Raw genomic sequence first — 47,151 nt, forward strand, 5'->3', positions numbered from 1 at the left:
ACGCGATCTGCCGCGCCAGCCCGACGATGCAGCAATGCTCGGCCGAGCTGATCCATGGTGAAAGCTTCGCGGAGGCCGCAGAGTGACCGCTTTCTTCCAGAACCTCGGCATGCCTTTCGAAGGCGCTTGGCTCCTGTCCACCATCATCGGCATTCTGGCTATCGCTCTTCCGGTTATGCTGGCCGTGGCGATGTTTATTTACGGCGACCGTAAAATTTGGGCGGCGATGGCGCTGCGTCGTGGCCCTAACGTGGTCGGGCCGTTCGGTGTCCTGCAATCGTTTGCGGACGGTCTTAAGGTATTCCTTCAGGAAACCATTATCCCGGCGGCGTCCAATCGCGCACTTTTCCTAATCGCGCCCATCGTCACCTTCGCCTTGGCGCTGCTGGCGTGGGCGGTGATGCCTTTCCAGGTGGGTGTGGTGCTGTCGGACATCAATGTCGGTCTTCTCTACATCCTCGCGATCTCTTCGCTCGGCGTCTACGGTATCGTGCTGGCAGGGTGGGCGTCCAATTCCAAATATCCCTTTTACTCCGCGATCCGCGCTTCGGCGCAGATGATCAGCTATGAAGTGTCGATCGGTTTTATCCTGATCTGCGTGGTTCTCTGGGCTGGCAGCTTCAACCTGACGCAGATCGTGGAATCGCAGAAGGGCTATTATGGCTTCCTGAACGGCAACGGGTTCAATCCTCTGCTCTTTCCGATGGCGATCATGTTTCTGATCAGCGCCATGGCGGAGACCGCACGGGCGCCCTTCGATCTGACCGAAGCGGAGAGCGAACTGGTCGCCGGTTATCAGACCGAATATTCGTCGATGGCTTTCGCACTCTACTGGCTAGGCGAATATGCGAACGTCATCATGATGTGCGCGCTCAACGCCGTCCTGTTCTGGGGCGGATACCTGCCGCCGTTCGACTGGGCTCCGCTGTATCTGGTGCCCGGTATCATCTGGCTGTTCGCCAAAATCCTGTTCTTCTTCTTCGTCTTCTCCTGGGTGAAGGCGACGGTGCCCCGTTACCGCTACGACCAGCTGATGCGGTTGGGCTGGAAAATCTTTCTGCCGACTTCGCTGCTGTTCGTGTTCCTCGTTTCGGGCTTCCTCATGCTGACGCGCTATGGAGGCGCACAATGAGCCTCGGATATTACGTCAAGTCGTTCACTCTCTGGGAATTTGTGAAGGCGCACTGGCTGACCTTGAAGTATTTCTTCAAGCCCAAGGCGACAATCAACTACCCTTACGAAAAGAACCCGATCTCGCCTCGCTTCCGCGGCGAACATGCACTGCGCCGCTATCCCAACGGGGAAGAGCGATGCATCGCGTGCAAGCTGTGCGAAGCGGTCTGCCCTGCGCAGGCGATCACGATCGAAGCGCAGCCGCGCGAGGACGGCAGTCGCCGCACCACGCGCTATGACATCGACATGACGAAGTGCATCTATTGCGGCTTCTGCCAGGAAGCCTGCCCGGTCGACGCTGTCGTCGAGGGGCCGAATTTCGAATTTTCGACCGAAACGCGGGAGGAGCTGATCTACGACAAGGCAAAGCTCCTTGAGAATGGCGACAAGTGGGAACGCGCGATTGCCGCGAACCTTGCCGCCGACGCACCCTATCGTTAAGCCGCGCGCGCCAAGGGGAATATGATCCTGTGATTCACGTGCTAGCCTTTTATCTGTTCGCCACGCTGGTGGTGTGCAGCGGCGCGCTGACCATCCTGTCGCGCAATCCGGTCCATTCGGTCCTGTGGCTGATTCTGGCCTTCTTCAACGCTGCCGGCCTAATGGTACTTCTGGGCGCCGAGTTCATCGCGATGCTGCTCGTCATCGTCTATGTGGGGGCAGTCGCCGTCCTGTTCCTGTTCGTCGTTATGATGCTCGACATCGATTTCGCCGAATTGCGTGCGGGTTTCGTCGATTATCTGCCCTTTGGCCTGCTGATCGCAGCCGTGCTTCTGGCGGAAATCATTCTGGGCATCGGCCTGTGGAGCGCCGGGCCGGTCGAACTGGCGCAACGCGCGGGGCCGGTGAACCCTGAACTGTCGAACATCCAGGCGGTCGGTGGCTTACTTTACACGCGTTACATTTTCCTGTTCGAGGCGGCGGGCATTGTCCTGCTGGTCGCGATGATCGGTGCGATCGTACTCACCCACCGCGCACGGGGTGGCACGCGCCCGCAAAATGTCGAACGGCAGAACCGCCGCCGCCCGCAGGATGCGGTCCGCAACGTCAATCAGCCCGTGGGGCAGGGGGTGGAGCTGTGATCGGTCTTCAACATTATCTGGTCGTCAGCGCGATCCTGTTCGTGATGGGGGTGCTAGGCATCTTCATCAACCGCAAGAATGTCATCATCATCCTGATGGCGATCGAACTGATCCTGCTGAGCGTGAACATCAACCTTGTCGCCTTTAGCGCCTTTCTCGGCGATCTGGTGGGACAGGTTTTCGCGATGTTCGTGCTGACCGTCGCGGCGGGCGAGTCAGCTATCGGGCTTGCCATCCTCGTCATCTACTTCCGCGGTCGCGGCACCATCGCCGTCGACGACATCAACCAGATGAAGGGCTGAGCCGTTTCATGATCCAGCTTATCGTCCTTCTTCCGCTGCTGGCGGCTGCCATCGCCGGGCTTGGTAACAAGGCCCTGGGCAAGCTGCCGGCCAAGATCGTCACTACCGGTGCGTTGTTCGCCAGCTGCGCCATGAGTTGGCCGATCTTTATCGGCTTCCTCACCGGCCATACCGAAGCTTATGTCCAGCCGCTGTTCACGTGGATCGAAAGCGGCAGCTTCGACGCTCAGTGGGCGCTCCGGGTGGACACGATGACGGCGGTCATGCTGGTGGTCATCACCAGCGTATCCAGCCTCGTCCACCTCTACAGCTGGGGATATATGGACGAGGAGCCTGATCAGCCGCGCTTCTTCGCCTATCTTTCGCTCTTTACCTTCGCAATGCTGATGCTGGTGACGGCGAACAACCTGCTCCAGATGTTCTTCGGCTGGGAAGGCGTCGGTTTGGCGTCCTACCTCCTCATCGGATTCTGGTTCCGCAAGCCGTCGGCCAATGCCGCCGCGATCAAAGCCTTCGTGGTAAACCGCGTCGGCGACCTTGGCTTCATGATGGGGATTTTCGGAACCTATCTGGTGTTCAACACCATTTCGATCCCGGAAATCCTGCAAGCCGCGCCTTCTATGGCGGGTTCGACGATCGGGTTCCTCGGCCATCGGTTCGACACGATGACGGTGTTGTGCTTACTTCTGTTCATCGGTGCGATGGGCAAGTCCGCGCAGCTTGGCCTTCATACCTGGCTTCCCGACGCGATGGAGGGCCCGACGCCCGTGTCGGCGCTGATCCACGCCGCGACCATGGTGACGGCGGGCGTGTTCATGGTGTGCCGTCTTTCGCCGATGTTCGAAACTTCGCCGACAGCGCTTGGCTTCGTCACGTTCATCGGCGCTGCCACCTGCCTTTTCGCCGCAACTGTCGGAACGGTGCAGACCGATATCAAGCGCGTCATCGCCTATTCGACCTGTTCGCAGCTGGGCTATATGTTCTTCGCGGCGGGTGTCGGCGCCTATGGTGCGGCGATGTTCCACCTCTTCACGCATGCCTTCTTCAAGGCGCTGTTGTTCCTCGGCGCCGGCTCGGTCATTCACGCGATGCACCATGAACAGGACATGCGCTATTATGGCGGCCTGCGTAAGGAAATCCCCATCACCTTCTGGACGATGACGCTTGGTACGCTGGCCATCACGGGCGTTGGCTTGCCCCTGGTGGGTGTGGGCTTTGCCGGTTTCTATTCGAAGGACGGTATTCTGGAAGCGGCGTTCGCGTCAGGCGGAGCGGGCGTCGGTGCCTATTATGTCGGCGTTTTCGCGGCGTTGCTCACCAGCTTTTACAGCTGGCGACTGGTGTTCCTTACTTTCTTCGGAAAGCCCCGCTGGGCGGCGTCGGAGCATATTCAGCACGCTGTCCACGACGCTCATGACCATGGTCATGACGACCATGCGGCGCACGATCATGGTCATGCTCATGACAACGCGCCCGCGCAGGAGGATGCCGGCCACGGTCCGCATGGGCATGAAGTGGGCAGACATACGCTCAAGACCGGCACAGGCGGTTATCATCCGCACGAAAGCCCTTGGGTCATGCTGCTTCCGCTCGTGGTACTGAGCCTCGGCGCGGTGTTTGCGGGTTTCGTTTTCCACGACCAGTTCATCGGTCCGGAAGGCGGAGTGGAGTTCTGGAAGGGGGCGCTTTCCTTCGACAGCCACTTGATGCACGCGGCCCACGAAGTGCCGACCTGGGTCAAGTTCGGTCCGTTTACGGTGATGCTCACCGGCCTGTTGATCGCGTGGCTGAGCTACATCAAGAACACCGATTGGCCGCGGCGCTTCGTCGCTCAGTTCGGCGCACTGTACCAGTTCCTGTTGAACAAATGGTATTTCGACGAACTGTATAACGTCCTGTTCGTGAAGCCTGCCTTCGCCATCGGTCGCTTCTTCTGGAAGTTCGGCGATGTGGGCTTCATCGACCGGTTCGGCCCGAACGGGCTCGCTGCCTTGGTCGTGCAGGGCAACAAGATCACGCGTCGGATCCAGTCCGGCTACCTTTACACCTACGCGCTGGTGATGCTGATCGGGCTCGCCGCGGCCGCAACCTGGGCGATGACACGATAATGGACGGCTTCCCCATCCTTTCCCTGATGATGGCAGTGCCGATGGCGGGGGCCATCGCCTGTCTCTTCGCGGGCGCCAGCGGCGCGCGCTGGATCGCGCTGATCGCCACGCTGGTCGATCTTATCCTCGGCATCGTGCTGTGGATGAATTTCGACCAGGCGGGCGGAGCGGCCCAGTGGCAGTTCCAGGAATATTATCCGATCTTCGGTCGTTTTGCGTGGGCGCTCGGGATCGACGGCATCGCGCTGATGCTTATCGCGCTCACCGTTTTCCTGATGCCGATCTGCATCGGCGCCAGTTGGGAAGCGATCGATAGGCGCGTCGGCGAATATATGGCGGCGTTCCTGTTTATGGAGGTGCTGATGATCGGCGTCTTCGCCGCGCAGGACCTCTACCTTTTCTACGTCATGTTCGAAGCAGGCCTCATCCCGATGTATCTGATCATCGGCATCTGGGGCGGCGCGGATCGGATTTACGCCAGCTATAAATTCTTCCTCTACACGCTGCTCGGCTCGGTGCTGATGCTGATTGCGATGATGTGGATGGTGCATGAAGCGGGCACGACCGGAATCCCGGCGCTGATGGCTTATAATTTCGATTCCCACGTCCAGACCTGGTTGTTCCTCGCCTTCTTCGCGAGCTTCGCGGTCAAGATGCCGATGTGGCCCGTTCACACTTGGTTGCCCGACGCCCACGTGCAGGCGCCGACGGCGGGATCGGTCATTCTGGCGGGCGTGTTGTTGAAGATGGGCGGTTATGGTTTCATCCGCTTCTCGCTGCCGATGTTTCCTGAAGCGTCGGCGCAACTGGCATGGCTGATCTGGGGGCTGTCCATGGTGGCGGTGGTCTACACCAGCCTCGTGGCGCTGGTGCAGTCGGACATGAAGAAGCTGATCGCCTATTCGTCCGTAGCGCACATGGCGATCGTGACCGTCGGCCTGTTCGCTTTCAACCAGGCGGGTATCGAGGGCGCGATGATGGTCATGCTGGGTCACGGGCTGGTATCCGGCGCGTTGTTCCTATGTGTCGGCGTGATCTACGACCGTCTCCATACGCGTGAGATCAATCGCTATGGTGGCCTTAGCATCAACATGCCTCGTTACGCGGTGTTGTTCCTGCTGTTCACCATGGCGTCTGTCGGCCTGCCGGGCACATCGAACTTCGTCGGTGAATTCCTGTCGCTGATGGGCATCTATCAGGCTTCGAGCTGGGTGGCGCTTGTCTGCACCACCGGTATCATCCTGGGCGCGGCCTATATGCTCTATCTCTATCGTCGCATTGCGTATGGCGAACAGGTGAATGCAGACGCAGCCGCCATGCCCGACCTGTCGGCGCGTGAGATTGCGCTGCTTGCGCCGATCGCGGCGGCGGTGTTGTGGATGGGTGTGTATCCAGAGAGCTTCCTCGCGCCGATGCGAGCCGATATCCGCGCGCTCGAAGCGCGCCTCGCTCCTGCGGCCCCCGCAGGCGATTCCCACATCAAGATGGGTGCGGCCAAACCAACAGGTGAGGCCCATCACGAAGAAGCTGCCGCGCACGGGGAGGCGCACTGATGATTGATTCCGCTTCCCTTCTGGCGGTTCTGCCAGAACTCATTCTGACGGCAGGCGGTCTCTCGCTGATGCTGGTCGCGGCGTTCGGCGGCGACGGTACGGCACGGGTGGTCAACTGGCTGGCCGTCGTGACGCTGGCAATCGCTGGCCTTTGCCTTTCCACCTCGGTCGCGCACGGGCCCACCGCCTTCGATGGCCTCGTTCGTGCCGATGCCTTTTCCGCTTTTGCAAAAGTGCTGATCTATGGCGCGGCGGCGGCGGCAATCCTGCTTGCACCCCGGTTTTTCCGCACCGACGGGCGGGAGCGGCCCGAATATCCCGTGCTGATCCTTTTCAGCAGCATAGGCATGGGTATGATGGTGTCGGCGGGCGATCTGCTGACGCTTTATGTCGGCCTCGAAATGCAGAGCCTTGCCGCTTATGTTCTGGCGAGCTTCATGCGGCAGGATGGGCGGTCGTCCGAAGCGGGCCTCAAATATTTCGTATTGGGATCGCTGGCGAGCGGAATCCTGCTCTACGGGTCGGCGCTGCTCTACGGCTTTACCGGCACCACCGCGTTCGACGGCATTGCCGTTGCGATGGGCGACGGCGTGTCGAACGGCGAGATGTTCGGCATGGTCTTCCTGCTCGCGGGTCTCGCGTTCAAGATGAGTGCCGTGCCGTTCCACATGTGGACGCCCGACGTTTACGAAGGCGCACCCACGCCAGTCACCGCCTTTTTCGGTAGCGCGCCCAAGGTCGCGGCCATGGGTCTTGCCGTCCGTGTCGCCATCGAAGCGCTAGGCCCTGCGGGTCTGGACTGGCAACAGATCGTGATCTTTGTGGCGCTCGCGTCGATCATCCTCGGTGCGGTCGCTGCCATCGGCCAGACGAACATCAAGCGTCTGATGGCCTATTCGTCGATCAACAATGTCGGCTTCGCGCTGATCGGCCTTGCGACCGGTACCCCCGCGGGTGTCGCAGCGACGATGAGCTACATGGCGATCTATGTCGTCATGACTATCGGTGCTTTCGCCTGCGTGCTTCAGATGCGCGACGCCGATGGACGCCCGGTCGAAACGATTGCAAGCCTTTCGGGCCTGTCGCAGTCCCGTAAGGGGTTGGCCGCTGCCTTTGCGATCTTCATGTTTTCCATGGCTGGCATTCCGCCGCTTTTCGGCTTCTGGGCGAAGTTTCTTGTATTCGACGCCGCTGTCGCGGCTAACCTGACGGCGCTGGCGGCGTTCGGTATCGCCGCTTCGGTGATCGGTGCCTTCTATTACCTGAAGATCATCAAGACGATTTATTTCGACGAACCTGCCGCTCCCTATGAAGCGAAGGGCGGAGCGGTCGAAAATATCATCCTGACGGCCTGCGCGGTGGTGATCGTATTCGGTTATCTGCTCAATCCAGTGCTGGACGCGGCAAGCGCTGCGGCAGCGGCCTCGCTCTTCTGAGCCTGATCCGCTTCGTCGCGGAAACCGGTTCCACCAACGCCGACATGCTGGCGTTGGCGGAGCAGGGTGCGTCCGAGGGAAGCTGGCTGCGCGCAGGGCGGCAAACCGGCGGACGGGGGCGGATGGGCCGAATTTGGGAAAGTCCCGGCGGCAATCTGTTCTGCTCCACGCTGGTGCGTGTCTCGCCCTATGACCCGCCTGCCCATACGCTCGCGCTGGTCTCTGCGAATGCCGTTCACGCGCTGGTCGCGCCGCTCTGCGATGGACAGGCGTGCATCAAATGGCCCAATGACGTACTGGTCGACGGGGCGAAGATAGCGGGCATATTGCTGGAGCGCGTGGGCGATGCGATCGTCATCGGTATCGGCGTCAACGTAATAGGCCACCCCACCGCCCTCGACCGTCCGGTCACCAGTCTTGCGGCGCAGGGTGCTTGTGATGCGGACGCTGCCTCGTTGCTTGACCGACTGGTCGAGCTTTTCGCACATTGGCTCGCCATATGGCGCGCTCAGGGATTGGAGCCTGTCCGCGCGCACTGGCTGCTCAACGCTCATCCCGCAGGTGCGCCGATGCGGGTGATGTTGCCGAACGGAGAGGCCGTCGAGGGAGCGTTCGACACGCTCGACCGTGACGGTATGCTGATCCTTCGCTTGGCGAACGGGCAGAGCCGTGCCATTCACGCTGGCGACATTATCCTGACCTGAAGGACGGCTCCATGCTTCTCGCGATCGACGCGGGCAACACCAATGTGGTTTTCGCGCTGCTCGAAGGGCGCGAAATCCGCGCGCGCTGGCGCATCGCGACCGATCCGCGTCGGACGGCGGACGAATACGCCGTGTGGTTGAACCAGTTGCTGATGCTGGAAGGCTATGCGCTTGGCGATGTGACGTCCGTCATCATTGCGACCGTCGTGCCGCGCGCCCTTCACAATCTGGACGTCCTGGCACGCAAATATTTCAAGACCACGCCTCTCATTGCCGGGCAGGCTCCGGTCGAATGGGGCATTCATCTCGATGTGGCGGAACCTGCTTCCGTGGGCGCGGATCGGGTTGTAAACGCTATAGCCGCCCACCATCTTTACGAAGGCGATCTGATCGTAATCGATTTCGGAACCGCAACGACGTTCGACGTGGTCGACTATAAGGGTGCTTATAAGGGCGGCATCATCGCGGCGGGCATCAATCTATCCCTCGATGCGCTGGTCGCGGCAGCGGCGAAATTGCCAAAGATCGCGATTGCCGCGCCCGACAACAAATCCGTGATCGGCCGCACCACAGAGGCGCAGATGCACATCGGTGTGTTCTGGGGTTATGTCGCGATGATGGAAGGATTGGTGGCGCGGATGCGTGCCGAAATTGGCCGCCCGACGAGGGTGGTCTCAACGGGGGGCCTTGCGGTCCTCTTCAATGACAACAGCGATATTTTCGATGCGATAGCGCCCGACCTCACCATTCAGGGTCTCGCGCTGCTGCACGAACGGAGTTTGAAAACGGAATGATACCTGGAAATGAGCTGCTCTTCCTGGCCCTTGGCGGGTCAGGTGAGATCGGCATGAACGTCAACCTATATGGTTGCGACGGCAAATGGGTCATGGTCGACCTTGGCCTGACCTTCGCCGATGCGGCCTACCCGGGCGTGGAACTGGTGCTGCCCGATCTGTCCTTTATCGAAGAGCGGGCTGACGATCTGCTCGGCATCGTGCTGACGCATGGGCATGAGGATCATATCGGCGCGATCCCTTATCTTGCCGCCGACCTGGGCGTGCCGCTCTATGCTACCCCCTTCACCGCGGGCCTCATCCGGCTCAAGCTGGAGGAAGAGGGGCTGACCAAGGATGTCGAACTCAAGGTCATCGACAATGAAGGCAGCTTCGCACTCGGCCCGTTCGGGTTCCGATACGTGCCGCTGGCGCACTCGATTCCCGAAGGCAATGCCGTCCTGATCGATACGCCCTACGGTCGCATCTTTCATACCGGCGACTGGAAGCTCGACGAAAAGCCGCTTCTGGGCCAGCCCTCAACGCCGGAACAGTTGAACGCTATCGGGGACACGGGCGTGCTGGCGCTCGTGTGCGACAGCACCAACGTCTTCAATTCCGAAGCCAGCGGCTCCGAAAGCGACGTGCGTGACGGTCTGATGCAAACCATTGCCGAAGCGAAGGGGCGCGTACTTGTCACGACCTTCGCCTCCAACGCGGCGCGGGTTCAGACTCTGGGCGAAGTGGCGCTGGCGACAGGGCGCAAGCTGTGCGTTGCGGGCCGTTCGCTCGACCGCATTATCGGCACGGCGAAGGCGGCGGGCTATCTCAAGAATTTTCCGCCGATGATCGATTGGGACGACGCGATGGCGCTGCCGCGCAGCGAAGTCATGATCGTGGCGACGGGCGGTCAGGGGGAAGCGCGCGCCGCGCTTTCCCGTATCGCGTTCGACAGCCATCCGATCAAGTTGACGCAGGGCGATACGGTCGTTTTCTCGTCCAAGCAGATTCCGGGCAATGAGATTGCCATCGGTCGCATCCAGAACGCGCTTGCGACGAAGAACATCCTGATGGTGACGGACCGTCAAGCGGAAGTGCATGTGTCCGGGCACCCCGGTCGGCCCGAACTGGAAGCGATGTATCGCTGGATCCGCCCCGACATCCTCCTGCCCGTGCATGGCGAACGTCGCCATATGGCGGAGCAGGCGCGGTTGGGTATCTCCAGCGGCATTCCACACGCCGTGGTTCAATCCAACGGCGACCTGCTGCGCCTAGCCCCCGGCGCACCGCAAATCATTGGCCATCAGGATACCGGACGCCTGGTGCTGGACGGCGACGTGATCCTGCCTGCCGACGGATCGACCATGAACGAGCGGCGCAAGGTGGCGCTGCACGGCCAGATCAGCGTGGCGGTGGCGCTCGACCGCAAGGGCAAGCTGATCGGTGAGCCCGTGCTTCGCACGCAGGGTGTCCCCGTCGAGGAGGACAAGGTCGCATTCCTTGCCGAGGCGGCTGGCGAAGCCGCCGCCGTGGTCGGCAAGGGATCGTCGGAAGAAGAGGCGCTTCGTGAGCGTGTGCGGCTTGCCGTTCGGCGCACCGCTACCCGGTGGACTGGCAAGAAACCGGTGGTGGACGTTTTGCTGATCCGCGCGTAAGCTGGGATTTGCATGAACTGGTACGCGATCTTCGCCATCTATTTTCTGGTGTGGGTGATCAGCGCCTTCGTGATGCTGCCCTTCGGTATCCGTACGCCCGATGAAACCGGCGAGGCTTTACTGACGGGGCAGGCGGACAGTGCGCCCACCAATTTCCGGCCGGGCATCGTCGCACTGCGTGCGACGATCCTGTCGGCAGTCCTGTTCGGTCTCTACTACACCAATTATGTCGAGGGTTGGCTGACCATCGATATGATCCCCGGCTATCATGGAGGCTCATGACGCTCGCTGAGTTGCGCATCGTCGAAGCGGACGCGTCGCTGGTTGAGCGGTGGGCGCTGCTGCGTGCTGCGCTGTGGCCTGAAGAGACGCTGGCCGAACACCGCGAGGAAGCGATCGCGATGCTCCGCTCCCGAGACGAAGCATTGGCGGTGTTCGTGGCGCTGGACGCCAGCGACGCGGCGCTGGGCTTTGCCGAAGCGGCTATTCGTGCCGACTATGTCAACGGCTGCGACACCAGCCCGGTTGCCTTTCTGGAGGGGGTCTATGTCGATCCCGCGGCCCGTCGCATTGGATGCGCGCGTGCTTTGGTCGATGCCGTCGCTGCGTGGGGGCGCGACAGCGGATGCGTTGAAATGGCGTCGGACGCCGACATCACGAACGCCCAGAGCCATGCGTTCCACGAAGCGGTCGGCCTGGTTGAGACGGAGCGGGTGGTCTACTTCCGCAAACCTATCGGCTGATCCGCCGCTCTACTGGCGCAGCCGCTCGATAGCCTGCGCCAGCGCAACATAGAGCTTGCCCATATCCGACGAGAGAACCGCGACGCCCAGAGCGTTGCCGTCCCGCGCCGAAAGGATGATGCGCAACATCGCTTCGAAATCGTGGATGTAGCGGTTCACATGATCGCGGAACTCGGCGTCATTGTCATAATGCAACGCGATTTCCCGCGACTCCCCGGCGTCGAGCAACTTTACGGCCCGCCGCGTGAAGACCCCCCGGTCGCCCTTGAGGTAGGCGGACCACGCCGAGTCGGTCACATCGTTCGAAAGGATTTTCGCCACATCGATCGCGGTGCTGTTGAGCGATTCGATGAGCAGAGCGGACCGCCGCGCGAAATGATCGCGGTCGCGGTCTTCAGACGCCTGTTCTGCCTCGACGATGCGTTTTTCGACTGCGGCACTCGTGTCGGCAATCGTCAGGAGTTGCCGGGTCAACCGGTCCGACGCCTGATGCGCGACCTTGACCGCCTCTTCCGCTGCCCGCGCGACCTGTTCGATCTGCGCCGTCACCTTTTCGTCGATCACGCCCTGCAGGGCCTCGTCGCTCGCTTCGGCCAGATGGCGGGCGGCTTCGGGAATGGCGCGGCCCAACGCTTGGCGCGCCCGCTCCGATGCCTGATCGGCGGTATCCTTGACGCGTAGCAATGCGGTGACGAGCAGCGGTCCTGCGCCTTCGGTGATCCTGCGCGCATCCTGGTCCGCCGCGTCGAGCGCGGTGCGAAGCCGTTCCACCAGTTCGCGGTTCGCATGCAGCCCGCCCTGCGTGCTTTCCAGCCATTCGGTGAGGCGGCTGCCCTGACCGCGCAGCAGCGATTCGGCCTCTTCGGCACGGCCGACGAGCGCTTCCGATATCGCTTCCAGCCGCTCCATCTCGGGTGTCGCTTCGCCCAGCAGCGCGCGGCTACGCTCCAGCCGGGCGTCGAACCGCCCCAGTGCTGCGGGATAGGTTTCGTCCAGTTCACGCACGCTCGAATCGAGCGCGACCATCAGCGTTTCGGCGCTGCTGATGAGCCGTTCGGCGGTCAGTCCCCCTGACGCCAGCGCATCGTCGATCCGCCGCGTTTCCTCGGTCAGCCGTGCAAGCGCCGCGGTCAGTCTGTCGCCCCGTGCCAGCGCGCTGTCTTCCAACGCGGCGAAGCGCCCCTCGGTCGTCGCGATCGTATCCTGCAACCCGGCATGAAGCCCGGACATCAGGCTGCGCTGACCTTCGATCAGGTCGTTGATCTGATGCAGGCGTGTTTCGACATCGGCAATCGTATCGCTCAGCCCCGTGACGGTCCGGTCGCCGATGGATTCCAGTCCCTCGCGCGACCGCTTTAACAGCGCGTCCATCGTCTCGGCCTGCGCGGACAGGCCTGCATCGATCAACGCCAGGCTCTGCTGTGCCCGCTCCAGCGCATGGGTAAGGCGGCGACGCAGATTCTGCTCGATGCCATCCATATCGTGGGTCAGCGCGCCTAGACTGTCCTCGCTCGCCGTTTCGATCCCCTTGCGCGTCGCGGCAACCAGCGCTTCGAGCGCATCGGCTCGCCGCGCCACGCCCTCGTCGGTGAAGGTGAAGGCCTCCCGCATCCGGTCCATCGCCTTGCCGATCCGTGCGTCCAGGCTATCTTCTATCGCTTCCAGTTCGGCAGCCAGACGCAGGCGAGTTTGCTCGCTTGTGCTGGCCATGCCCGTCTGGGCGGCCTGGACCAGATTTGCGAGCGCGTCGGCCTGGGTCTCCAGATCCTTGCGGCTGCGCTCCATCGTCTGCCGGGCATCGAGCGCGGTGGCATTGATCCGGCCCGATGCGATATCGGCAAGGCCGGTGACTTCGTCCGTGGTGGCCCGCGTCGCTTCCTGAAGCTGCGTCAACTGACTCGACAGGCTCTTGGTCGCCGCGAGCGTCCGGGCGCGGGCTTCGTCGGAAACTTCCGTCAGCGAATGGAGCCGGGTTTCGAGCATGTCGATCCGTTCCGAAAGCGCATGACCATTGTCCATGATCTGCGCCGCCATCTTGCCCGTACGATCCTCCAGTTCCGGGATCAGGCCGATCAGCGTTTCCATGCGCCGCACCAACGCGTCACCTGCGCGTTCGGACGCTTCCGCCCGCTCCGCCGTCGCATGGGCACGCGCGGCGATCAGTTCGGCCGAGGCCTCCATATTGCTGCTGGCTGCGGCACCATAGCTGTCGAGCAGTTCCGCCTGATCCTGCATCGTCTGCCGCGCAGCGTCGAGTTGCGCGCGCGCTTTACGCAGGCGGATGTCGAGCAGGTCGGCTTCGGTCCGCAACGCCCGTGCGGTGTCGAGATAGCGTCGCGCCTCGGTCCGGCTGTTGCGAACCAGCATCAGGTAGCAGACGGCCAGCAGGATCAGCGGGATGACGAGCGTGACGATGGCGTTCGCCCAGGCGGCAGGTCCTGCGGCGAACGAACCGGAAGACGCCAGCGCCCACCCGGAAAAACCCAGCCACGCCGCAGCGACGACGCCCAAAACGATTCGCGCGCGTCGCGCTGCCGGATCGACGCCGATCTGCGGATCGGGCTCCTCGATATCGGGAGCCATATCCTCCAGCAGCAGGACGTCATCCTGCTGGTCCCTGCCTGCCATGTTCTGGTTTTCACGCCAGAACTCCACGATGGTGCTGCCCCCTGTCATCCGTTCACTCTAGCATCTTTTGCTGGCCCTGAAATGCCTTGTTACCAAAACTTAACGCACGCTCGATAGCGTCTGTCGCCATGTCTTACGATCCGGGCGCTCTTCATGCCGCATTGGCGGCCGCAGTCGGGAACGACGGCGCGCTGATCGAGGAACTGCGCGCCGCGTTCGTCGAAAGCGCGTCTCGGCAGGTCGATCTGCTGGCGCGGGCGCGGTGCGACGCGAATTGGGAACTGGCCGCATGGCGGCTCAAGGGTCTCGCGGGCAGCTTCGGCCTTTCCGCGCTGATGGCGCTGGCGGAAGAGGCGGCGCAGGCCGCGCCGGGCGATCCCGCCATCGTGCGGCGGCTGCGCGCGGTGATCGCGGGCCTCGATCACGACTGACGCGCGGCAAAGCGCCGCTTGCCTTGCGCCGCCGCGCTTGCGAAAAGGCCCGACTTTCAGCAATCGGGTCGATCTGTAACCGCCATGAGTTTCGCCGCCATCCTGAGCGCCAGCCGCGCTGTATCCGATTCGTCGGGCACGGTGCGGGCCAGTCTGCACTTCGCCGGGCAGACTCTGGTCGAATATCAGGCGCGTCAGGCCGTTCAGGCGGGCGCGGACCGCATCCTCATCCTCGTCGGGACGATCACGCCGCAACTGTCGCAGGCGGTCGACCGCTTGAGCGCGGACGGCATTGCAGTCGCGCTGGTCCGGGACATGGTGTCGATGGTGCGGGACGCGCCGCGCGACAGCGACGTGCTGCTGGTGGCGGACGGCGCGGTTATCGCGCAGGCGCATTTCAATGCGCTGGGCGGGGTCGAGGGCGACGCGCTGCTCGTCGCCGACGACAGCCGTGCCAGCGCGCCGTTCGAACGAATCGATGCGGGACAGCGTTGGGCGGGGCTGGCGCGGATTACCCCGGCGCTGCTGTTCGGCACGCTCGACATGATCGGCGATTGGGACATGGCGCTGACGCTGGTGCGCGCTGCTGTGCAAAAAGGCGCACGCCGCGTCACCGTGGCGCAGGACGACCTGCTCGAAGGCCGGGTCGCCATCGTCGAATCGCAGCAGCAGGCCGATCTGGTCGCTCAGGCCGTGACCGCTGCTGGCGCAGGTGGCGCGCGTGGGCGCGGCGGGGCGGAACATTACCTGCTCGCCCCGCTCGCGCGGATAGTCGGGCCGTCGCTCATGCGGATGCAGGTGCCCGCGGTTCAGGTGCGGGCCGCTGCCATCGCGCTGGCCGCGATTGCACTGGTGCCCATCGAACTGGAATGGCCGACAGCGGGCTTTCTTTTGCTGCTCGCCGCGCTGCTGCTGTCCGAATGCAGCGACCGGCTGGACGAACTGGCGTTGCGCGGCGCGCCTGTCGGATGGATCGCCTTCTGCGCGCCGGGCCTCGCATTGCTGGGGATTTTGGAGGCGGGGGGGACCCCACTTGCGATGGACCTTGCGCTGGTGCTGGGCATCGTCGGCGTCGCCGATCGGTCGCGGCGGACGGGGAACGCGCGGCCCTGGATGATCTTTACGCCCGCTACGGCTCTTGTCCTCCTCATCGTTGCGGGATTGGGCGGCGCCTTGGCGCTTGGCATCCGCGTGGCGATGCTGCTGGCGATCGGATCGGTGGGGGCGTTGCTGCTGCGCCGGGGCGACTGATTTTTCCCGCCAAGGGTTTAGGGCATTTTAAGGACGTGGCTTTATTCTTGCGGGCATGAACGCCTTTTCGTCCCTCACCGGCACGGGTATGGCGGGCAGCTGGCCGATGGCGCAGGTCATGGCCGGTGCGTCCGCCGTGCCGGTTGCCCATGCCGTCGATCTGGCCTTTTTCTTCCAGGCGCAGGATGACGCCCGACAGGATGCGCTGATTATCGAGGCGCGGCGGCACCTTGCCGGGTGTATCCACGCTATCGAAATGGCTATGCGCCTGTCGCTCGATCACGCGCCGCAGGTCGCGTCCGCGCTCGACCGGCTCGAACCGTCGCTCTGCTGGGCGATGGTGCGGTCGCAGCCCGAACTGCTTTCGCCTCCCCTGTTGGCGCACATGCGCCTGCGCGCCGCCATTACGCTGATGCTGCGGCAGCAGGGGCGCGGCGCCAGCGATGGCGGCCTGCACCCGGTGGCCGATTTTTCGGGTGAGGAAGCGGGCAAGCCCTCGCTCGAGGCGCTGACCGGCCTGACGCTGGCCGAAGGACGCTGGCTGATGCCCGGCGGAGAGGACCGGGCGATGCGCCCGGATCTTCCGGTGGACCATTATGCCGAGCTGGTCTGGACCGTCGCCGCCTGCCTTGCGCTCGCCATCAGGCGCGGCGGGGAGAATGGCGGCGCGACCCTTTGCGCGCTCGAACGATCCGGGTGGGCGCTGCTCGCCGATCATGACGAAAGCGCCAGCCCGCTGATGCTTGCCGATCGGTTCGTGCGGCAACTGGGTGAAGGCGCCGACGCGCCGGACCTCATCGGCCAGGCCCTCGACGAAGAGCGTTTTCTTCTCTTTACCGCGCTTGCCGCGCGCCGCCTCCATATGGACAGCGCGCAGCTGGCCGAACTGCTGCTGCTCGGCCCGGTCGGCGATGTCGGCCTGCTCTGCCACGCGCTGGGCGGATCGACCGCCGAGCATCGCCGTCTGCTGCTATGGCTGCGGCCGGTGCGGCCTTCGCTGTCCGATGCAACATTGCTGGCGGAGGCGGACCGGCACGAACATCGGGCCGACGACCAAGCTGCCGAGGCGCTGGCGCTCTGGCGCGCGCCGGTCGCCTTTCGCGCGAAGCTGGCGCATCTGCGCGGTGTCAGCCCGGCATGACGACCGCCGTCATCCGTGCGCAGGTTTCGGGCGACGGGCGTTTGTTGAGCGCTGACGGGCCGCTGCTCGCCCTGCAACGGGAAGCGGGCGCGGATCTGGGCGATCCCTTCGCCGTGCCGCAACTGGCCGCGATCGCGCGCCTGTCGCACCGGCTGGGCGTCATGGTGTCGCGGCCCGTGACGGCGGCGGCGGATCATGCGGACATCGCGATGTGGGTACGGGCAAAGCCGGACGACGGTGGCGTCCGCCTCTCCATCGTCGACTGGCGCGAACATCCCCTGACGTTCGATTCGGGGCATGGGGATCGACAAGCCGATATCGCCACGCTTGCCGAAGGCTGGACATGGCAGGTGGATACCCAGTTGCGGTTCCAGATGGCGCTCGCCGGACAGGGCGATGCAGGCGCGCTGCCGGAGAGCCCGCCTGCGGTCGGCATGCGCTTTTCCAGCTATTTCCAGCTTCAGCCCGACGAGGTCGGCGACATGGCGATGCTGCGCGGCTTTGCCCAGCGGCAGGCGTTTCGCGATCAGCGTGCCATCCTCTCCGCAGATCCGGGGCGCAGCTACACTCTGTCGGCCTCTCCGCTGTTCGATGTCGGCGGCGCGCTGACCGGGTTTCGCGGTATCGCGACGCCGCTGCGGTCCGACCCGCCGGTCGAGCCAGACCTGCCGCTCACACTCTACCCCGCAGATTTCGGACGCAGGCTCGACCGCTCTCTGCGCCAGCCGCTCGGGCGCATCATCGCGAATGCCGATACGATCAGCGCGCAACTGGAAGGCCCCTTGCGCGGCGATTATGCGGGCTACGCCAGCGACATTGCGTCGGCGGGGCGGCATCTGCTGGCGCTGGTCGACGATCTCGCCGATTTGCAGGCGGTCGACCGCCCGGACTTTACTGTCATTTCGGAGGATGTCGACCTTGCCGATGTGGCGCGCCGCGCTGCGGGGCTGCTGGCGGTCAAGGCGCTGGACCGGTCGATCACGATCCTGCCGCCGCCGCCCGAAGACAGCCTGATCGCCATCGGCGAGTTTCGCCGCGTGCTCCAAATTCTGGTCAACCTGACCGGCAATGCCGTACGCTACGCTCCGGAAGGCACGCAGGTACGGATTTCCACCGAGTGGGAAAACGGGATGGCGCGCGTGACCGTCGCCGATCAGGGCAGTGGCGTCGATCCCGCCGACCGTGAACGCATCTTCGACAAGTTCGAGCGTCTGGGCCGCGACGATCATGGCGGCAGCGGCCTTGGCCTCTATATTTCGCGTCGGCTGGCCCGCGCGATGGGCGGCGACATCGTCGTCGGGGGCGCGCCGGGGCAGGGCGCGCGCTTCATCCTGACGTTGCCCGTTGCCGCGCCATAAAGAAAGGGCCGCCCGGTGGAGCGGCCCTTCCTCGTCTTTACTCTCAGCGGAGTATCAGCGGATCGGCGAATCCGGCGACAAACGCATGTCGAGATAATTGTCGACCGACTTCATCAGTTGGTCGAGTTCATGCTCGAAGAAATGGTTCGCGCCCTTGATCTCGTCATGATGGATGGTGATGCCCTTCTGCGTGCGCAGCTTGTCCACCAGCTTTTGCACCGCGCTCGCCGTCACGACCTCGTCCGATGTGCCCTGCACGATGATCCCGCTCGACGGGCAGGGCGCGAGGAAGGAAAAGTCGTACATGTTGGCGGGCGGCGCGACCGAGATGAAACCGCGGATTTCCGGGCGGCGCATCAGCAACTGCATCCCGATCCAGGCGCCGAATGAAAAGCCCGCGATCCAGGTGGTCTGCGCTTCGGGATGGAAGCTCTGCACCCAGTCGAGCGCGGCTGCGGCGTCGGACAATTCGCCGATGCCGTTGTCGAACGTCCCCTGGCTGCGTCCCACGCCGCGGAAGTTGAAGCGCAGCGTCGCAAAGCCGCGCTTTACGAAGGTCTTGTAGAGCGCCTGCGTGATGCGGTCGTTCATCGTGCCGCCGCCCTGCGGGTGCGGGTGCAGGATCATGGCGACGGGCGCGCGCGGGCGGGGCGGGGGGCTGAAACGGCCTTCGAGGCGGCCTTCGGGTCCGGGGAAGATAACGTCGGGCATGGCACCTGTTATGATTGCGGGCTGCCCGGTTCGTCCCAGAAAGGATGCCGCCGGGCGGCGGTAAGGCGATGGATGCGCGCGGGCATGGATATGCTGGCGCTGCGCGGCAGAGAGCCTATATAGTCCCCGCCTCCTTTTCCGCAATCGATGAGTAACGCCCTCTTGGTCGCCGATCGTCTTTATCTGGATCATGCCGCCACCACGCCGATGCTGCGCGAGGCGCAGGATGCGATGATCGCGGCGATGCGCGGCTGGGCCAATCCTTCCAGCCCCCATGCGGACGGACGTGCGGCACGCGCCGGTCTGGAGGATGCGCGCGCGCGCATCGGCGCGGCGCTCGGTTGGGATGGGTCTATCCTTTTTACCTCCGGCGCGAGCGAGGCCATCGCCATCGCACTCACCCGTGCGAAGGCGGCGCGGATCGTCACCTCGGCGGTCGAACATGACGCCGTGCTGCGCGTGACGAAGGACGCCGGGCGGCTGGCGGTGGATGGTGATGGCCTCGTCCGCCTGCCGCAGGGGCAGGGCGAGGGCGACGCGCTGCTTGCCATCCAGCATGTCAATAATGAGACCGGCGTCATCCAGCCGCTCGACCGGATGGAGCGGAACGGCGCGATCCTGTTCGCCGATTGCGCGCAGAGCGCGGGCAAGCTGCCGCTGCCCGACGCCGACATGATCGCGATCAGCGCGCACAAGTTCGGCGGGCCGCCCGGCGTCGGCGCACTGCTGATCCGCGACCTTGCCCTGATCGAACCGAGCGGGGGGCAGGAACAGGGCTATCGCGCCGGGACCGAAAATCTTCCCGCCATCCTCGCCATGGCGGCGGCGCTGGAGGCGCGGTCCGAATGGCTCGCGCGCGCTGGGACGCTGCGCGCCCGACTGGATGCCGCGATAGAGGCTGGGGGCGGCGAGGTGATCGCTCGCAATGCGCCGCGCCTGCCCGCCATCGCCAGTTACCGGATGCCAGGCCTGTCGGCGCGCGCCCAGCTTATCCAGTTCGATCTTGCAGGCATATCGGTGTCGGCGGGCAGTGCCTGTTCGTCGGGATCGCTCAAGAGCAGCCATGTGCTGCGCGCCATGGGCTGGGAAGAGGGCGCCGCGTCCGAAGTGGTACGCGTCAGCTTCGGCCCGCACACCTGCGACAGCGACGTGGACAGCTTCATCGCGGTGTGGACGCGCATGGCGGAACGCATAAGATCATGATATATCTGGACTATCAGGCAACCACCCCGCTTGCGCCCGAAGCGTTCGACGCGATGGTGCCGTGGCTGCGCGATCATCATGGCAACCCCCACAGCGCCCATCGCCTGGGCCGCGCCGCCGCCGCCCAGGTCGAAGTGGCGCGGGAGGAAGTCGCCGCGCTGCTTCCGCCGGGGGGCAGGCTGGTCTTCACCTCCGGCGCGACCGAAGCGCTCAACATCGCCATGCAGGGCGCGCCGCCGGGCCGCATCGTCACTGTCGCAACAGAACATGCCGCTGTGCTCGACACGGTGGAGGCGATGCGGCGGCGGGGGCGGGACGTCACCGTCCTCCCGGTCGATGCCGAAGGGCTGGTCGACCTGAACGCCGCCGCCGCACACATCGATTCAGCTGTCTCACTCGTTGTCGCGATGTCGGTGAATAACGAGATCGGCGTGATGCAGCCCGTTGAGGCGCTGGCGCACATGGCTCATCGCGTGGGCGCTCTGTTCCTGTGCGACGCGGTGCAGGGCTATGGCCGCGTGCCGGTTTCCGAAGCCTGCGACATGGTCGCGATCAGCGCGCACAAGGTCCACGGTCCCAAGGGTATCGGCGCGCTATGGCTGCGTGAGGGGGTGACGCCCTCTCCGCTGATGCACGGCGGCGGTCAGGAAGGCGGACTGCGATCCGGCACATTGTCGCCCGCTCTGTGCACCGGTTTCGGCGTAGCGGCGCGGCTGATGCGCGAGCGGGCGGCGCGGGATCGCGCGCATGTGGAGGAACTGGCCACGCTCGCCCGCGCCCTGTTCGCCGACTGGACGCTGAACGGCAGCGCCACGCATCGCTACCCGGGCAATCTCAACGTCCGCAAGGACGGGTTGGATGGCGCGCGCCTGTTGTCCTATTGCCGCAATGTCGCTTTTTCCCTCGGCAGCGCTTGCGCGAGTGGGTCCGGACGGCCTAGCCATGTGTTGCGCGCGTTGGGGCTGACCGATGCGCAGGCGCGCGGAGCGGTGCGGATCGGCTTTGGCCGATACACGACCCGTCAGGATTTGGAGAGGGCGGCACAAGCATTGAATGACGCGGCCACCGCACAGGCGGCGCCGTAGCGAGGGGAGCATCGCACGTCCATGACCAGGGTCACCTTCATCAGCGCGGACGGGGAGCGCAGGCAGGAGGTCGATGCGCCTGCGGGATCGATCCTGCTGGACATAGCGCAGGCGGCGGGTCAGCCGCTGGAGGGCACGTGTGAGGGGCAGATGGCCTGCTCCACCTGTCATGTGATCGTCGATGCGCAGGATTTCGGTCAGCTTCCCCGCGCAAGCGAGGATGAGGAGGATATGCTGGACCTTGCCGCCGCTGCCACGCGCACCAGCCGCCTGGCCTGCCAGATTTTGATCGACGGCGGGTTGGACCGGCTGACCGTCCGCATACCGGGGGAATTCAACAACATGCAGGGCATGTGAGGACAGGAATGAAGTTTCGATCCGCTTTCTGCGCGCTGGTCCTGCTCGCCGCGCCTGCCGTCGCTGCCGAAAAGAAAAAGCCGAAGGAGCCCGCGCCGACCGGGCGGCTCGATACCCTGAAGCTGGAAGTCCCGCGTTATGTCGTTCCCGCGACCGCGATGAGCGACGTGCGCAATCCCAAGGAGATCGAGGCGGAAACCGGCGGGCGGCTGGGCGTGGCGCTGGTCGACAGCAAGGGCGCGCTGCTGCTGGGCTTCAACCGGGACGAGCGTTACCCGATGTGCTCGACTTTCAAGGCGCCGTTGGCCGCCGCCGTGCTGGTGGGCGCCGAAGGCGGCAAGTTCGGCCTGGAAGGCACCATTCCTTTCGGCAAGGACGACCTCATCGACAATGCGCCGGTGGTGAAGAAGAACCTGAAGCGCGGGCGCATGAGTATGGAGGAACTGGCGCAGGCGGCGGTGGAGGTGAGCGACAACAGCGCCGCCAACCTGCTGCTGCCGATGCTGGGCGGACCGGAAGGGTTGACCGCCTTCATGCGGGCGCATGGCGATACCGTGTCGCGGCTGGACCGCACCGAACCCGCACTTAACGAGAATGTGGAGGGCGATCCGCGCGACACGACCTCCCCCGCCGCGATGGCGGGCCTGATGGCACGCCTGATCTTCAACGACCTAAAGCCCGACAGCGCCGCCCGCCTGCGCAACTGGCTCAACGCCAGCAGCACGGGGGACCATCGGATCAAGGCAGGCCTGCCGGAAGGATGGACATCGGGCAGCAAGACCGGATCGTGCGGCACCGCCTATAATGACGTGGCGCTCGTCAAATCGCCGGGCGGGGACGAATATGTCCTGGCGATCTATCTCGACCGCCCGACCGTGGACGCGAAGAAGGCGGAAGCCGCCATTGCCGAAACCGCCCGCGCCGCGCTCGGCTTTGCCAGCAAGCTGCAAAAGAGCGACGCGCAATAGGCCCGTCGCCTAAGCCCTTGCTATCCACTGCGCGTTTCGCCATATGCCGCGCCGGGAGTCGGGCGGACGTGATCGTCGCGAACCTGGTCAGGTCCTGACGGAAGCAGCCACAGTGATTTCGTCACGGGTCGTTTCGGCTCCCACCTTTTCCCCCGCATCATCGCGCTTCGACAAGAGCCGGTCGACCGGCTAATACCCTGTCCCATGTCCGATTCCCCGCAGCCTTACCGCGTCCTTGCGCGCAAATATCGTCCGCGCAATTTCCGCGAACTGATCGGCCAGGACGCGATGGTGCAGACGCTGGGCAACGCGATCCAGCGCGGTCGCCTTGCTCACGCCTTCCTGATGACGGGCGTGCGCGGGGTCGGCAAGACATCGACCGCGCGCCTCATCGCCAAGGCGCTGAACTGCGTCGGCCCGGACGGGCAGGGCGGTCCCACCATCGACCCGTGCGGCGTGTGCGAAGCCTGCCTCGCAATCGCCGAGGGCCGCCATATCGACGTGGTGGAGATGGACGCGGCGAGCCACACCGGCGTCGACGATGTGCGCGAGATCATCGAGGCGGTGCGCTATGCCGCCGTATCCGCGCGCTACAAGATCTACATCATCGACGAAGTGCACATGCTGTCGAAAAACGCCTTCAACGCGCTGTTGAAGACGCTGGAAGAGCCGCCCGCACACGTCAAATTCCTGTTTGCCACGACCGAAGTGAACAAGGTGCCGGTGACGGTGCTGTCGCGTTGCCAGCGGTTCGACCTGCGCCGTATTCCCGCCGAACTTCTCGCCGCCCATTTCGCCCATGTGGTGGAGGCCGAACAGGTCGCGGCGGAACCGGACGCACTCGCCCTCATCGCCCAGGCGGCGGAAGGATCGGCGCGCGACGGCCTCTCCATTCTCGATCAGGCGATCGCCCATGCCGAAACCGGGCCGGATGCCGAAAGGGCCGGGCCGACTGTCACGGCGGCGCAGGTGCGCGATATGCTGGGCCTGTCGGATCGCGGATCGGTGCGGCGGTTGCTGGGCTTGCTGCTGGAGGGGGATACCGCAGCGCTGCTCGCCGCGGTTCGCGATCAATATGCGCTGGGCGTCGATCCGCTGTCGTTGATGCGCGGCCTGATGGAACTCGTCCACGCCATCACTCTGGTGAAGGCGGGGCGCGATATCGTCAGTCCGGGCCAGTCCGCTGAGGAGCGGGAAGCGCTGGCGGCCTGGGCCGCGCAACTGGGCTTCGCGCCGTTGCACCGGCTGTGGCAATTGCTGGTGAAGGGCCATGACGAGGTCGCGAGCGCCGTTCTTCCCATCGAAAGCTGCGAAATGGCGCTTTTGCGGGTCATGCACGCCGCGACAATGCCCGATCCGGGCGAATTGGCACGGCTGCTGCGCGAAGGGGGGGGCGCCCCGCTTTCGCTGGGGCAAGGCGACGCGCCGCCTGCATCCGTCCCCGCGCCCTCGGCCCGCCTGCCGCAGAGCATGGCGGACGTGATCGCGCTAGTGGAAACGCGCAAGCCCTCGCTCGCCAATCACCTGCACGATTGCGCCGCGCTGGTCAGCCTCGCCCCGCCCGAACTTGCGGTGCGGCTGACGCATCCCTGGACGCAGAGCGATTTCAAGCGCGAACTGGAAGCCCATCTCAACGCCTCGACGCCCGGCATGCGCTGGGCCGTGCGGCTGGAGCAGGATGGCGGCGAGATGACCTTGCTGGAACAGGGCGAGGTTGCCAAAGCCGCTACCCGTGCGCAGATATTGGAAACCCCGGTGGTGAAGGCGGCAATGGCGGCCTTCCCGCAAGCGGAGCTTGTCGATGGCGAGCCCGAACGATGGAGTGCAGAAGCATGAAAGATTTAAATGAAATCCTCGGCATGGCGAGCCGCGTGCAGGAGGAACTGCAACGCGCGCAGGACAATCTGGACAAGCTGGAGGTCGAAGGCGCGGCTGGCGGCGGCCTCGTCAAGGTGAAGGCTTCGGCGAAGGGCCGAATCCTCGGCGTCGACATTGACGAAAGCCTGCTCGCGCCGTCCGAAAAGCAGATGCTGGAGGATCTGGTCGCTGCCGCCTTCAACGACGCGCGCAAGAAAGCGGACGAAGTCAGCAACGCCGAAATGGGCAAGATGACCGCCGGCCTGCCGCTGCCCCCCGGCTTCAAGCTGCCGTTCTGATAAGGAAGGTTTCAGTCTCTATCCCTTATGACAGATTGATTGCTGCGGCGGGCATCCCCATAATGGCGATGAACCGTATGACGGGCCGTACGGCGGCCCCGGAGAGTGAATGACTACGCAATACCCGCTTCTGCCCCTGCGCGACATCGTCGTCTTCCCGCAGATGATCGTCCCCCTGTTCGTCGGTCGCGATAAAAGCGTCGCGGCGCTCGAAGCTGCGATGGAAGGGTCCAAGGACATTTTCCTCGTCGCGCAGCTCGACCCGGCGGAGGACGATCCGGGCCGCGACTCACTTTACGACACGGGCGTCGTGGCGGTTGTGCTGCAATTGCTGAAGCTTCCCGACGGCACCGTCCGCGTGCTGGTGGAAGGGAAGGAGCGAGCCCAGCTCGAACGCATGGAAGCGACCGAAACCCACCTCGTTGCGCACGTCGCCCCGGTCGAGGAAGGCGCTGCCGAGGGGCATGAAGCGGCAGCGCTGATGCGCTCGGTGGCCGAACAGTTCGAAAATTACGCAAAGCTCAATAAGAAGCTTCCCGCCGAAACGCCCGTGCAGCTGCGTGAGATCGAGGATGCGGGGCGTCTGGCCGATGCGGTGGCCGCCAACATCAACGTCAAGGTATCCGACAAGCAATCGCTGCTGGTCGAATCCGATCCGGTCAAGCGGCTGGAAATGGTGTTCGCCTTCATGGAGGGCGAGCTTGGCGTTCTTCAGGTCGAAAAGAAGATTCGCGGTCGCGTGAAGCGTCAGATGGAGAAAACCCAGCGCGAATATTATCTGAACGAACAGCTCAAGGCGATCCAGCGCGAGCTGGGCAACGGTGAGGGTGAGGATGGCGACGAACTTGCCGAACTCACCGAAAAGATCGCAAAGGCCAAGCTCAGCAAGGAAGCGCGCGCCAAGGCGACGGCGGAGCTGAAAAAGCTCAAGGGCATGCAGCCCATGTCCGCCGAAGCGACGGTCGTGCGCAACTATCTCGACGTGCTGCTGGGCCTGCCCTGGGGTAAGAAGGGGAAGGTCAAGACCGACCTTAAAAAGGCGCAGTCGATCCTCGACGAGGATCATTTCGCGCTGGAAAAGGTCAAGGACCGGATCATCGAATATCTCGCGGTTCAGGCGCGCACCAACAAGCTGAAGGGGCCGATCCTCTGCCTCGTCGGGCCGCCCGGCGTCGGCAAGACCTCGCTGGGTCGCTCCATCGCCAAGGCGACGGGCCGGGAATTCGTGCGCCAGTCGCTTGGCGGCGTGCGTGACGAAGCCGAAATCCGTGGGCATCGCCGTACCTATATCGGCTCGCTGCCGGGCAAGATCGTGACGAACCTCAAGAAAGCTGGGACGATGAACCCGCTCTTCCTCCTCGACGAGATCGACAAGCTGGGCCAGGATTTCCGCGGCGATCCCGCGTCCGCGCTGCTGGAGGTGCTGGACCCGGAACAGAACAGCAAGTTCCAGGATCATTATCTCGAAATCGATGTCGACCTTTCCGACGTCATGTTCGTGACGACGGCCAACTCTTTGAATTTGCCGCAGCCTTTGCTCGACCGCATGGAAATCATTCGGCTGGAAGGCTATACCGAAGACGAAAAGGTCGAGATTGCGCAGCGCCATCTGGTGCCCAAGCAGATCGACGCGCACGGCCTTAAGGACGGCGAGTTCGAAGTGACGGAGGAGGCCGTGCGCGATCTCATCCGTTACTACACGCGCGAGGCGGGGGTGCGCACGCTGGAGCGGGAAGTTGCACGGCTCGCCCGCAAGGCGCTGCGCCGCATCCTTGAAGGCGCATATGACAAGGCGGTCATAACACCTGAAAATCTCGCGGATTTCGCGGGTGTGCGTAAATTCCGCCATGGCGTGGGCGAGGATGAAAACCAGATCGGCGCGGTGACCGGACTGGCCTGGACCGAAGTGGGCGGCGAGTTGCTGACCATCGAAGCGGTGACGGTTCCGGGCAAGGGCCAGATCAAGACGACCGGTAAACTGGGCGAGGTCATGACCGAATCGGTGCAGGCCGCTTTTTCCTACGTCCGGGCGCGCTCGCCCGGTTACGGGATCAAGCCAAGCCTCTTCAATCGTAAAGACATTCACATCCATCTTCCCGAAGGCGCGGTGCCCAAAGACGGTCCTTCGGCCGGTATCGGCATGGTGACGACCATCGTGTCGACACTGACCGGCATCCCGGTGCACAAGGATGTGGCGATGACCGGCGAGGTCACGCTGCGCGGGCGGGTGCTTCCGATCGGCGGCCTCAAGGAAAAGCTGCTCGCGGCGTTGCGCGGTGGCATCAAGACGGTGCTGATCCCGCAGGAAAACGAAAAGGATCTGGCGGAAATTCCGGCCAACATCCGCGAAGGGCTGGAGATCATTCCGGTGGCGCATGTGGATGAAGTGCTGGCCCGGGCGCTCGTATCTAAGCCCGAAGCCATTACTTGGACCGAAGAGGACGATCTGGCCGCACAGCCGCCGGCCCATTCCAGTCGTGATAGCGATCCCTCACTTCGTCACTGAAGCGTTACGATCGTTCGAAAGCCCCCTGCTTTCCGCCCCATGGCCTTAACGGTCGATTTGGGGGCGGGCCGGGGGGCTTTGTCGCTTTCCCTTTGACAGCCGATTGAATCCGCGCCTTATTGCGCCGCCAATGCCGCGATTCCGTTAAACCAACCAAAAGCATGAAGGGGGTTCCCAAGGCATGAACAAGCAGGATCTGATCAGCGCGGTTGCCGAAAGCAGCGGCCTTAGCAAGAATGACGCGACCAAAGCCGTCGAGGGTGTGTTCGACGCGATCACGGGTGCTCTGAAAAAGGGTGACGAAGTCCGTCTCGTGGGGTTTGGCACGTTCTCGGTCTCGCAGCGCAAGGCGTCGACGGGTCGCAACCCGCGCACCGGCGAAACCATGACCATCAAGGCGTCCTCCCAGCCCAAGTTCAAGGCCGGCAAGGGCCTCAAGGATTCGGTGAACTGAAAGCAGCGGCTACCGCCCGGTGAGGCAGGTACGGGCGTCAAAGACAGCCTGTATGCGGCGTCACCGTCGATGTTCTTCGGGGAGAGTGGTGCAGCGACGGGGGACGGGGCGTCCCGCCCGCGCACATGCATGCCAAGGGTATAAACGGGGTGGGGGCCGCCATGGCCTTTCGCCCCGTTTTCCATGATTGCCAGGCCATCATGCTCGACCTGATCGCCGATGAACGCTAAAAGCCGGTCGCATGGCGGCATGGACGAAAAGGGGCGCGTGCGTCGGCGGCATGGCGGCGGCGCTGGCATTGAGCGGTTGCGGGGGCGGGAACTACCGCCCGGTGCGCGATACGCCGGTCAGGATCGGGCCGCCTTATACAGTGCGCGGCGTCACCTACGTCCCCGCCGCCGACCCGACCTACGACATGCTCGGCTATGCCAGTTGGTACGGATCGGAATCGGGTAATCGCACCGCCAATGGCGAGCGGTTCCGCGCCAAGGGGATCAGCGCTGCGCATACCAGCCTTCCGCTCCCCAGCTATGTCGAGGTGACATCGCTCGACACCGGACGCACCATCCTGGTCCGGGTCAACGATCGCGGGCCGTTTGCCGGACGCGGGCGGATCATCGACCTTTCGCGCGGCGCCGCCGAAGACCTTGGCCTGCGAGCGCAGGGGCAGGCGGCGGTGCGCGTCCGCGTCGTCGATCCGCCCGAACGCGATCGCGAGAAGCTGCGCAGCGGCAAGTCCGCCGCGCCGCGCCCGCGTGTTTCCGATACCGTCCTTGCCAACCTCCGCGCGCAGTTGCAGGCGGCCGGATATTGATCGCAGGAAATTCGGATCGCTGCCCTTTGTGTGCTTGACGGGCGGGGTGGGGCCGCATATGTGGCGCTTCTCTCGGGGCGAGCAGCCCCCATGGCGATCGTAGCTCAGTTGGTTAGAGCGCTGGTTTGTGGTACCAGAGGTCGTGGGTTCGGATCCCATCGGTCGCCCCATTTTTCCGCAGAATGCTTCATGAAGGCTTCGCAGAGCGGCAGCCGCGCTCTATAGCGCACGTATGACCGACGCACGCGACACCGGGCTGACGCTCAATCCCAAATATGACCGCGATGGGCTGATCACCGCCGTCGTCACCGATGACGACAGTGGCGACCTGTTGATGGTCGCGCATATGAATGCGCAGGCACTCGACCTCACCATCGAGACAGGCCTCGCGCACTTCTGGTCGCGCAGTCGTCAGGCATTGTGGAAGAAGGGCGAAACGTCCGGGCATATGCTTCAGGTCACCGATCTGCGCATCGATTGCGATCAGGATGCATTGTGGGTGAAGGCCGTGCCCGCCGGTCCCACCTGCCATACGGGCGCACGCTCCTGTTTTTTCCGGCGGATCGGACCGGAGGGCCTCAGCAGCGTCGATGCGGCGGGCTAGCGCGGCGCTACTCCTCCTGACCGCCGCCTGCCAGCGCGGCGGGGCGGCGGACGACGATGCATCGTCCCGCAGCGGGCCTGCATCGAGCCTGGAACGCGCCGCTATCGAAACCGGCGCGATCCCCGACATGAGCGCCGTGTCGCCCGTCGGTCTTTACCAACGCAGCCACGAAGCGGGGCGCGATGCGCTGTGCGTGGTTCCCGGTACCGGGGGGCAGTTCCGCTTCGGCATGGAGGCCGTGTTCGGCGAAGAACCGAGCTGTCGCGGCCAAGGTGTCGCGCGTCGCGCGGGTGACAAGCTGGTGCTGAGCTTTCGGGGGGGCGCCCGCTGCATCGTCGTCGCCCGCTATGAAGGGGATCAGGTGGCGCTGCCCGGCGTGGTCGACATGGCGTGCGCAGATGTGTGCGACGGGCGCGGAACACTGGAGGGCGTGAGCTTCCCACGCATCGCCAACGATGCTGCCAGTGCGCGGAAGGCCCGCGACCGCAAGGGCGATCCGCTCTGCCCGGCCTGATCCGCAGGATATCCTGCTTTTAGCCGCCCGTATCCATCTGACCGGGGCCGAAGCGGTCGATTGCCTCGAACAGCGTCGTCAGCGCCTCTCGCTCCTCGACGGCGATCTCCGGTCGCCATATTTCGAACAGCAGCACGACGCGGGTCCCGTCGCTGCGGTTCCACGCTTCATGTTCTATGCTGTCGTCGAACACCAGCATCTCGCCCTTGCGCCAAGGCCGCGTTTCCGCCCCCACGCGCAGCGCGCAGTCGGGGGCCGTCAGGATCGGTAGATGGCAGATGAGGCGCGTGTTGAGCAGGCCGTTATGCGGTCGGATGTGGGTGCCGGGTGTCAGCAACGACCAAAGCGCCATGGGCGACCGCCCCGTGACGATGGGCATAGGCGCCAACGCCAGCGCCTCCATCACCGTGGGGCAGCGGGCGGCATGATCCTTTACCACAGCGCCGCCGCGCCAGAAATAATAGGCGCTCCAGCTGGGATCATTGCGCAGCGGATTATTGGGCGCGGGCGCGTCCGTGGGCGTTTCGACATAGGGCAAAAACTCTGTCGGTTGCGCCAGCACGTCGGCCAGTTCATCCCCGATCCGCGCCGTCATCGCTTCCATGCCGGCGACCCACGCGAATTCTTCTCGCTCGTAAAAGGCGCGCTGGGGCAGGCCGGGGAAATAGAACATGCTGGGTTGCTGGAGGTAGAGCGATTGTCGGCCCAGCAGCAGGTCCGTCGCCTGCGCGATGCGCGGCAGGGCGGGAAGGTCGCGGATGGCGGCGGTCAGGTGATCCTCGAAGCGCTGGCTAGCCACCGCCACATGGGCCTGCGCACGCTCGATGAGTGGGCGCAAGCGGCGGCGCACCGGTGGCCGCCGCTTGCGCGATTGCTGCGCGGAACCAGCGCATCGCGGCGCGATCGTCTTCCCGTCGCACAGCGTTGTCGCCCATCGCCAGCAGGGCCGGAAGATCGCGCATGTCCCGGTCGAGTATGGTCCGTAGCGCCGCCGCTTCGCCGTCCAGGTCACCGCAACGGCTGAAAGCCTGCGCCAGCAGCATCGGCGGCGGCGCGCGCATATCCCGCAATGCTGCCAGCGCCGATTGCGCGTCGCCGCGCCGCATCGCGCCTATGGCTGCATCCAGCAGCGCCTGCTCCCGGTTCCCGTCCTTCATGCCGCCGGTCTATCCTGCGGCCTTCTTACGGGAAAGCGGCTTATTCTGCGGGGGCGGGGGCCAAGGCGGGGCGGCGCTCCTCCAGCGCGATCGCGACGAGGAACACGGCAAGGCCGCCCAGCGCCAGCGCGCTGCCGATCCAGCCGGTCGAAACCAGGCCATAGCCCGCCGCGATGGACAGGCCGCCCAGCCAAGGGCCGATTGCATTGGCGACGTTGAAGGCGCTGTGATGCAGCGCCGCCGCCAGCGTCTGCGCGTCGCCCGCCACGTCCATCAGGCGCGCCTGGAGCGGGGTGCCGAGACCGCCACCGATGCCGATCATGAACACGATCAGCCCCAGCGTCCACACATTGCCGGCCATGAACGGGAACAGGGCCAGCGACGCTGCGCTCCACAGCAGCACGCCGATCACGGTGCGGCTCTGGTTGCGGTCGGCAAGCCATGCTGCGACAAGATTGCCCAGCGTCATGCCCACGCCGAAGATGATAAGCACCACCGGCACATAGGTTTCGGGCACATGCGTGACCTCTATCATGGTGGAAGCGACATAGGTGTAGACCGCGAACAGGCCGCCGAAGCCGATTGCGCCGGTCAGCAGCGTCAGCCACACCTGCGACTTGCCCAGCGCGGACAATTCGCGCATCGGGCTGGCCCGGGGATCGCCTGCGTCGCGCGGCGCGTAGATCGCAACCAGCGTCACTGTCGCAACCGCGAGCGCCGCGACCACGAAAAAGCCCGAGCGCCAGCCGAGCGCCTGTCCCATCCAGTTGGCTGCCGGTACGCCGATCACCGTGGCGACGGTGAGGCCCGACATCACCTTGGCGATGGCGAGCGTGCGCTTTTCCATCGGGACGAGGCTTGCCGCAACCAGCGCCGCCACGCCGAAATAGGCTCCATGCGGCAGACCGGAAAGGAAGCGGAACAGGAGCAGCCAGTGATAGGTCGGCGACAGGGCGGACAACGCGTTCCCCAATGCGAACATCGCCATGAGGCCGATCAGCAGATTGCGGCGGGGCAGTCGCGCGGCGAAGGCGGCGATCACCGGCGCGCCCGCAACCACGCCCAGCGCATAGGCGCTGATCGCATGTCCGGCGGTCGGCGCGTCGATGCCCAGGTCGCGTGCGAAGAAGGGTAGCAGGCTCATCGACGCGAATTCGGTCGTGCCGATGGCGAACGCCCCCACGGCGAGAGCGAACAGAACCATGGCGGGATGCACATTCTTAGAATGGCCGGTCATCGGGCCTCCATGCTGCACTGCAAAAACAAGGCCGGGAAATGGGCGGGATGACAACGCGGGTCAAGGGCGCGTGGGTATGCGATTTCCGCAATCGTCCCGGCATTCTGCGCAACAGCCGTTCGCGCACTTCCAGGGTCGCGGCGGGACGCGCAGCGGCTATAGGCGGAGCATGAGCTCGACAGGACAGATCGATTCCCGCGCGGCGACGCTTGTCGGCGTATCGGCTGTGCTGGGATCGATCATTTCCATCAACGTCGGCGCGGCGGTGGCGAAAACGATCTTTCCGCTGGTGGGGGCTTATGGCGTCGCCACGGTTCGTATTCTTCTCGCCGCGCTCCTTCTGCTCGCCATGCACAGGCCATGGCGGCGGGCGGTGCCCAGGGGCATGATCGGGATATTGATCCTCTATGGCGGCACGCTGGGCTTCATGAACCTGTTCATCTATCAGGCGTTCGCCCGCATTCCCATCGGCATCGCTACGGCCATCGAAGTGACGGGACCGCTTGCCATCGTGATCTGGGGATCGCGGCGATTGCGTGACTTCCTGTGGCTGGCGGCGGCCATCGCTGGGCTGGCGCTGCTGGTGCCGCTGCGGCGCGACGCGCATCTCGATCCCGCAGGTGTCGCGTTCGCTGTCGCGGCGGCGGCATGCTGGGCGCTCTACATCCTCACCGGCAAACACGTGTCGGGGCCGCTGCGCGGTCATGCGGTGGCCTGGGGGATGCTGGTGGCCGCCATTCTCGTTCTGCCCTTGGGCATCGCTCATGCCGGACCGGCGCTCTTGACGCCGCGTGTAATGGGCCTCGGCCTTGCGATCGCCATCCTGTCGAGCGCTTTGCCCTATTCGCTGGAGATGGAAGCGATGCGGCGGCTTACCGCCCCGGTCTTCGGTCTATTGGTGAGCGCCGCGCCTGCCATGGGCGCGCTGGCGGGCTATGTCGTGCTGGGCGAAAGGTTGACGTCGACGCAGTGGTTTGCCGTCCTGCTCGTCATCGCCGCATCGGCAGGCAGCGCGATCACCGCGCCGCGTCGCCCGACAATAGAGAATGCGCCCTTGTGACGACAACGCTCAGCCGCGCTGCGCCTTGCTCACGTCCAGCATCTTGCCGTCGGTGATGACGACGATGTCGCCCATCTTCGTGACGCCGAACAGCTTGCGCGCGAATTCCTTGGGCACGCCGATGCACCCGTGCGTCGCCTTGCCATATTGTACGTCGCTGCCGTGGATGAAGACACCGTCGCTGGTCAGGCGCAGCGCATACGGCATGGGCGCGCCATAGAGGTTGGAGACATGGTCCGCATCCTTCTGCGTGATCGGAAAGGCGCCGAGCGGACTGGGCTTGTCGGTCGCGCCGTAAAGGATCACGGCCGCGCCGATCTCATATCCGTCGCGAAAGACCGACAATGTTTCCGCCTTGAGGTCGACGGTCACGATGACCGGCCCCGTTGCAGGCGCGCCGTCCTCGTTCCAGACATAATCGCCATGACGGAACGGCCCGTCGATCTCGAGTACGCGCTTGACGATCAGGGCTCTGGGATCGACCGCCATGGGCTGGTCGCTGCGACGCTCTTGGGGTGTGACCGGGCGAGGCGCCGGGGGCGCTGCTGGCCTTTCGCTTTTCGGCGGCGCCGTATCCTGCGCCGCGGGGCGATCCAGAAAATGCAGCGCCACAAGCGCGCCGCCGCCCAGCAGGACCGCGACGGCGAGCTTTGGCCCTGCGCTCTTCGCCATTGTTCGCACCAATCCCATCATCGTCCCCGACCGGCATATTCGCTGCCGGTCCTAGCGGGAAATGGTTAAGCTCAGCCTTCGCGCGCGACTTCCGCTGCGGCGATGGCCGTCAGGTTCAGGATGCCGCGCGACGTGACGCCGGGCGTCAGCACATGGATGGGTTTGGAAAGACCCATCAGCATCGGCCCGACCGTGGGCGAACTGGACGCAGCGGCCAGCGCCGTCAGCGTGATGTTGGCCGCATCCAGATTGGGCATGACAAGCAGGTTCGCCGGCCCTTCGAACCGCGAATCGGGGACAAGCCGTTCGCGCAGCGCTTGGCTCAGCGCTGCGTCGGCGTGCATTTCACCGTCCACGGCCAGATCGGGCGCGGCTTCGCGCACCAGCTCGAAGGCCTTGCGCATCTTGCGTGCGCTGTCGGTGTGCGACGCCCCGAAATTGGAGTGCGACAGCAATGCCGCGCGGGGCGTCAGCCCGAAATGGCGCAGTTCCGCGCAGGCGGCCAGCGTCATTTCTGCCACCTGTGCGGGCGTGGGATCGGGCACCATATGGGTGTCCGTGACGAACAGAGCACCCGCGTCGAGGATCAGGCCCGACAGCGCATAGACGCGGCTGTTGCCGGGCACGCGATCGATGATGCGCAGCACATGTTCGACCTGCCCCCAATATTCCGACCGTCCGCCCACCAGCGCCGCATCGACCCGCCCGGTGCGCAGCAGCATGGCCGCCGTGATGGTCGGGCGGCGATAGACATGGCGCAGGATTTCGTCGGCAGGCACGCCCTTGCGCGCGGCGATGGTACGATAGGCTTCGACCAGTTCGCCCATGGCCAGATGATCGGTTTCCGGGTCGATCACTTCGACATCGCGGTCCAGATCGAAGCTGAGGCCCAGTTCGGGCAGCTTCTTTTCCAGAATGCGGCGGCGCGCGACGATGGTCGGGCGGGCTATCCCTTCGTCCAGCGCGTCGCGGATGGCGCGCAGCACGCGGTCGTCCTCGCCCTCGCCATAGGCGATGCGCGTCCCGCTGCCGCGGGCGGCTTCGAACACGGGCAGCATCAACTGCCCCGACCGGGTGCTTTGCCGCGTCAGGCCGCGCTTGTAATTGTCGAGGTCGAGCGTCCGCCTGGCGACGCCGCTGTCCATCGCCGCCTTCGCCACCGCGACCGCGATGTCGCCGATCAGGCGCGGGTCGAAGGGGGTGGGGATGATATAGTCCGGGCCGAAGACCAGCTTGCGTCCGCCATAGGCCTGCGCAACGCTGTCATGCGCGGGCAGGCGGGCCAGTTCCGCAATCGCTTCGGCGGCGGCGGCCTTCATCGCCTCGTTGATCTGAGTCGCGCCGACATCCAGCGCGCCGCGAAAGATGTAGGGGAAACAGAGAACGTTGTTCACCTGGTTGGGATAATCCGACCGGCCCGTCGCGATAATGGCGTCGGGGCGCACTTCCCGTGCGGCTTCTGGGCGGATTTCCGGTTCCGGATTGGCGAGCGCGAAGATAAGCGGATTGGGCGCCATAAGCGGCAGCCATTCGGGCTTCAGCACGCCGGGGGCGGACAGGCCCAGGAACAGGTTCGCGCCGGGCAGCACGTCGGGCAGGGTGCGCGCATTGGTGGTGCGGGCATAACGCGCCATGTTGGGAAGCATCCCCTCGCGGCCCGAATGGATGACGCCGTCCTTGTCGGTCAACGTCACATTTTCGACCGGCAGGCCCATCGACACAAGCAGATCGACGCAGGCGAGCGCAGCCGCGCCTGCGCCCGATGTCACGAGCTTCGCATCCGCCAGCGTCTTGTCCTGAAGCACCAGCGCATTGCGCACTGCCGCCGCGACGACGATGGCGGTGCCATGCTGGTCGTCGTGAAAGACCGGAATGTTCATCCGTTCCTTCAATCGGGCTTCGATGGCGAAGCATTCGGGTGCCTTGATGTCTTCCAGATTGATGCCGCCGAAAGTCGGTTCCAGCAGGGCCACCGCCTCGACGAACTTGTCCGGATCGGTCGTGTCGACTTCGATGTCGAATACGTCGATATCGGCAAACTTCTTGAAGAGGACCGCCTTGCCCTCCATCACCGGCTTCGACGCGAGCGCGCCGATTGCACCCAGCCCCAGAACCGCCGTGCCGTTGGAAATCACCGCGACCAGGTTGCCGCGCGCGGTATAATCCAGCGCCTTGTCCGGATCGGCGGCGATCTCGACGCAGGGCGCGGCGACGCCGGGCGAATAGGCCAGCGCCAGGTCGCGCTGGTTCACCATCCGCTTGGTTGGTTCTATCCGCAGCTTACCGGGCTGCGGATAGCGGTGATAGTCGAGGGCGGCGCGGCGGGTGTTATCGTCCATGTCCGGGGGCCTTAGAGCCTTGGTTCCGCTAGGGCAAGACAACGCTTTCCCATGGTGGCGCCGGGCAATAAAGCGTTACAAGAAATTCGACGAAAGCGCTCAGCGCACGCGGCGGATTGCGTTGAGGCAGGTGCACCGCGTACAGGCCGACATCGGCGGACCCTTCGATGTCGGGGAGGATCTGGCGGATCGTTCCCTGCCGCAGCGGTTCCGCAATGTCCCAGAGCGAGCGGAGCGCGACGCCGCCGCCCGCCAGCGCCAGTTCGCGGACCAGTTCGCTGCTGTTGGTCCGCACCGCACTGCGCCCCTCGACGGTCACCGGCCCCTTCGGCCCGATCAACCACGAGATAGGCGGGCGCGGCACACAGAATGCGGCGATTGGTGGCGAGGCGGCGAGCGCTGACACCCAAATCGGGATCGGTCGTGATGCGGATGGCCAGGTCATATCGTCCGGCGATCAGATCGACGAACCCGTCGGACAGGTCGAGGGTCAGTTCTACCTTGGGATGATCGGCGATAAAGCGCGGCAGATGGGGCGCAAGGTGCATCCGCCCGAAGGATGTCGGCGCGCTGACGCGCAACGGCCCGCTGGCGATGGCGGATGCGCCGGTGACGCGCTGCTCCGCTTCGTCGAGCGCCGCTAGGATCGCGCGCAGATCGTCGAGCAGCCGCCTGCCCGCTGCGGTCAGCGACAGGCGCCGGGTCGTGCGATGCATCAGCTTCGCGCCCAGCCTCTCCTCCAGTCGCGCGATCCGTTTGGATACCATGGCGGGCGATATCGACAGCCGCCGCCCCGCTGCGGCGAGGCTGCCCTCGTCGGCGACGGCAACGAAAAGTTCGTGGTCGGGGTCCATCATATTAGTTCACCGGAAGAAAGGCTCTGTTCCGATAAATGCGTCTACACGTGCCAATCGCGGTCGTCTATGATGCGGTATCGAAGGAGAAAGAGCATGAGCGAGCGCACGGTCGAGAGGGCGGGCCTGGAGGTTGCAGCGCAACTGGCCGATTTCATCGAGCATCGAGCCTTGCCGGGCACGGGCATCGCTCCCGGTCATTTCTGGAGCGGCATGGCCGACATTTTCTCCCGGTTCGCGCCTGAGAATACCGCCTTGCTGCGCAAGCGCGACGCGTTGCAGGCGCAGATAGACGACTGGCATAAGCAGCGCCGGGGCCTGCCCCATGACGCAGCAGCTTATGAGGCCTTCCTGCGCGACATCGGCTACCTCGTCCCCGAACCTGCGCCCTTCGCTGTCGCCAGCGCGCACGTCGATCCCGAAGTGGCGACGCTCGCCGGGCCACAACTGGTCGTGCCGGTTCTCAATGCCCGCTTCCTGCTCAACGCCGCCAATGCGCGCTGGGGCAGCCTTTACGACGCGCTCTACGGCACCGACGCCATTCCCGGCGCGGCGGCGGGCAAGGGCTATGACCCGGCGCGCGGCGCGCAGGTTGTCGCCTGGGCGAAAAGCTTCCTGGACGAAGCCGTTCCGCTGGCGAACGGAAGCTGGCGCGACCTTGCCGACGAAGAGGTTGTTCTTGCCGACCCGTCGCAGTTCGTCGGCACAAGCGAGAAGGGCCGCCTCTTCCGCCACAACGGGCTGCACATCGAAATCATGTTCGACCGAGATCATCCCATCGGTCGCGACGATCCGGCCGGTATTGCCGATGTGATCCTCGAATCGGCACTCACCACCATCTGCGATCTGGAGGATTCGGTCGCCGCCGTCGATGCCCAGGACAAGGTCGCCGCCTATGCCAACTGGCTGGGCCTCATGAAGGGCGACCTTACCGATACGTTCGAAAAGAACGGCGCGACGATGACGCGCGCGCTCCACGCCGACCGCAGCTACGCTGCGCCCGATGGCGGTACCGTCGTCCTGCCCGGTCGCAGCCTGCTGTTCGTGCGCAATGTCGGGCATCTGATGACGACGCCAGCCGTCCGCCTGCCCGGCGGCGGCGAAGCGCCCGAGGGCATCGTCGACGGCATCGTTACCAGCCTCATCGCGCTGCACGACCTCAACGGGCGGCGGGCGAACAGCCGTGCGGGCAGCGTCTACATCGTCAAACCCAAGATGCACGGACCTGACGAAGCGGCCTTCACCGACCGGCTGTTCGATGCGGTCGAGGATCTGCTGGGCATGGCGCGCCACACGATCAAGGTAGGCGTCATGGACGAGGAACGTCGCACGTCCGCCAACCTTGCCGCGTGCATCCATGCGGTGAAGGATCGCATCGTCTTCATCAACACGGGCTTCCTCGACCGCACCGGGGACGAGATGCACACGTCGATGCAGGCCGGCCCCATGATCCGGAAGGGCGAGATGAAGACCAGCGACTGGATCGCCGCCTATGAGGATCGCAACGTCCAGATCGGCCTTGCCTGCGGGCTGTCGGGCCGGGCGCAGATCGGCAAGGGCATGTGGGCCGCGCCGGATCGCATGGCCGACATGCTGGAACAGAAAGTCGGCCACCCGATGAGCGGCGCCAACACCGCATGGGTGCCTTCGCCGACGGCGGCTACGCTGCATGCGACCCATTATCACCGCGTCGACGTGTTCGCGCGACGTGAGCAGCGCAGGGCGGAAGGTATCTCGCCGCTGTGCAAGCTGCTGACCATCCCGGTCGCTGTGGGCCGCAATTTCTCGGAAGAGGAGATTGCGCAGGAACTGGACAATAATGCGCAGGGCATATTGGGCTATGTCGTCCGCTGGATCGACCGGGGCGTCGGTTGTTCCAAGGTCCCCGACATTCACGATGTCGGCTTGATGGAGGACCGGGCGACGCTGCGCATATCGTCGCAGCATATGGCGAACTGGCTGCTTCACGGCGTCTGCACCGCAGAGCAGGTCGACGCGGCATTCGCGCGCATGGCGGTGAAGGTCGACGCGCAGAATGCCGCCGATCCGCTCTATGAGCCGATGAGCGGCATGGAAAGCGACAGCCTCGCCTGGCAGGCCGCACGCGCGCTGGTGTTCGAAGGCGTCGAACAGCCCAGCGGCTATACCGAACCGCTGCTCCACGCCTTTCGTGCCAGAAAGAAGGCACGGGCGCTCACGCCTACATAACCGGTTGTTGTGACGGCTTTCCTGCTGCGCTAGCCCATGGGGCATTGTCAGAACAGGAGAGCCGCCATGACCGTCATCGTCCATCATCTCAACAACAGTCGGTCGCAGCGCATCATCTGGCTGCTGGAGGAGCTTGGCGAACCTTATGAGGTGCGCCGTTACGAGCGGGACGCCAGGACGATGCGCGCGCCTGTTGCCCTGCGCGCTGTCCACCCGCTTGGGCGGTCGCCGGTGGTCGAGGCGGACGGCCATCGATTGATCGAAACGGGCGCGATCATGGAATATCTGGTGGCGCGGGCAGGGGGGCGCTTCGGCCCGCCCGCCGATGCTGAAGGCGCGATCCGCTACCGCCAATATATGCATTATGCCGAAGGATCGATGATGCCCCCGCTGCTCGCGCTGCTGGTCGTCGGAAAGCTCGGCCTGCTCGGACGCCCGGCCCGGCCCACGGTGCAGAAGATGCTGGACGATCATCTCGACTGGCTGGAAACCGAGCTGTCGGGTCGTCGCTATTTCGCGGGCGACGCATTCAGCGCTGCGGATATGATGATGAGCTTCCCGTTGGAAGCGTCCCGGTCGCGCGGGGGGCTGGACGCATCGCGGCCCGCCATCATCCGCTGGCTCGACGAAATGCATGCGCGCCCCGCCTATCGGGCCGCGCTGAAGGCGGGAGGCCCCTATGCCTACGCTTGATCGCGGCGCGGCGCCGTTAACCGTCTGTCAGCGCAAGATTTTCAGATCGCTGCCGTTATAAAGTGTAGACAGCACGGTAACAGGAAGGGCGGCATATGCAGGAAAGGGAACCGCGGGTCGCCACGGCCATCCCGGCGCGCATCCGCCTCGGCGAACGATGGCTCGACGCGACCATCATGAACGTCTCGCTGCACGGGATGATGTTGCGCATGGGGCACCCGCCCGCGCGCGGCAGCTATATCGAGATTCGCCGTGCCTCCGCCGTCGTGGTCGGCCGCGTCGTTTGGGCGAAGGACGGCAAATGCGGCGTCCGCGCGCAGGACCTGATCCACCTGTCCTCGCTCACCGGCGACGCACCTGCCGCGCCGGCATGGAAAGCCGGCGATACGGACCGCCGCCAGGTTCAGCGCCGCACCATCGAGGACAGCACGGCAAGAAGCCAGGCGCTCGCCCGCAAGCTTCAGTTTGCCGCGCTCATCGTCGGCATCGTCGCAGGCTCCTTCCTGCTTCTTCACGCGCTGACCGAAACCTTCGCGTCCGCGATGGCGCGCGTCACCGACGCGCTGTGATCGCCCGCGTCGATCATGATCGACAAAAAGCCCCGCTTGTGCGGCGAGGCGCTTCCGCCTAAATCGCCCCCATGACTTCGACCAACGACATTCGCCGCTCCTTCCTCGACTATTTCGGAGCCAACGGCCACACCATCGTTCCCTCGGCTCCGCTGGTGCCGCACAACGACCCGACGCTGATGTTCGTCAACGCGGGGATGGTGCCGTTCAAGAATGTCTTCACGGGTCTGGAAAGCCGTCCTTACAAGACCGCGACGTCGAGCCAGAAGTCGGTGCGCGCGGGCGGCAAGCATAACGATCTCGACAATGTGGGCTACACCGCGCGGCACCATACCTTCTTTGAAATGCTGGGTAATTTCAGCTTCGGCGATTATTTCAAGGAACAGGCGATCACGCATGCCTGGACGTTGTTGACGAAGGAATGGGGGCTCCCGGCGGAGAAGCTGACCGCAACTGTCTACCATACGGACGACGAAGCGTTCGACCTGTGGAAAAAGATCGCGGGTCTGCCGGAAGACCGCATCATCCGCATCCCGACCAAGGATAATTTCTGGGCCATGGGCGACAGCGGTCCTTGCGGTCCCTGCTCGGAAATCTTCTACGATCATGGCGATCATATCTGGGGCGGCCCCCCGGGATCGCCCGAAGAGGACGGCGACCGCTTCGTCGAAATCTGGAACCTCGTCTTCATGCAATATGAGCAGGAAGCGAACGAGATCGTCAGCGAGCTGCCCCGGCCCAGCATCGACACCGGCATGGGCCTGGAACGCGTCGCCGCCGTGCTTCAGGGCGTGCATGACAATTACGATACCGATACGTTCAAGGCGCTCATAGCCGAGAGCGGCGCGCTGACCCGGACCGCGACTGATGGCGATCATAAGGCGAGCCATCGCGTCATCGCCGACCATCTGCGTTCCACCAGCTTCCTGATCGCGGACGGCGTGCTGCCCGCCAATGAGGGGCGCGGCTATGTCCTGCGCCGCATCATGCGCCGCGCCATGCGCCACGCGCACATCATCGGCGCGAAGGAGCCGCTGATGTATCGCCTCGTGTCCAGTCTCGTGTCGGAAATGGGCGGGGCCTATCCCGAACTGGTCCGCGCCCAGCCGCTGATAGAGGAAACGCTGCTGCGGGAGGAAACCCGCTTTCGCAAGACGCTCGAAAACGGGCTCCGTCTGCTCGACGAAGCGACCGGCGGTATGGGCGAAGGCGGCACCTTGCCAGGGGAGACCGCGTTCAAGCTCTACGACACCTACGGCTTCCCCTATGACCTGACGGAAGACGCGCTACGGTCGCGCGGGCTGACGGTCGACCGCGCCGGGTTCGACAGCGCCATGGCGGAGCAGAAGGCCGCTGCCCGCGCCGCGTGGAAGGGGTCGGGCGAAAAGGCTTCCGACGAAATCTGGTTCGACATCGCAGAGGAAGCGGGCAACACAGAGTTCATCGGCTATGCGTCCGCCAAGGGTGAGGGCGAAGTGCGGGCCATCGTCAAGGACGGCGTCCGGGTCGACACCGCGTCGGCGGGCGACGAGGTCGTGATAATCACCAACCAGACGCCTTTCTACGGCGAAAGCGGCGGCCAGATGGGCGACGCGGGGACGATTACGACGCAGGGCGGCTTTTCCGCGACAGTCGAGGATACGTCCAAGCCGCTGGGTCGGCTCCACGCGCACCGGGCGAAGGTGGAAGCGGGCAGCATCAGGGTCGGCGACACCGTCAACCTTGCCATCGATGTCGACCGCCGCGACCGCATCCGTGCCAACCACAGTGCCACGCACCTGCTGCACGCCGCGTTGCGCAAGGAATTGGGAGCGCATGTGACGCAGAAGGGCAGCCTCGTCGCGCCCGACCGTTTGCGCTTCGACTTCTCTCATCCCGAAGCGCTCACCCCGGCCCAGATCGCTGCGGTCGAGGCGGATGTGAACGGGCAGGTGCGCTTCAACGAAGCGGTAACCACGCGCCTCATGACGCCGGACGATGCCATCGCGGCGGGCGCCATGGCGCTCTTCGGCGAAAAATATGGGGACGAGGTCCGCGTGCTCTCCATGGGGCGCGGTGGCCCACTGGCCGAGGAGCTCCATTACTCGGTCGAATTGTGCGGCGGAACGCATGTCAACGCGACCGGCGACATCGCGCTCTTCAAGATCGTGTCGGAAAGCGCCGTGTCTTCCGGCGTCCGCCGGATCGAGGCGCTGACGGGGGAAGCGGCGCGCCTGTGGCTGACGGACCGTGACGACAAGCTGCGCCAGACCGCTGCGGCGCTCAAGACCACGCCGGAAGAAGTGCCAGCGCGCATCGCCGCGCTGGTCGAGCAGAGCCGTCGGCTGGAACGCGAACTGGCCGACGCGAAAAAGGCGCTGGCGCTCGGCGGCGGCGGATCGGCGATGCCTGCCGGTCCCGAAAAGGTCGGCGGTTTCGATTTCATCGGGCAGGTGATCGACGGCCTCGATCCCAAGGAATTGCGCGGCATCGTCGATCAGAACAAGACCAGCCTGGGCAGCGGGGTATCCGCCGTCCTCGCCGTGACGGATGGGCGCGCCAGCATTGCGGTGGGCGTCACCGACGACCTTAAAGGGCAGGTAAGCGCCGTCGATCTGGTCCGTGCGGGCGTGGAAGCGCTGGGCGGCAAGGGCGGCGGCGGTCGTCCCGACATGGCGCAGGGCGGGGGGCCTGACGGCGACAAGGCGCAGGCGGCGGTCGAAGCGGTCAAGGCCGCGCTCGCTTCGGTGCCCGCCGCCTGAACGTGGCGCGACGCTTCGGGGTCGGGATCGTCGCCCGATGACCGCTTCGGCGCTTTTCTTTCCCCGCCCGCTTTGCGATAGCATCGCGGGATAGCCCCAAAGGAACGGGAGCCGCCTTGCCTGTCGATCTGTCCGAATTGATCGCCGAGATCGCGACCCATATCGCCGGCGTCGAAGACCGCGGAACGGTCGCGGACTATATCCCCGAACTCGCCAAGGTCGATCCGGCCCGGTTCGCGATAGCCGTGGCGACGGCGGACGGTCGCCTCTTTGCCGCAGGGGATGCCGATACCGGATTTTCCGTTCAGTCCATTTCCAAGGTTTTCGCGCTGACGCTCGCCCTCGGCAAGGTCGGCGATCAGCTTTGGGAGCGGGTAGGGCGGGAGCCTTCGGGCAATGCCTTCAACTCTATCGTCCAGCTGGAGCGGGAAAGCGGCATTCCCCGCAATCCGTTTATCAACGCCGGGGCTATCGTGGTGGCCGACGTCAATCTTGGCCGCCATCAGCCCCGGATCGCCATCGGCGAGGTCGTACGCTTCGTTCAATATCTTGCGGGGGACGACGGTATCACCATCGACGAATCGGTGGCCGCGTCCGAAAGCGCGACAGGATATCGCAACATCGCGCTTGCCAACTATATGCGGGCATTCGGAAATCTTCGCAATCCGGTGGAACTCGCGCTCGGCCTCTACTTCCATCAGTGCGCCATCGAAATGAGTTGCCGACAGCTGGCGCTGGCGGGTCGCTATCTGATGCTGGACGGGCGCCACCCCGATGGGGGACGTGTGGTTTCACCGGCGCGGGCGCGGCGGATCAATTCGCTGATGCTGACCTGCGGCCATTATGATGCATCGGGCGACTTTGCCTTTCGCGTAGGCATTCCGGGTAAGTCCGGGGTGGGGGGCGGCATCCTTGCCATCGTGCCTGGGCGCGCGTCCATCGCCGTGTGGTCGCCCGGCCTAACCGAAACGGGCAACAGCAAGCTGGGTGGCGAAGCGCTCGAAATCCTCGCCCGGCGTACCGGCTGGTCGATCTTCAGCCCACCCGAAGAACGGTCGTGATTTTCTTACCTACACGGCGAGCGTCGGCTGCCTAGCGCACTTCATCCGCGCGCAGCCGCCGCAGCTTGGGCTTGGTTTCCATCTGCGCTGCATCCTTGATCCCGACGCGCAGATCCTCGCGCATCTGATGGATCGACGCGATCACCGGCCCCATCGCGACGCCCAGGTCGACCAACGCCGTCTCCGCCAGTTGCAGCGAGCTTTCCAGCGTTTCGGGCACCGCATCGCTCGCCCCCGCCTTGTAGAGTTGCGCTGCATGATCGGTGTCGCGCGCACGGGCTATGATCGGCAGGTCCGGCACCCATCCGCGCACTCGCTTTGTGACACGCACTGACAACACCGGATCGTCCATCGTCAGAATGAGTGCGCGCGCATGGCCGAGCCGCAACCGGTCGAGCATTTCCGTCCGCGCCACGTCGCCGAAGAGGATCGGATATCCCAGCCGCCGCGCGTCTGCGACCACATCCGGGTCGGATTCGACCACCGTAAATCGCTGTCCATGGGTTTTCAAAAGGTCGCACACCATCTGGCCGACCCGCCCGAAGCCGATTACCACCGCCGCCGCTTCGGTCTGCGCTTCCTCGCTCTCGACCCGGTCCTCGCCCAGCGCCATCTCGATCCGGCGCGCCGCATCGTGGCCGATCCGGGCAAGCAACGGCGTGATGGTAAGGCCGATGGCGGTCACGATTTGCCAGAAGGCGGCGGTAGAAGGCAGGATCAACTGCGCGGCGGCGGCGGCCGACAGCACGATCAACGTGGTTTCCGAAGGACTGGACATCAGTAGCCCGACCTCCGCCGCCACGCCCTTGCGCGCGCCCGACAGATAAAGCAGCGCGGTGGTCACCAGCGTCTTCGCAAGGACAACGCCCACTACCGCCAGCAGCAGGCTGGGCCAGTTGGCCAGGATCACGCGGATGTCGAGGCTCATGCCCACGGTAATAAGGAAGACGCCGAGCGCCAGTCCCTTGAACGGCGCGGTCATGACTTCGACCTCGCCATGATAGTCCGTCTCCGCGATCAACAGCCCGGCGAGCAGCGCGCCCACGATCGGCGAAAGACCGGCGATGGAGGTGGCGAGGCTGGAGACGATGACGACCAGCAGGCTCGCCGCCAGGAACACCTCCGGGCTTTTGGTCCGCGCTGCCTGGCTGAAGATATGGGGCAGGGTAAAGCGCCCCAGCACCAGCATGACCGCAATGGTCACGCCCCCGCGCAGCAGCGTGTCCGCCAGTTCGCCCCAAGGGCCGTCCGGGCTGGCCGCCACCGAAGGGGCCAGAGCGCCCAGCATGAAGATGATCGGGACCAGCGCCAGATCCTCGAACAACAGCATCGAAAAGGCGGAGCGCCCGACCGCGCTCTGCGTCCCCACCATCGGCAGCACGACCGCCGTGGAGGACAGCGCAAGCGCCAGGCCAAGGCCTATCGCTCCCGCCGTCGGCTGACCGAGAAGATAGAGGCCGAGTGCGATCAGCAATGCGCTGCCGATCAGTTCCGCCGCGCCGACGCCGAACACCTGCGTGCGCATCGTCCACAGGCGGCGGAAGCTCAGTTCCAATCCGATGGAAAACAGCAGCAGGATGACGCCCAGCTCCGCGAACGGCTCTATCGCCTCGCGGTTGGAGATCGTGACGTGGTACAGCCAGGGATATTGCCCGACGAGCGAACCCAGCCCCGCTGGCCCTACCGCAAGGCCGACGAGGATGAACCCGATCACCGGGCTGATCCGGAAGCGCGCGAACCCCGGTATCACCAACCCCGCCGCGCCAAGGATGACGAGGGAGTCGCTGAAGCTCTGGGTATTGATTTCGCCGGCCATGCCCCATCATTGCGGCTGGGCAATGGAATTGCCAGCCTCATTCGGCCCGAAAGTCGAAATAGCCGCTCTGACAGGGGCATGGTGCGGACGGCGGGACTTGAACCCGCATTCCCGGGGGGAGGCGGATTTTAAGTCCGCTGCGTCTACCGATTTCGCCACGTCCGCCCATGCGCGCGCCTGAAGGCCTGCCACCCCTGACGGCTGGCAGTCGACAGGTCAAGCGACAGATGGCTGTTCAGGCCTCGGTCTTGACGTTCAGCCGCTCGCGCATTTCCTTGCCCGGTTTGAAATAGGGCACGCGTTTGGCCGACACCGGGACTTGCTCGCCCGTGCGCGGATTGCGCCCGGTTCGCGCATCGCGGGCGCGTGTGGTGAAGGCGCCGAAGCCCCTCAATTCCACGCGGCCGCCCGATGACAGCCTGTCGACAATCTCTTTGAAGAAAAGATCGACGATCTTTTCCACTTCCTGAACATTAAGGCCCGGATTGTCATAGGCCAATTTTTGGATCAGTTCCGAACGGATCATTTGTTCCCCAGCCCCTCTGCTGCGTCCCAATTGCTTCAATAGAGCGTCGCCGACGCGTTGACAATGCGGCAACATGCGGATCGTTTCATTGTGGGAATGAGGACAGGTTGTGAAAAAAGAAACCCGCCGGACGGTGCCCGGCGGGTTTCCTGATCCATCGAAGGAAAGGCGATCAGCCTTCGTTCTTCGCCTTGAGCGCTTCGCCCAGAATGTCGCCCAGCGACGCGCCGCTGTCGGACGAGCCATATTGCGCGACGGCCTGCTTCTCTTCGGCGATCTGCATCGCCTTGATCGAGAAGGTCGGCTTCTTGGCGCGGTCGAAACCGGTCACCATGGCGTCGAACTTCTGGCCGATCTGGAAGCGTTCCGAACGCTGCTCGTCGCGGTCGCGACCCAGGTCGCTGCGCTTGATGAAGCCGGTCGCACCGTCTTCGCCGGCCTGGACTTCCAGACCGCCGTCGCGGACTTCCAGAACGGTCACGGTGACGATCGCGTTCTTGTTGAGACC

Annotated in this window: 43 protein-coding genes, 2 tRNA genes, 1 other RNA gene and 1 pseudogene; 35 read left to right on the top strand and 12 right to left on the bottom strand. The window is 64.6% G+C overall.

What is annotated here, in order from left to right; all coding sequences use genetic code 11:
* The first annotated feature begins 82 nt into the window (after positions 1 to 82).
* The 12 genes from nuoH to aac(6') are packed head-to-tail and all read left to right on the top strand — an operon-like array spanning position 83 to position 11,529.
* Positions 83 to 1,132: an NADH-quinone oxidoreductase subunit NuoH gene (nuoH, locus tag DI606_RS10785; protein WP_293982621.1), complete on the top strand. Its 1,050-nt coding sequence runs from the start codon at positions 83 to 85 to the stop codon at positions 1,130 to 1,132.
* Entirely contained in the window at positions 1,129 to 1,614 is a 486-nt protein-coding gene (nuoI, locus tag DI606_RS10790) for an NADH-quinone oxidoreductase subunit NuoI (RefSeq protein WP_293982623.1), read from the top strand. The genes nuoH and nuoI overlap by 4 nt, the downstream gene beginning before the upstream one ends.
* Positions 1,615 to 1,643: 29 nt before the next feature.
* Positions 1,644 to 2,255, top strand: coding sequence for an NADH-quinone oxidoreductase subunit J (locus DI606_RS10795; protein ID WP_293982624.1), 612 nt, complete (start codon positions 1,644 to 1,646; stop codon positions 2,253 to 2,255).
* Positions 2,252 to 2,557: an NADH-quinone oxidoreductase subunit NuoK gene (gene nuoK, locus DI606_RS10800; RefSeq protein WP_293982626.1), complete on the top strand. Its 306-nt coding sequence runs from the start codon at positions 2,252 to 2,254 to the stop codon at positions 2,555 to 2,557. The genes DI606_RS10795 and nuoK overlap by 4 nt, the downstream gene beginning before the upstream one ends.
* Positions 2,558 to 2,565: 8 nt before the next feature.
* Complete coding sequence (gene nuoL, locus DI606_RS10805) at positions 2,566 to 4,665, top strand: NADH-quinone oxidoreductase subunit L (protein ID WP_293982629.1); 2,100 nt, start codon at positions 2,566 to 2,568, stop codon at positions 4,663 to 4,665.
* The gene (locus DI606_RS10810) at positions 4,665 to 6,218 is read left to right on the top strand and encodes an NADH-quinone oxidoreductase subunit M (protein ID WP_293982631.1); all 1,554 of its coding nucleotides are present in this window, start codon (positions 4,665 to 4,667) and stop codon (positions 6,216 to 6,218) included. The genes nuoL and DI606_RS10810 overlap by 1 nt, the downstream gene beginning before the upstream one ends.
* Positions 6,218 to 7,654 (top strand): NADH-quinone oxidoreductase subunit NuoN, encoded by a 1,437-nt coding sequence (nuoN, locus tag DI606_RS10815; protein ID WP_293982633.1) that lies wholly within the window; start codon positions 6,218 to 6,220, stop codon positions 7,652 to 7,654. Before DI606_RS10810 ends, nuoN begins: the two co-directional genes overlap by 1 nt.
* Positions 7,655 to 7,656: 2 nt before the next feature.
* A complete protein-coding gene (locus DI606_RS10820) occupies positions 7,657 to 8,358 on the top strand; it encodes a biotin--[acetyl-CoA-carboxylase] ligase (RefSeq protein ID WP_293982719.1) in 702 nt (233 codons plus the stop codon).
* Positions 8,359 to 8,369: 11 nt separating this feature from the next.
* Positions 8,370 to 9,152, top strand: coding sequence for a type III pantothenate kinase (locus DI606_RS10825; RefSeq protein WP_293982636.1), 783 nt, complete (start codon positions 8,370 to 8,372; stop codon positions 9,150 to 9,152).
* Positions 9,149 to 10,786 carry a ribonuclease J gene (locus tag DI606_RS10830; protein WP_293982639.1) on the top strand — a complete coding sequence of 546 codons (1,638 nt, stop codon included), beginning with the start codon at positions 9,149 to 9,151 and terminating at the stop codon, positions 10,784 to 10,786. The genes DI606_RS10825 and DI606_RS10830 overlap by 4 nt, the downstream gene beginning before the upstream one ends.
* Before the next feature lie 12 nt (positions 10,787 to 10,798).
* Complete coding sequence (locus DI606_RS10835; protein ID WP_293982641.1) at positions 10,799 to 11,068, top strand: DUF1467 family protein; 270 nt, start codon at positions 10,799 to 10,801, stop codon at positions 11,066 to 11,068.
* Entirely contained in the window at positions 11,065 to 11,529 is a 465-nt protein-coding gene (gene aac(6'), locus DI606_RS10840) for an aminoglycoside 6'-N-acetyltransferase (protein ID WP_293982644.1), read from the top strand. Before DI606_RS10835 ends, aac(6') begins: the two co-directional genes overlap by 4 nt.
* Positions 11,530 to 11,538: 9 nt before the next feature.
* On the opposite strand, the gene DI606_RS10845 is transcribed toward aac(6'), so the two are convergent.
* Positions 11,539 to 14,205 carry a hypothetical protein gene (locus tag DI606_RS10845; protein WP_293982646.1) on the bottom strand — a complete coding sequence of 889 codons (2,667 nt, stop codon included), beginning with the start codon at positions 14,203 to 14,205 and terminating at the stop codon, positions 11,539 to 11,541.
* A gap of 80 nt (positions 14,206 to 14,285) precedes the next feature.
* Here DI606_RS10845 and DI606_RS10850 point away from each other — a divergent pair, with 80 nt between their 5' ends.
* The 4 genes from DI606_RS10850 (at position 14,286) to DI606_RS10865 (ending at position 18,338) form a co-directional block, all read left to right on the top strand.
* The gene (locus DI606_RS10850; RefSeq protein WP_293982648.1) at positions 14,286 to 14,588 is read left to right on the top strand and encodes an Hpt domain-containing protein; all 303 of its coding nucleotides are present in this window, start codon (positions 14,286 to 14,288) and stop codon (positions 14,586 to 14,588) included.
* A gap of 84 nt (positions 14,589 to 14,672) precedes the next feature.
* Positions 14,673 to 15,839 (top strand): hypothetical protein, encoded by a 1,167-nt coding sequence (locus DI606_RS10855; RefSeq protein ID WP_293982650.1) that lies wholly within the window; start codon positions 14,673 to 14,675, stop codon positions 15,837 to 15,839.
* Positions 15,840 to 15,894: 55 nt separating this feature from the next.
* Positions 15,895 to 16,980 (top strand): hypothetical protein, encoded by a 1,086-nt coding sequence (locus DI606_RS10860; RefSeq protein ID WP_293982652.1) that lies wholly within the window; start codon positions 15,895 to 15,897, stop codon positions 16,978 to 16,980.
* Positions 16,977 to 18,338, top strand: coding sequence for a HAMP domain-containing sensor histidine kinase (locus DI606_RS10865; RefSeq protein WP_293982655.1), 1,362 nt, complete (start codon positions 16,977 to 16,979; stop codon positions 18,336 to 18,338). Before DI606_RS10860 ends, DI606_RS10865 begins: the two co-directional genes overlap by 4 nt.
* Before the next feature lie 54 nt (positions 18,339 to 18,392).
* On the opposite strand, the gene DI606_RS10870 is transcribed toward DI606_RS10865, so the two are convergent.
* The gene (locus tag DI606_RS10870; protein WP_293982658.1) at positions 18,393 to 19,049 is read right to left on the bottom strand and encodes an alpha/beta hydrolase; all 657 of its coding nucleotides are present in this window, start codon (positions 19,047 to 19,049) and stop codon (positions 18,393 to 18,395) included.
* A 162-nt stretch (positions 19,050 to 19,211) separates the two neighbouring features.
* Here DI606_RS10870 and DI606_RS10875 point away from each other — a divergent pair, with 162 nt between their 5' ends.
* From DI606_RS10875 to DI606_RS10935, 13 genes are all read left to right on the top strand, one after another.
* Positions 19,212 to 20,252 (top strand): aminotransferase class V-fold PLP-dependent enzyme, encoded by a 1,041-nt coding sequence (locus DI606_RS10875; protein WP_293982722.1) that lies wholly within the window; start codon positions 19,212 to 19,214, stop codon positions 20,250 to 20,252.
* On the top strand, positions 20,249 to 21,337 hold the full coding sequence (locus DI606_RS10880; RefSeq protein WP_293982661.1) for a cysteine desulfurase family protein: 1,089 nt from the start codon (positions 20,249 to 20,251) through the stop codon (positions 21,335 to 21,337). Before DI606_RS10875 ends, DI606_RS10880 begins: the two co-directional genes overlap by 4 nt.
* 21 nt (positions 21,338 to 21,358) lie before the next feature.
* Entirely contained in the window at positions 21,359 to 21,694 is a 336-nt protein-coding gene (locus tag DI606_RS10885; RefSeq protein ID WP_293982665.1) for a 2Fe-2S iron-sulfur cluster-binding protein, read from the top strand.
* 8 nt (positions 21,695 to 21,702) lie between these two features.
* A complete protein-coding gene (blaSGM, locus tag DI606_RS10890; protein WP_293982668.1) occupies positions 21,703 to 22,662 on the top strand; it encodes an SGM family class A beta-lactamase in 960 nt (319 codons plus the stop codon).
* A 50-nt stretch (positions 22,663 to 22,712) separates the two neighbouring features.
* Positions 22,713 to 22,810, top strand: an RNA gene (gene ffs, locus DI606_RS10895) — signal recognition particle sRNA small type.
* Positions 22,811 to 22,866: 56 nt separating this feature from the next.
* Positions 22,867 to 24,498 (top strand): DNA polymerase III subunit gamma/tau, encoded by a 1,632-nt coding sequence (locus DI606_RS10900; RefSeq protein ID WP_293982671.1) that lies wholly within the window; start codon positions 22,867 to 22,869, stop codon positions 24,496 to 24,498.
* Positions 24,495 to 24,818, top strand: a complete 324-nt coding sequence (locus tag DI606_RS10905) for a YbaB/EbfC family nucleoid-associated protein (RefSeq protein ID WP_293982674.1) — start codon at positions 24,495 to 24,497, stop codon at positions 24,816 to 24,818. Before DI606_RS10900 ends, DI606_RS10905 begins: the two co-directional genes overlap by 4 nt.
* Positions 24,819 to 24,927: 109 nt before the next feature.
* Entirely contained in the window at positions 24,928 to 27,324 is a 2,397-nt protein-coding gene (gene lon, locus DI606_RS10910) for an endopeptidase La (protein WP_293982676.1), read from the top strand.
* Between the two features lie 181 nt (positions 27,325 to 27,505).
* Positions 27,506 to 27,778, top strand: coding sequence for an HU family DNA-binding protein (locus DI606_RS10915; protein WP_066697169.1), 273 nt, complete (start codon positions 27,506 to 27,508; stop codon positions 27,776 to 27,778).
* Positions 27,779 to 28,019: 241 nt separating this feature from the next.
* On the top strand, positions 28,020 to 28,592 hold the full coding sequence (locus tag DI606_RS10920) for a septal ring lytic transglycosylase RlpA family protein (protein ID WP_293982679.1): 573 nt from the start codon (positions 28,020 to 28,022) through the stop codon (positions 28,590 to 28,592).
* 93 nt (positions 28,593 to 28,685) lie between these two features.
* Positions 28,686 to 28,762, top strand: a tRNA-His gene (locus DI606_RS10925).
* 62 nt (positions 28,763 to 28,824) lie between these two features.
* On the top strand, positions 28,825 to 29,196 hold the full coding sequence (hisI, locus tag DI606_RS10930) for a phosphoribosyl-AMP cyclohydrolase (protein ID WP_293982681.1): 372 nt from the start codon (positions 28,825 to 28,827) through the stop codon (positions 29,194 to 29,196).
* On the top strand, positions 29,183 to 29,710 hold the full coding sequence (locus tag DI606_RS10935) for a hypothetical protein (protein WP_293982684.1): 528 nt from the start codon (positions 29,183 to 29,185) through the stop codon (positions 29,708 to 29,710). The genes hisI and DI606_RS10935 overlap by 14 nt, the downstream gene beginning before the upstream one ends.
* Positions 29,711 to 29,729: 19 nt before the next feature.
* On the opposite strand, the gene DI606_RS10940 is transcribed toward DI606_RS10935, so the two are convergent.
* From DI606_RS10940 to DI606_RS10950, 3 genes are read right to left on the bottom strand one after another with little or no spacing between them, the layout of a single operon-like run.
* On the bottom strand, positions 29,730 to 30,560 hold the full coding sequence (locus tag DI606_RS10940) for an aspartyl/asparaginyl beta-hydroxylase domain-containing protein (RefSeq protein ID WP_293982686.1): 831 nt from the start codon (positions 30,558 to 30,560) through the stop codon (positions 29,730 to 29,732).
* A complete protein-coding gene (locus DI606_RS10945) occupies positions 30,502 to 30,867 on the bottom strand; it encodes a hypothetical protein (protein WP_293982689.1) in 366 nt (121 codons plus the stop codon). Before DI606_RS10945 ends, DI606_RS10940 begins: the two co-directional genes overlap by 59 nt.
* Positions 30,868 to 30,907: 40 nt before the next feature.
* Complete coding sequence (locus tag DI606_RS10950; RefSeq protein WP_293982692.1) at positions 30,908 to 32,104, bottom strand: MFS transporter; 1,197 nt, start codon at positions 32,102 to 32,104, stop codon at positions 30,908 to 30,910.
* A 169-nt stretch (positions 32,105 to 32,273) separates the two neighbouring features.
* On the opposite strand from DI606_RS10950, the gene DI606_RS10955 reads away from it, so the two are divergent.
* The gene (locus DI606_RS10955; RefSeq protein ID WP_293982694.1) at positions 32,274 to 33,164 is read left to right on the top strand and encodes an EamA family transporter; all 891 of its coding nucleotides are present in this window, start codon (positions 32,274 to 32,276) and stop codon (positions 33,162 to 33,164) included.
* 9 nt (positions 33,165 to 33,173) lie between these two features.
* Here the strand turns inward: DI606_RS10955 and DI606_RS10960 are convergent, their stop codons facing one another.
* From DI606_RS10960 to DI606_RS10970, 3 genes and pseudogenes are all read right to left on the bottom strand, one after another.
* On the bottom strand, positions 33,174 to 33,857 hold the full coding sequence (locus tag DI606_RS10960) for a L,D-transpeptidase family protein (protein ID WP_293982696.1): 684 nt from the start codon (positions 33,855 to 33,857) through the stop codon (positions 33,174 to 33,176).
* 50 nt (positions 33,858 to 33,907) lie between these two features.
* Positions 33,908 to 36,175 carry an NADP-dependent malic enzyme gene (locus DI606_RS10965; protein WP_293982698.1) on the bottom strand — a complete coding sequence of 756 codons (2,268 nt, stop codon included), beginning with the start codon at positions 36,173 to 36,175 and terminating at the stop codon, positions 33,908 to 33,910.
* A 28-nt stretch (positions 36,176 to 36,203) separates the two neighbouring features.
* Positions 36,204 to 37,032 (bottom strand): annotated as a pseudogene (locus DI606_RS10970) (LysR family transcriptional regulator).
* Between the two features lie 93 nt (positions 37,033 to 37,125).
* On the opposite strand from DI606_RS10970, the gene DI606_RS10975 reads away from it, so the two are divergent.
* The 5 genes from DI606_RS10975 to DI606_RS10995 all read left to right on the top strand — a co-directional run bounded on the left by DI606_RS10975 (position 37,126) and on the right by DI606_RS10995 (position 44,301).
* Entirely contained in the window at positions 37,126 to 39,237 is a 2,112-nt protein-coding gene (locus tag DI606_RS10975; RefSeq protein ID WP_293982700.1) for a malate synthase G, read from the top strand.
* A 66-nt stretch (positions 39,238 to 39,303) separates the two neighbouring features.
* Positions 39,304 to 39,930, top strand: a complete 627-nt coding sequence (locus DI606_RS10980; RefSeq protein ID WP_293982702.1) for a glutathione S-transferase family protein — start codon at positions 39,304 to 39,306, stop codon at positions 39,928 to 39,930.
* Between the two features lie 95 nt (positions 39,931 to 40,025).
* A complete protein-coding gene (locus tag DI606_RS10985) occupies positions 40,026 to 40,499 on the top strand; it encodes a PilZ domain-containing protein (RefSeq protein WP_293982704.1) in 474 nt (157 codons plus the stop codon).
* Positions 40,500 to 40,570: 71 nt separating this feature from the next.
* Complete coding sequence (gene alaS, locus DI606_RS10990) at positions 40,571 to 43,240, top strand: alanine--tRNA ligase (protein ID WP_293982707.1); 2,670 nt, start codon at positions 40,571 to 40,573, stop codon at positions 43,238 to 43,240.
* A gap of 116 nt (positions 43,241 to 43,356) precedes the next feature.
* A complete protein-coding gene (locus DI606_RS10995; protein WP_293982710.1) occupies positions 43,357 to 44,301 on the top strand; it encodes a glutaminase in 945 nt (314 codons plus the stop codon).
* A gap of 31 nt (positions 44,302 to 44,332) precedes the next feature.
* Here the strand turns inward: DI606_RS10995 and DI606_RS11000 are convergent, their stop codons facing one another.
* The 4 genes from DI606_RS11000 to DI606_RS11015 all read right to left on the bottom strand — a co-directional run.
* Positions 44,333 to 46,117 carry a cation:proton antiporter gene (locus DI606_RS11000; protein WP_293982713.1) on the bottom strand — a complete coding sequence of 595 codons (1,785 nt, stop codon included), beginning with the start codon at positions 46,115 to 46,117 and terminating at the stop codon, positions 44,333 to 44,335.
* A gap of 79 nt (positions 46,118 to 46,196) precedes the next feature.
* Positions 46,197 to 46,282: transfer RNA gene (locus tag DI606_RS11005), tRNA-Leu, on the bottom strand.
* A 70-nt stretch (positions 46,283 to 46,352) separates the two neighbouring features.
* Entirely contained in the window at positions 46,353 to 46,643 is a 291-nt protein-coding gene (locus tag DI606_RS11010; RefSeq protein WP_293982725.1) for an integration host factor subunit beta, read from the bottom strand.
* A 172-nt stretch (positions 46,644 to 46,815) separates the two neighbouring features.
* Positions 46,816 to 47,151 (bottom strand): S1 RNA-binding domain-containing protein (locus DI606_RS11015; protein WP_293982716.1); only part of this gene is annotated, 336 nt, incomplete at its 5' end.

It is taken from the genome of Sphingobium sp. (assembly GCF_003248505.1).
GTDB lineage: Bacteria > Pseudomonadota > Alphaproteobacteria > Sphingomonadales > Sphingomonadaceae > Sphingobium.

What these genes read in the sequence shown, in the direction of transcription:
- DI606_RS10885 (WP_293982665.1), top strand. Translation starts at nt 21,359, where the DNA reads ATGACCAGGGTCACCTTCATCAGCGCGGACGGGGAGCGCAGGCAGGAG.
- hisI (WP_293982681.1), top strand. Translation starts at nt 28,825, where the DNA reads ATGACCGACGCACGCGACACCGGGCTGACGCTCAATCCCAAATATGAC.
- DI606_RS10915 (WP_066697169.1), top strand. Translation starts at nt 27,506, where the DNA reads ATGAACAAGCAGGATCTGATCAGCGCGGTTGCCGAAAGCAGCGGCCTT.
- lon (WP_293982676.1), top strand. Translation starts at nt 24,928, where the DNA reads ATGACTACGCAATACCCGCTTCTGCCCCTGCGCGACATCGTCGTCTTC.
- DI606_RS10845 (WP_293982646.1), bottom strand. Translation starts at nt 14,205, where the DNA reads ATGACAGGGGGCAGCACCATCGTGGAGTTCTGGCGTGAAAACCAGAAC.
- DI606_RS10950 (WP_293982692.1), bottom strand. Translation starts at nt 32,104, where the DNA reads ATGACCGGCCATTCTAAGAATGTGCATCCCGCCATGGTTCTGTTCGCT.
- DI606_RS10860 (WP_293982652.1), top strand. Translation starts at nt 15,895, where the DNA reads ATGAACGCCTTTTCGTCCCTCACCGGCACGGGTATGGCGGGCAGCTGG.
- DI606_RS11000 (WP_293982713.1), bottom strand. Translation starts at nt 46,117, where the DNA reads ATGGCCGGCGAAATCAATACCCAGAGCTTCAGCGACTCCCTCGTCATC.
- nuoI (WP_293982623.1), top strand. Translation starts at nt 1,129, where the DNA reads ATGAGCCTCGGATATTACGTCAAGTCGTTCACTCTCTGGGAATTTGTG.
- DI606_RS10835 (WP_293982641.1), top strand. Translation starts at nt 10,799, where the DNA reads ATGAACTGGTACGCGATCTTCGCCATCTATTTTCTGGTGTGGGTGATC.
- DI606_RS10920 (WP_293982679.1), top strand. Translation starts at nt 28,020, where the DNA reads ATGGCGGCATGGACGAAAAGGGGCGCGTGCGTCGGCGGCATGGCGGCG.
- DI606_RS10980 (WP_293982702.1), top strand. Translation starts at nt 39,304, where the DNA reads ATGACCGTCATCGTCCATCATCTCAACAACAGTCGGTCGCAGCGCATC.
- DI606_RS10855 (WP_293982650.1), top strand. Translation starts at nt 14,673, where the DNA reads ATGAGTTTCGCCGCCATCCTGAGCGCCAGCCGCGCTGTATCCGATTCG.
- DI606_RS10810 (WP_293982631.1), top strand. Translation starts at nt 4,665, where the DNA reads ATGGACGGCTTCCCCATCCTTTCCCTGATGATGGCAGTGCCGATGGCG.
- DI606_RS10900 (WP_293982671.1), top strand. Translation starts at nt 22,867, where the DNA reads ATGTCCGATTCCCCGCAGCCTTACCGCGTCCTTGCGCGCAAATATCGT.
- DI606_RS10830 (WP_293982639.1), top strand. Translation starts at nt 9,149, where the DNA reads ATGATACCTGGAAATGAGCTGCTCTTCCTGGCCCTTGGCGGGTCAGGT.
- nuoL (WP_293982629.1), top strand. Translation starts at nt 2,566, where the DNA reads ATGATCCAGCTTATCGTCCTTCTTCCGCTGCTGGCGGCTGCCATCGCC.
- nuoN (WP_293982633.1), top strand. Translation starts at nt 6,218, where the DNA reads ATGATTGATTCCGCTTCCCTTCTGGCGGTTCTGCCAGAACTCATTCTG.
- blaSGM (WP_293982668.1), top strand. Translation starts at nt 21,703, where the DNA reads ATGAAGTTTCGATCCGCTTTCTGCGCGCTGGTCCTGCTCGCCGCGCCT.
- DI606_RS10870 (WP_293982658.1), bottom strand. Translation starts at nt 19,049, where the DNA reads ATGCCCGACGTTATCTTCCCCGGACCCGAAGGCCGCCTCGAAGGCCGT.
- DI606_RS10985 (WP_293982704.1), top strand. Translation starts at nt 40,026, where the DNA reads ATGCAGGAAAGGGAACCGCGGGTCGCCACGGCCATCCCGGCGCGCATC.
- DI606_RS11010 (WP_293982725.1), bottom strand. Translation starts at nt 46,643, where the DNA reads ATGATCCGTTCGGAACTGATCCAAAAATTGGCCTATGACAATCCGGGC.
- DI606_RS10945 (WP_293982689.1), bottom strand. Translation starts at nt 30,867, where the DNA reads ATGAAGGACGGGAACCGGGAGCAGGCGCTGCTGGATGCAGCCATAGGC.
- DI606_RS10905 (WP_293982674.1), top strand. Translation starts at nt 24,495, where the DNA reads ATGAAAGATTTAAATGAAATCCTCGGCATGGCGAGCCGCGTGCAGGAG.
- DI606_RS10850 (WP_293982648.1), top strand. Translation starts at nt 14,286, where the DNA reads ATGTCTTACGATCCGGGCGCTCTTCATGCCGCATTGGCGGCCGCAGTC.
- DI606_RS10960 (WP_293982696.1), bottom strand. Translation starts at nt 33,857, where the DNA reads ATGATGGGATTGGTGCGAACAATGGCGAAGAGCGCAGGGCCAAAGCTC.
- DI606_RS10825 (WP_293982636.1), top strand. Translation starts at nt 8,370, where the DNA reads ATGCTTCTCGCGATCGACGCGGGCAACACCAATGTGGTTTTCGCGCTG.
- DI606_RS10865 (WP_293982655.1), top strand. Translation starts at nt 16,977, where the DNA reads ATGACGACCGCCGTCATCCGTGCGCAGGTTTCGGGCGACGGGCGTTTG.
- DI606_RS10965 (WP_293982698.1), bottom strand. Translation starts at nt 36,175, where the DNA reads ATGGACGATAACACCCGCCGCGCCGCCCTCGACTATCACCGCTATCCG.
- DI606_RS10880 (WP_293982661.1), top strand. Translation starts at nt 20,249, where the DNA reads ATGATATATCTGGACTATCAGGCAACCACCCCGCTTGCGCCCGAAGCG.
- alaS (WP_293982707.1), top strand. Translation starts at nt 40,571, where the DNA reads ATGACTTCGACCAACGACATTCGCCGCTCCTTCCTCGACTATTTCGGA.
- DI606_RS10975 (WP_293982700.1), top strand. Translation starts at nt 37,126, where the DNA reads ATGAGCGAGCGCACGGTCGAGAGGGCGGGCCTGGAGGTTGCAGCGCAA.
- DI606_RS10955 (WP_293982694.1), top strand. Translation starts at nt 32,274, where the DNA reads ATGAGCTCGACAGGACAGATCGATTCCCGCGCGGCGACGCTTGTCGGC.
- DI606_RS10935 (WP_293982684.1), top strand. Translation starts at nt 29,183, where the DNA reads ATGCGGCGGGCTAGCGCGGCGCTACTCCTCCTGACCGCCGCCTGCCAG.